The sequence below is a fragment of the Phenylobacterium sp. genome (assembly GCF_030680185.1).
Taxonomy (GTDB): domain Bacteria; phylum Pseudomonadota; class Alphaproteobacteria; order Caulobacterales; family Caulobacteraceae; genus Phenylobacterium.
The window spans coordinates 1-53,130 of sequence record NZ_JAUXVZ010000064.1 but is presented as its reverse complement, the minus strand read 5'-3'; the positions used below and the strand labels follow the sequence as shown (position 1 = coordinate 53,130).

General features: G+C 68.4%; 52 protein-coding genes and 1 tRNA gene. 31 read left to right on the top strand and 22 right to left on the bottom strand.

Annotation, left to right across the window (positions count from 1 at the left end; translation table 11 throughout):
• The 4 genes from Q8L83_RS17885 to Q8L83_RS17870 all read right to left on the bottom strand — a co-directional run.
• A partial coding sequence (locus Q8L83_RS17885; RefSeq protein ID WP_305289400.1) for a UDP-glucose/GDP-mannose dehydrogenase family protein occupies positions 1–677 on the bottom strand: 677 nt, incomplete at its 3' end.
• A 134-nt stretch (positions 678–811) separates the two neighbouring features.
• Positions 812–2,314: a phosphomannomutase/phosphoglucomutase gene (locus Q8L83_RS17880; RefSeq protein ID WP_305289396.1), complete on the bottom strand. Its 1,503-nt coding sequence runs from the start codon at positions 2,312–2,314 to the stop codon at positions 812–814.
• A 95-nt stretch (positions 2,315–2,409) separates the two neighbouring features.
• A complete protein-coding gene (locus tag Q8L83_RS17875) occupies positions 2,410–3,375 on the bottom strand; it encodes an SIS domain-containing protein (protein WP_305289394.1) in 966 nt (321 codons plus the stop codon).
• A complete protein-coding gene (locus tag Q8L83_RS17870) occupies positions 3,372–3,617 on the bottom strand; it encodes a hypothetical protein (protein ID WP_305289392.1) in 246 nt (81 codons plus the stop codon). The genes Q8L83_RS17875 and Q8L83_RS17870 overlap by 4 nt, the downstream gene beginning before the upstream one ends.
• A gap of 122 nt (positions 3,618–3,739) precedes the next feature.
• On the opposite strand from Q8L83_RS17870, the gene gpmA reads away from it, so the two are divergent.
• From gpmA to Q8L83_RS17850, 4 genes are all read left to right on the top strand, one after another.
• Positions 3,740–4,453, top strand: coding sequence for a 2,3-diphosphoglycerate-dependent phosphoglycerate mutase (gpmA, locus tag Q8L83_RS17865; protein ID WP_305289390.1), 714 nt, complete (start codon positions 3,740–3,742; stop codon positions 4,451–4,453).
• A 20-nt stretch (positions 4,454–4,473) separates the two neighbouring features.
• Positions 4,474–4,899, top strand: coding sequence for a riboflavin biosynthesis protein RibD (locus Q8L83_RS17860; RefSeq protein ID WP_305289388.1), 426 nt, complete (start codon positions 4,474–4,476; stop codon positions 4,897–4,899).
• Between the two features lie 71 nt (positions 4,900–4,970).
• Positions 4,971–6,233: a pentapeptide repeat-containing protein gene (locus Q8L83_RS17855; protein ID WP_305289386.1), complete on the top strand. Its 1,263-nt coding sequence runs from the start codon at positions 4,971–4,973 to the stop codon at positions 6,231–6,233.
• An 80-nt stretch (positions 6,234–6,313) separates the two neighbouring features.
• Positions 6,314–7,576 carry a pentapeptide repeat-containing protein gene (locus Q8L83_RS17850; protein WP_305289384.1) on the top strand — a complete coding sequence of 421 codons (1,263 nt, stop codon included), beginning with the start codon at positions 6,314–6,316 and terminating at the stop codon, positions 7,574–7,576.
• A 78-nt stretch (positions 7,577–7,654) separates the two neighbouring features.
• Here the strand turns inward: Q8L83_RS17850 and Q8L83_RS17845 are convergent, their stop codons facing one another.
• A complete protein-coding gene (locus tag Q8L83_RS17845) occupies positions 7,655–8,110 on the bottom strand; it encodes an Hsp20 family protein (RefSeq protein ID WP_304716087.1) in 456 nt (151 codons plus the stop codon).
• Positions 8,111–8,333: 223 nt separating this feature from the next.
• Between Q8L83_RS17845 and Q8L83_RS17840 the strand changes: the two genes are divergently transcribed.
• Positions 8,334–9,179, top strand: coding sequence for a class I SAM-dependent methyltransferase (locus Q8L83_RS17840; RefSeq protein ID WP_305289381.1), 846 nt, complete (start codon positions 8,334–8,336; stop codon positions 9,177–9,179).
• A 36-nt stretch (positions 9,180–9,215) separates the two neighbouring features.
• Positions 9,216–10,061, top strand: a complete 846-nt coding sequence (locus tag Q8L83_RS17835) for a class I SAM-dependent methyltransferase (RefSeq protein WP_370868415.1) — start codon at positions 9,216–9,218, stop codon at positions 10,059–10,061.
• A gap of 7 nt (positions 10,062–10,068) precedes the next feature.
• On the opposite strand, the gene Q8L83_RS17830 is transcribed toward Q8L83_RS17835, so the two are convergent.
• On the bottom strand, positions 10,069–10,680 hold the full coding sequence (locus Q8L83_RS17830) for an MSMEG_1061 family FMN-dependent PPOX-type flavoprotein (protein WP_305289377.1): 612 nt from the start codon (positions 10,678–10,680) through the stop codon (positions 10,069–10,071).
• A 128-nt stretch (positions 10,681–10,808) separates the two neighbouring features.
• Between Q8L83_RS17830 and Q8L83_RS17825 the strand changes: the two genes are divergently transcribed.
• Both Q8L83_RS17825 and Q8L83_RS17820 read left to right on the top strand, forming a co-directional pair.
• Positions 10,809–11,117, top strand: coding sequence for an SCP2 sterol-binding domain-containing protein (locus Q8L83_RS17825; protein ID WP_305289375.1), 309 nt, complete (start codon positions 10,809–10,811; stop codon positions 11,115–11,117).
• 10 nt (positions 11,118–11,127) lie between these two features.
• Positions 11,128–12,099: an alpha/beta fold hydrolase gene (locus Q8L83_RS17820; protein WP_305289373.1), complete on the top strand. Its 972-nt coding sequence runs from the start codon at positions 11,128–11,130 to the stop codon at positions 12,097–12,099.
• Here Q8L83_RS17820 and hisN read toward each other — a convergent pair.
• Together hisN and Q8L83_RS17810 are read right to left on the bottom strand one after the other, a co-directional pair.
• Positions 12,074–12,898: a histidinol-phosphatase gene (gene hisN, locus Q8L83_RS17815; protein WP_305289370.1), complete on the bottom strand. Its 825-nt coding sequence runs from the start codon at positions 12,896–12,898 to the stop codon at positions 12,074–12,076. The genes Q8L83_RS17820 and hisN overlap by 26 nt on opposite strands.
• A gap of 72 nt (positions 12,899–12,970) precedes the next feature.
• Positions 12,971–13,351, bottom strand: coding sequence for a helix-turn-helix domain-containing protein (locus Q8L83_RS17810; RefSeq protein WP_305289368.1), 381 nt, complete (start codon positions 13,349–13,351; stop codon positions 12,971–12,973).
• Between the two features lie 143 nt (positions 13,352–13,494).
• Here Q8L83_RS17810 and Q8L83_RS17805 point away from each other — a divergent pair, with 143 nt between their 5' ends.
• The gene (locus tag Q8L83_RS17805; protein ID WP_305289366.1) at positions 13,495–14,415 is read left to right on the top strand and encodes a lysophospholipid acyltransferase family protein; all 921 of its coding nucleotides are present in this window, start codon (positions 13,495–13,497) and stop codon (positions 14,413–14,415) included.
• A gap of 24 nt (positions 14,416–14,439) precedes the next feature.
• Here the strand turns inward: Q8L83_RS17805 and Q8L83_RS17800 are convergent, their stop codons facing one another.
• Together Q8L83_RS17800 and xseA are read right to left on the bottom strand one after the other, a co-directional pair.
• Positions 14,440–14,664 carry a DUF2093 domain-containing protein gene (locus Q8L83_RS17800; protein ID WP_305289364.1) on the bottom strand — a complete coding sequence of 75 codons (225 nt, stop codon included), beginning with the start codon at positions 14,662–14,664 and terminating at the stop codon, positions 14,440–14,442.
• 53 nt (positions 14,665–14,717) lie between these two features.
• Positions 14,718–16,301, bottom strand: a complete 1,584-nt coding sequence (xseA, locus tag Q8L83_RS17795) for an exodeoxyribonuclease VII large subunit (protein ID WP_305289362.1) — start codon at positions 16,299–16,301, stop codon at positions 14,718–14,720.
• A 254-nt stretch (positions 16,302–16,555) separates the two neighbouring features.
• Here xseA and Q8L83_RS17790 point away from each other — a divergent pair, with 254 nt between their 5' ends.
• Positions 16,556–18,736, top strand: coding sequence for a response regulator (locus Q8L83_RS17790; RefSeq protein WP_305289360.1), 2,181 nt, complete (start codon positions 16,556–16,558; stop codon positions 18,734–18,736).
• 167 nt (positions 18,737–18,903) lie between these two features.
• On the opposite strand, the gene Q8L83_RS17785 is transcribed toward Q8L83_RS17790, so the two are convergent.
• Positions 18,904–19,407: a GcrA family cell cycle regulator gene (locus tag Q8L83_RS17785; protein WP_300575768.1), complete on the bottom strand. Its 504-nt coding sequence runs from the start codon at positions 19,405–19,407 to the stop codon at positions 18,904–18,906.
• 224 nt (positions 19,408–19,631) lie between these two features.
• On the opposite strand from Q8L83_RS17785, the gene Q8L83_RS17780 reads away from it, so the two are divergent.
• The 4 genes from Q8L83_RS17780 to Q8L83_RS17765 all read left to right on the top strand — a co-directional run bounded on the left by Q8L83_RS17780 (position 19,632) and on the right by Q8L83_RS17765 (position 23,861).
• Positions 19,632–20,468: an ABC transporter permease gene (locus tag Q8L83_RS17780; RefSeq protein WP_305289355.1), complete on the top strand. Its 837-nt coding sequence runs from the start codon at positions 19,632–19,634 to the stop codon at positions 20,466–20,468.
• Positions 20,469–20,664: 196 nt separating this feature from the next.
• Positions 20,665–21,846 carry an aspartate aminotransferase family protein gene (locus Q8L83_RS17775; RefSeq protein WP_305289404.1) on the top strand — a complete coding sequence of 394 codons (1,182 nt, stop codon included), beginning with the start codon at positions 20,665–20,667 and terminating at the stop codon, positions 21,844–21,846.
• Between the two features lie 113 nt (positions 21,847–21,959).
• Positions 21,960–22,895, top strand: coding sequence for an ornithine carbamoyltransferase (gene argF, locus Q8L83_RS17770; RefSeq protein ID WP_305289354.1), 936 nt, complete (start codon positions 21,960–21,962; stop codon positions 22,893–22,895).
• A gap of 54 nt (positions 22,896–22,949) precedes the next feature.
• Positions 22,950–23,861 carry an Hsp33 family molecular chaperone gene (locus Q8L83_RS17765; protein WP_305289353.1) on the top strand — a complete coding sequence of 304 codons (912 nt, stop codon included), beginning with the start codon at positions 22,950–22,952 and terminating at the stop codon, positions 23,859–23,861.
• Here the strand turns inward: Q8L83_RS17765 and metZ are convergent.
• On the bottom strand, positions 23,858–25,042 hold the full coding sequence (gene metZ, locus Q8L83_RS17760; protein ID WP_305289351.1) for an O-succinylhomoserine sulfhydrylase: 1,185 nt from the start codon (positions 25,040–25,042) through the stop codon (positions 23,858–23,860). The two genes, Q8L83_RS17765 and metZ, sit on opposite strands and share 4 nt — an antisense overlap.
• 136 nt (positions 25,043–25,178) lie before the next feature.
• Between metZ and Q8L83_RS17755 the strand changes: the two genes are divergently transcribed.
• Entirely contained in the window at positions 25,179–26,201 is a 1,023-nt protein-coding gene (locus Q8L83_RS17755) for a 2'-deoxycytidine 5'-triphosphate deaminase (RefSeq protein ID WP_305289349.1), read from the top strand.
• 74 nt (positions 26,202–26,275) lie between these two features.
• Here the strand turns inward: Q8L83_RS17755 and Q8L83_RS17750 are convergent, their stop codons facing one another.
• Positions 26,276–26,641 (bottom strand): VOC family protein, encoded by a 366-nt coding sequence (locus tag Q8L83_RS17750; protein ID WP_305289347.1) that lies wholly within the window; start codon positions 26,639–26,641, stop codon positions 26,276–26,278.
• Between the two features lie 185 nt (positions 26,642–26,826).
• Between Q8L83_RS17750 and Q8L83_RS17745 the strand changes: the two genes are divergently transcribed.
• From Q8L83_RS17745 to Q8L83_RS17700, 10 genes are all read left to right on the top strand, one after another.
• A tRNA-Gly gene (locus Q8L83_RS17745) sits at positions 26,827–26,900 on the top strand.
• 206 nt (positions 26,901–27,106) lie between these two features.
• Positions 27,107–27,370, top strand: a complete 264-nt coding sequence (locus Q8L83_RS17740; RefSeq protein WP_305289345.1) for a hypothetical protein — start codon at positions 27,107–27,109, stop codon at positions 27,368–27,370.
• 128 nt (positions 27,371–27,498) lie between these two features.
• A complete protein-coding gene (locus Q8L83_RS17735; RefSeq protein WP_305289343.1) occupies positions 27,499–28,218 on the top strand; it encodes an IclR family transcriptional regulator in 720 nt (239 codons plus the stop codon).
• A gap of 8 nt (positions 28,219–28,226) precedes the next feature.
• Positions 28,227–29,636, top strand: coding sequence for an MmgE/PrpD family protein (locus Q8L83_RS17730; RefSeq protein WP_305289341.1), 1,410 nt, complete (start codon positions 28,227–28,229; stop codon positions 29,634–29,636).
• Between the two features lie 4 nt (positions 29,637–29,640).
• Positions 29,641–31,188 (top strand): carboxylesterase/lipase family protein, encoded by a 1,548-nt coding sequence (locus Q8L83_RS17725; RefSeq protein WP_305289339.1) that lies wholly within the window; start codon positions 29,641–29,643, stop codon positions 31,186–31,188.
• A gap of 17 nt (positions 31,189–31,205) precedes the next feature.
• On the top strand, positions 31,206–32,777 hold the full coding sequence (locus tag Q8L83_RS17720; protein WP_305289337.1) for a carboxylesterase/lipase family protein: 1,572 nt from the start codon (positions 31,206–31,208) through the stop codon (positions 32,775–32,777).
• Between the two features lie 47 nt (positions 32,778–32,824).
• Complete coding sequence (locus Q8L83_RS17715; protein ID WP_305289335.1) at positions 32,825–33,463, top strand: pentapeptide repeat-containing protein; 639 nt, start codon at positions 32,825–32,827, stop codon at positions 33,461–33,463.
• Between the two features lie 83 nt (positions 33,464–33,546).
• Positions 33,547–34,173 carry a CoA pyrophosphatase gene (locus tag Q8L83_RS17710; protein ID WP_305289333.1) on the top strand — a complete coding sequence of 209 codons (627 nt, stop codon included), beginning with the start codon at positions 33,547–33,549 and terminating at the stop codon, positions 34,171–34,173.
• Between the two features lie 104 nt (positions 34,174–34,277).
• Positions 34,278–35,885 carry a leucyl aminopeptidase gene (locus Q8L83_RS17705; RefSeq protein WP_305289331.1) on the top strand — a complete coding sequence of 536 codons (1,608 nt, stop codon included), beginning with the start codon at positions 34,278–34,280 and terminating at the stop codon, positions 35,883–35,885.
• Positions 35,886–35,901: 16 nt separating this feature from the next.
• Positions 35,902–36,321, top strand: coding sequence for a hypothetical protein (locus tag Q8L83_RS17700; protein ID WP_305289329.1), 420 nt, complete (start codon positions 35,902–35,904; stop codon positions 36,319–36,321).
• 75 nt (positions 36,322–36,396) lie between these two features.
• Here the strand turns inward: Q8L83_RS17700 and Q8L83_RS17695 are convergent, their stop codons facing one another.
• On the bottom strand, positions 36,397–38,547 hold the full coding sequence (locus Q8L83_RS17695; RefSeq protein ID WP_305289327.1) for a malate synthase G: 2,151 nt from the start codon (positions 38,545–38,547) through the stop codon (positions 36,397–36,399).
• A gap of 249 nt (positions 38,548–38,796) precedes the next feature.
• On the bottom strand, positions 38,797–40,212 hold the full coding sequence (locus Q8L83_RS17690; RefSeq protein WP_305289324.1) for a short-chain fatty acyl-CoA regulator family protein: 1,416 nt from the start codon (positions 40,210–40,212) through the stop codon (positions 38,797–38,799).
• Between the two features lie 151 nt (positions 40,213–40,363).
• Between Q8L83_RS17690 and Q8L83_RS17685 the strand changes: the two genes are divergently transcribed.
• The 3 genes from Q8L83_RS17685 (at position 40,364) to Q8L83_RS17675 (ending at position 43,281) form a co-directional block, all read left to right on the top strand.
• Positions 40,364–41,956, top strand: coding sequence for an isocitrate lyase (locus Q8L83_RS17685; protein WP_305289322.1), 1,593 nt, complete (start codon positions 40,364–40,366; stop codon positions 41,954–41,956).
• 164 nt (positions 41,957–42,120) lie between these two features.
• Entirely contained in the window at positions 42,121–42,471 is a 351-nt protein-coding gene (locus tag Q8L83_RS17680; RefSeq protein WP_305289320.1) for a hypothetical protein, read from the top strand.
• Between the two features lie 45 nt (positions 42,472–42,516).
• On the top strand, positions 42,517–43,281 hold the full coding sequence (locus Q8L83_RS17675; protein WP_305289319.1) for a hypothetical protein: 765 nt from the start codon (positions 42,517–42,519) through the stop codon (positions 43,279–43,281).
• Positions 43,282–43,347: 66 nt separating this feature from the next.
• On the opposite strand, the gene Q8L83_RS17670 is transcribed toward Q8L83_RS17675, so the two are convergent.
• A complete protein-coding gene (locus Q8L83_RS17670; RefSeq protein ID WP_305289317.1) occupies positions 43,348–44,127 on the bottom strand; it encodes a hypothetical protein in 780 nt (259 codons plus the stop codon).
• Positions 44,128–44,307: 180 nt separating this feature from the next.
• Between Q8L83_RS17670 and Q8L83_RS17665 the strand changes: the two genes are divergently transcribed.
• Positions 44,308–44,916 carry a sensor histidine kinase gene (locus Q8L83_RS17665; protein WP_305289315.1) on the top strand — a complete coding sequence of 203 codons (609 nt, stop codon included), beginning with the start codon at positions 44,308–44,310 and terminating at the stop codon, positions 44,914–44,916.
• Here the strand turns inward: Q8L83_RS17665 and Q8L83_RS17660 are convergent.
• Together Q8L83_RS17660 and Q8L83_RS17655 are read right to left on the bottom strand one after the other, a co-directional pair.
• Complete coding sequence (locus Q8L83_RS17660; protein WP_305289402.1) at positions 44,888–45,499, bottom strand: Crp/Fnr family transcriptional regulator; 612 nt, start codon at positions 45,497–45,499, stop codon at positions 44,888–44,890. The genes Q8L83_RS17665 and Q8L83_RS17660 overlap by 29 nt on opposite strands.
• 471 nt (positions 45,500–45,970) lie before the next feature.
• Positions 45,971–46,777 carry an undecaprenyl-diphosphate phosphatase gene (locus Q8L83_RS17655; protein WP_305289313.1) on the bottom strand — a complete coding sequence of 269 codons (807 nt, stop codon included), beginning with the start codon at positions 46,775–46,777 and terminating at the stop codon, positions 45,971–45,973.
• Positions 46,778–46,933: 156 nt separating this feature from the next.
• On the opposite strand from Q8L83_RS17655, the gene Q8L83_RS17650 reads away from it, so the two are divergent.
• Positions 46,934–47,317: a YciI family protein gene (locus Q8L83_RS17650; RefSeq protein WP_305289311.1), complete on the top strand. Its 384-nt coding sequence runs from the start codon at positions 46,934–46,936 to the stop codon at positions 47,315–47,317.
• Positions 47,314–48,567 (top strand): RNA polymerase sigma factor, encoded by a 1,254-nt coding sequence (locus Q8L83_RS17645; protein ID WP_305289310.1) that lies wholly within the window; start codon positions 47,314–47,316, stop codon positions 48,565–48,567. The genes Q8L83_RS17650 and Q8L83_RS17645 overlap by 4 nt, the downstream gene beginning before the upstream one ends.
• A 78-nt stretch (positions 48,568–48,645) precedes the next feature.
• Here the strand turns inward: Q8L83_RS17645 and Q8L83_RS17640 are convergent, their stop codons facing one another.
• The 4 genes from Q8L83_RS17640 to Q8L83_RS17625 form a co-directional block, all read right to left on the bottom strand.
• The gene (locus Q8L83_RS17640; protein ID WP_305289308.1) at positions 48,646–49,782 is read right to left on the bottom strand and encodes an acyl-CoA dehydrogenase family protein; all 1,137 of its coding nucleotides are present in this window, start codon (positions 49,780–49,782) and stop codon (positions 48,646–48,648) included.
• 34 nt (positions 49,783–49,816) lie between these two features.
• Entirely contained in the window at positions 49,817–51,010 is a 1,194-nt protein-coding gene (locus Q8L83_RS17635) for an acyl-CoA dehydrogenase family protein (protein ID WP_305289306.1), read from the bottom strand.
• Between the two features lie 32 nt (positions 51,011–51,042).
• Complete coding sequence (locus tag Q8L83_RS17630) at positions 51,043–52,251, bottom strand: acyl-CoA dehydrogenase family protein (protein WP_305289304.1); 1,209 nt, start codon at positions 52,249–52,251, stop codon at positions 51,043–51,045.
• A gap of 73 nt (positions 52,252–52,324) precedes the next feature.
• A partial coding sequence (locus Q8L83_RS17625; RefSeq protein ID WP_305289302.1) for an acyl-CoA dehydrogenase family protein occupies positions 52,325–53,130 on the bottom strand: 806 nt, incomplete at its 5' end.

Genomic DNA, 53,130 nt, shown 5'->3' with positions numbered 1-53,130 from the left:
TCGGCCATCTCGTTGATGAAGGTGATCTTCATGGCCAGGAAGGCGTTGGCCGCATACTTGATCAGCTCGCTGGTCCGCCGGCCGGTGAAGACGATGGGCGTCTCGTTCAGGAACAGCGGCCGGTAGAGCTCGCTCATCACCGGCCGGGCCCGCTCGTCCTCCAGGCCCACCACCACCCGGTCAGGCCGCTTGAAGTCCTCGATCGCCGCGCCCTCGCGCAGGAATTCCGGGTTCGACACCACGGCGAACTGGGCGTCGGGACGCCGGGCGCGGATGATCTTCTCGATCTCATCGCCGGTGCCCACCGGCACGGTGGACTTGGTCACCACCACGGTGAAGCCGTCCATCAGGTCGGCGATCTCTTCAGCCGCGGCATAGACATAGGACAGGTCCGCATGGCCATCGCCCCGGCGCGAGGGCGTGCCGACGGCGATGAACACCGCATCGGCCTTGGCCACCGCAGCGGCGGCTTCCGTTTCGAAGAACAGCCGGCCAGCCGCCACATTGCGCGCCACCAGACCCTCGAGCCCAGGCTCGAAGATCGGAATGCCGCCCGTCCGCAGGCGCTCGATCTTGCCCGCGTCCTTGTCGATGCACGTCACCACATGCCCGAAGTCGGCGAAGCAGGCCCCGCTCACCAGGCCCACATAGCCCGTCCCGATCATCGCTACTTGCATGCACCGCGTCCCATCATGAAGTCACCGACGCGCCGCGGCCGCGAGGCGCGGCGGTCAAGGCGCAGGTCTAGCCGAAACTGGACCTCCGCCGCCAGATGGGCGCGCGGAGGCTGAGTGGGCGGCGCCGGTCGGGCTCAGATTTCCTGGTTGTAGCCGCCGACCTGGGGATGCTTGCCCAGCCGGGGCTTCACTTCCTGGTGGAACAGGGCGCGCATGTCGTCGGCCGAGCTGGTGCTTTCCACGACCACGACGATCTCGGGCTTGTTGGACGAGGCCCGGACCAGCACCCAGGAGCCATCCTCCAGGGCCACCCGCACGCCGTTGACCGTGATCAGGTCGGCGATCTTGCGGCCCAGGATCGTGCCGCCCGACGCGCGCAGGGCCTCGTACTCGGCGACGATCTTCTCGACCACGCCGTACTTTTCCTCGTCCGGGCAGTGGGGGGACATGGTCAGCGAAGTGTAGGCGACCGGCAGGGCTTTCTTCAGGTCCGAGAGCTTCTTGTCGGGGTTGCGGTCCAGCATCGACAGGATGGCGGCGGCGGCCACCAGGCCGTCGTCGTAGCCACGGCCGATCGGGTCGTTGAAGAAGAAGTGGCCGCTCTTTTCAAAGCCGGCCAGGGCCTTCAGCTCGGCGGTCTTGCGCTTGATATAGGAGTGGCCGGTCTTCCAGTAGACGGTCTTGGCGCCGTTGGCGGCCAGGACCTCGTCGGTGGCGTAGAGGCCGGTGGACTTCACATCGACGACGAAGGTCGCGTCCTTGTGCAGCTCCGAGAGGTCGCGGGCCAGCATCAGGCCGATCTTGTCGGCGAAGATTTCCTCGCCCTCGTCGTCCACCACGCCGCAGCGGTCGCCGTCGCCGTCGAAGCCCAGGGCGCAGTCGGCGCCGTACTGGCGCACGGCGGCGGCCATGGCGTGCAGCATTTCCTGGTCTTCGGGATTGGGATTGTACTTGGGGAAGGTCCAGTCCAGGTCGCAGTCCATCTCATAGACCACGGCCACGCCCATCTTGCGCAGGGCTTCGGCGGCGAAGGCGCCGGCCGTGCCGTTGCCACAGGCGCAGACCACCTTGAGCGGGCGCTTCAGGCTGACGCCGGCCACCACGTCGTCCACATAGCGATCGGCGACGCCGGAGACGTGGGTCAGGCTGCCGCCGGGCTTGAGCTCCCAGCCGCCGCCCAGGACGATCTCCTTCAGGCGGCCCATCTCGTCGGGGCCGAAGGTGAGGGGCCGCTGGGCGCCCATCTTCACCCCGGTCCAGCCGTTTTCGTTGTGGCTGGCGGTGACCATGGCCACGCAGGGGGCGTCCAGGTCGAACTGGGCGAAATAAGCGATCGGCGACAGGGCCAGACCGATGTCCAGCACTTCGCAGCCGGCCTGGATCAGGCCCAGGGTCAGGGCCTGCTTGATCGAGAGCGAGTAGGAGCGGAAGTCGTGGCCGACCACGATCTTGGTCTGGCCCATCTGCTGGATCAGCGTGCCCAGGCCCATGCCCAGGGCCTCGACGCCCAGCAGGTTGATGTCGGGGCCAAACAGCCACCGCGCGTCGTATTCCCGGAAGCCCGTGGCTTTCACCAGGGGTTGGTTCTCATAGGCGAGGGTATTGGGGACGAGATCGGCGCTGGGGGCGAGAAGCATCTGGACTCCGCAGGTGGGTGGTCGACAGCTTGTAAGGACGAGAGGCCCGTAGGCCAGCTTAACGCGAAGCCACTAAGGCCGGTTCGCGACGGTTGCTACATCACGCCTGCCCGAAGCAGGTCGTGCACATGCAGTATGCCTACGGGACGTTCGTTCTCCACCACGAACAGCACCGTCACCGATGGCGCCGGATCGCTCATCAGCGCCAGGGCCTCGGACGCCATCATGGCGGGCGGTACGATCTTCTTCGGCCCGGGAGTCATCACCTGGCCGGCGGAGAGAGAAAGCAGGCCGTCAATGTGGCGGCGCAGGTCGCCGTCGGTGATCGCCCCGGCCAGCCGGCCCTGGTCGTCGGTGACCCCGACAATGCCCCAGCGCTTCTCGGTCATGATCAGCAGGGCTTCGGGCATGGGCGTGTCGTGGGCGACCAAGGGCAATTCGGCGGTTCCGTGCATCAGGTCGCCGACGGTGCGCAGCATAGCGCCCAGCTTGCCGCCGGGGTGGAAGGTCTTGAAGTCCTTGGCGGTGAATCCCCGGCGCTCCAGCAGGGCGACGGCGAGCGCGTCGCCCAGCGCGATCTGCAGGGTGGTCGAGGTGGTCGGCGCATTGACCTCGGCGGTGGCTTCCGGCGCATCGGCCAGACGTAGGACCACGTCGGCGGCCTGGCCCAGGGCGCTGCCCGGGGCGGCGGTCAGGGCGATCAGGGGAATACCGAAGCGCTTGGCGTAGGCCAGGATGTCGGAAAGCTCGCGCACCTCGCCCGACTTGGACAGGGCCAGGATGGCGTCCTCCTGGCCGATCATGCCCAGGTCGCCGTGGCTGGCCTCAGACGCATGGACGAAGAAGGCGGCCGAGCCGGTGGAGGCGAAGGTGGCGGCGATCTTGCGCGCCACATGGCCGGACTTGCCGATGCCGGTGCAGGCGATGCGGCCCTTGGCGGCGAACAGGATATCGACGGCCCGAACGAAGGCCTCGTCCAGGTCCTGGGCCTGCTGGTTGAGGGCGGCGGATTCGGCGGTCAGCACCCGGCGGCCGACGGCGACGGCGTCGAAACTGCTCATGGCCGGGGGGCTACCGCCTGGTCCTGCAGACCGCGCATGGTCTCCCGGGCCTTGTTCAGCCGCGCTTCGGAGGCCTTGGTCTGGCGTTCCATGGCCGCCTTCATCTCGGGCGTCTGCAGGACCGGCTCATGGCCGAAGGGGCCGGGCGAGCGGGCGCCTATGCCCTGAGGCCACACCAGGGCCAGGGCGATGGTCACGGCGGCGGCGAGGCCGAGCAACGGAAAGAAGAAACGATCTAGCATCGGCTTCGATATAACCGCTCCCATCGCCCTGGGCCACGCCCAAGGCGGGGCGTGCGCGCTTGACGCCGCCGCCCCTGAGCCCTAGCCGGACGGGCGACCCCGACCGCCCAAGGAGATGCCCCGTGCCGACCCTCGTCCTGCTCCGCCACGGCCAGAGCCGCTGGAACCTGGAAAACCGTTTCACCGGCTGGGTGGATGTCGACCTGACCGACCAGGGCGAGGCCGAGGCGACCAAGGGGGGAGAGGTGATCAAGGCCGCCGGCCTCCAGTTCGACCGCGTCTACACCTCGGTGCTCACCCGGGCGATCCGCACCAGCTGGCTGGCCCTGGCCGCCGCGGGCCAGGCCTATGTGCCGGAGATCAAGGACTGGCGTCTGAACGAGCGGCACTATGGCGGGCTGACCGGGCTCAACAAGGCCGAGACGGCCCAGAAGCACGGCGAGGATCAGGTCAAGATCTGGCGCCGGTCCTATGACGTCCCGCCGCCGCCGCTCAGCTCGGCCAGCGAGTTCGATTTTGCCGGCGATCGCCGCTATGCCGGCGCCCACCTGCCCAATACCGAGAGCCTCAAGACCACCCTGGACCGGGTCCAGCCCTATTGGGAGGCCGAGATCGCCCCCCGCCTGAGCGCCGGCGACACCCTGCTGGTGGTCGCGCATGGCAATTCTCTTCGGGCGATCGTCAAGCTGCTGTTCGGCCTGGACGACGAGGCGATCATCGATGTCGAAATCCCCACCGGAAATCCTCTGTTGATCGAGCTGTCCGACGACCTGAAGCCCCTGGCCGCGCGCTATCTCGACGAGGCCCGGGCCAAGCCGCTGCCCGCCGCCGCGTGACAGCGGGCGATCCCGCCCACATGCGCCGCGCCATCGCCCTGGCCCACGCCCAGCTGGGCCAGACCGGCGAGAACCCGGCCGTCGGCTGCGTCATCGTCTCGGCCGAGGGCATCGTCGTGGGCGAGGGGGCGACGGCCGCCGGCGGGCGGCCACATGCCGAGGAGATCGCCCTGGAGATGGCCGGCGCCGCTGCCCGGGGCGCCGTCGCCTTTGTCACCCTGGAGCCCTGCGGCGCCAGGTCCAGCGGTGCGGTCGCCTGCGCTGATCGGCTGGCGGGGGCGGGCGTGGCGCGGGTGAACGTGGCCTGCCGCGACGCCTCGCCCTATGCCGACGGGCGGGGCCTTGCGCGTCTGGCGCAGGCCGGCCTCCTGGGCGAGGTCGGGTTGCTGGCCGAGGCGGCCGGCGCGCTCTACGCCGACTACCGTCCGCCCGGCCTCACCCGGTGAGGCAAGCGTCGGAAGGAGCTCGTTAATCTTGCCGCGTTAGCCTCAGGCGAACCCATCCTTAACGGCGCCAGATGCTTTCCCCCCGCCCCGCCTCGATCCCCGAACTGAGGAGCCTGAGCCAGGCTGAGGTCGACGCGGTATGCGCACGGCACGACCGCCTTTGGACGTCCCGTCCCGGGGGCGCGCGGGCGGTCTTCGCCTGGAAGGACCTTTCGGGTCTTGATCTTCGCGGCCGCAATCTCGCCGACGCCGATTTCACCGGCGCCTGCCTCAACGAATGCCAGATGCAGGGCGCCAAGCTGGACAACGCCAATCTATTTGGCTGCGACATGCAGGGCGCCAATCTGACCGACGCCTCCCTGCGGCGCTCGGACCTGCGCGGCGCCTGCCTGCGCGGGGCGAACCTCACCGGGGCGGACCTGTTCGAGGCCGACCTGCGTGAAGGTTCCATCGCCGCAGCCGACCGGGACAAGGGGCTGCGCATTCTCGAACATCTGGCGCGTCCGGGCGAGGTCCAGGGCGCGGTGCTGGCCGGCGCCAATCTGGAGCGCTCGCGCCTGTCAGGCGTCATGGCCGCACGAGCCGACTTCTCCGACGCCATCCTCAAGGACGCCAAGCTCGTCCGGGCCAACCTCAAACAGGCCAATATGTCGGGCGCCAACATGCAGGGCGCCGACCTGTCGGGCGCAGACCTGGCCGGCGCGGACCTCCGCGACGCCATCCTGGTGGGCGCCAAGACCTATTCATGGAACGTCAGCAAGGCCGACATGGCCGGCGTGCTCACCGACGCCCCTGCCGGCATGGCCGTCGCCGACCTGCCCTACAAGACCATGATCCGCGACCATGCCCGCTGGTGCGAAACCGGCGGCGGGGAGGGAAGCCCCTCGGTGTTCGACGGCGCCGATCTGCGCGCCCTGGAGACGATCCGCGGCTTCAACCTGACGGCCCTGTCGGCCAAGGGCGCGGTCTTCTACGGCCTCGACATGGAGGGGGTGCAACTGCAGGGCGCCCAGCTCGACGGCGCAGATCTTCGGGCCTGCAACCTTCGCCGGGCCGACCTGCGCGGGGCGCGGCTGATCAACGCCAAGCTGTCGGGCGCCGATCTGCGCGACGCCCAGATGGGACCGCTGCTGATCGGCTCCAATCGCCTGCTTTCGTGCAACATGACCGGGGCGGCGCTGAAGAACACCGACTGCGCTCGCGCGGATCTGCGCCAGGCGATCCTGGCGGACGCAGACCTCTCCCGGGCCAATTTCACCGGCGCCCAGTTGAAGCAGATCGATATCACCGGGGCCCGGCGCGGCGGCGCCCGGGGCCTGCAGGATATTATCTGATAACACCGGTCTCTTAACCGTTAGGTCGCAGTTGTGCGGCTAAAGGTCGCGAGATCGCTCAACCGAGGGGAACCGTCCAGGTGTCAGCCGCCATCGCTCTTACCGGCCGCCGCAAGCTCTCGCCCGGCGAGATCGAAATGGTCCTTGCCGCCCATGAGCGATTCATCACCGGCCGTCCCGGGGGGAAGCTGGCGGCCCTGCGATTCATCGACTTTACCGGCGTGGACCTGTCTGGCCGGAATCTGCAGGACGCCGATCTGTCCTCGTCGGTGTTCGACAGCGCGCGGCTTGTCGGCGCCAATCTGTCGCGGGCCAATCTTTTCGGCTGCGACCTGCGCAAGGCCGACCTGCGCAAGGCCAATCTCACCCGGGCCGATCTGAGGGGCGCCTGCCTGCGAGGCGCAGACCTCAGCGAGGCCGACCTGACCCAGGCCGATTTCCGCGTCGGCCAGATCGCCGTGCCGCATCCGTCCAAGGGCCTGACCTCGCTCACCCATCATCAGCGTCAGGGCGACCTGGACCACGCCAATTTCCAGGGGGCCAATCTCGACGGCTCCCAGATGGAGGAGGTCTCGGCCTTCGCCACCGATTTCACCGACTGCTCCATGCGCGGCGCCAAGCTGAACCGCGCCAACATGAAGGACGCCAATCTCGAAGGCGCGATCATGGACTGGGCCGACGTCTCCGGCGCCAATCTGGAGGGCGCGCGCCTGGTCGATGCGGTGATGACCGGGATCGATATTCGCACCGCGCGCACCTCTGGCGCCAATATGGATGGGGTGCTACACGCGCCCAGCCAGGCGGCGGTCGATCAGGCCGCCGAGTTCTATGAAATGGCCAAGGCCAACCAGGTCTGGTGCAAGTCCGGGGGCCGTGAGGGCAAGCCGGCCAGCTTCAACAACCAGGACCTGCGCCCCCTCGACCAGCGGCTTCGGAACATGCGCCTGTCGGTGATGAGCGCCCGGGGCGCGGTGATGGTCGGCCTCGATCTCTCCGGCGCCCATCTCCAGGGCGCCAACCTCGAGAACGCCGACATGCGCGGCATCTGCCTGCGGGGGGCCGATCTGCGCGGCGCCAAGCTGGCCGGGGCGCGGCTGACCAAGGCCGATCTGCGCGAAGCGATCCTGGGGCCGTTGCCGCTCAGCGCCGACCGTGTGAACCGCGGCGACCTGCACCACGCCAAGCTGCGCTATGTGAAGGCCCAGGGCGCCGACCTGACCGGCGCCATCCTGGATGAGGCCGATGTGCGGGGCTGCAATTTTTCCGGCGCCCTGATGCGGGGCGCGAGCCTGCGGGGCGCCGACATGTCCCTGGCGCTTGGGTTCGAGTTTCCCGGCGCCTGACCTTTTTGTCCGACCACGGAAAAGGGCGGCGCGTCACCGCGCCGCCCGCTCTTCGGCCTGGGTTGTGGAGGCCGGCCCTTAGGCCGCCTTCTCGCCTTCGATCAGGGTCGAGGGCGTCCCGTTGCTGATCTCGATCCGCCGGGGCTTGAGCGCCTCGGGCAGTTCGCGACGCAGCGAGATGGACAGCAGGCCATCGGAAAGAGCCGCCTCGGTCACCACCACATAGTCGGCCAGCTGGAACCGGCGCTCGAAGTCGCGCTCGGCCAGGCCGCGATGCAGGAAGCGGCGGGCTTCCTCGTTGGCGGCCTTGCGACCCTGCACGGTGAGGAGGTTTTCCTTCACCTCGATGGCGAGTTCCTCGGCCCGGAAGCCAGCCACCGCAATTTCGATGCGGTAGTCGTTATCGCCGGTCCGTTCGATGTTGTAGGGCGGATAGCCGGTGGCCGCGTCGGCCGCGGCGGTTTCCAGCAGGCCCGCCAGGCGGTCGAAGCCGACGACGGAACGATAGAGCGGGGAAAAATCGAGCGTGCGCATGTGCGTCACATCCTTCTTGGCTAAGCAAGGTTGCGTTCAAATGCGACCTGCGACGAGCCCGAAGGCCTCGTCAGCGGCCGGAAGGCCCGGAAGTCCAGCACCTTCGTCAGAGGATTTGGGGTGGGTTTCACCGGTTTCAAGGCCTTGATCGCGGCGCGCCCTTGCCAGATCGGCTCGCGCCTCTAGGGTCACGACCTCAATCGACTTGCCGGAGCTCCAGACCATGTTTCACGACAAGTTCCCCGCCCTTATCGCTGGCGCGCTTGGCGCCCTCATCCTTGGCTCGGCCGCCCAGGCGCAGGACGCCGTCCTGCGCGAGGTGATCGCCGGCCCGCAGCGGAGCGAGGCTCACCAGGCCCGCGACGCCGCCCGCAACCCCTATGACAGCCTGGTCTTCTGGGGCCTCAAGCCCGGCCAGACCGTGATCGAGATCTCGCCGGGCAGCGGCTACTGGACCGAGATCCTGGCGCCCTATGCTCTGAAGACCGAGGGGACCTATGTGGCCGGCGTCGCCGACCTCGAAGACCCCGCCTTGTCCGACGCCGCCCGCAAGGGCCGCGAAGCCTTCGCCGCCAAGTACGATGACGCCGCGGTGTTCGGCGAGATCAGCTATGCCGGCTTCGGCGCGACCTCCAAGCCCCTGGGCGAAGCCGGCTCGGCCGACCTCGTTCTGACCGCCCGCAACATCCACAACTGGATGACCCGCGACGGCATGCTGGACAAGGTCCTGGCCGACTTCTACGCCGTGCTGAAGCCCGGCGGCGTCCTGGCGGTGGAAGAGCACCGCGCCGATCCGCGGCCCGAGGTCGAGGGCGTGCGCGACGGCTATGTTTCGACCGCCACCGTGGTCGCCGCAGCGGAAAAGGCCGGCTTCCAGCTCGCCGAATCCAGCGAGATCAACGCCAATCCCAAGGACACCAAGGATCATCCCTTCGGCGTCTGGACCCTGCCGCCCGTGCGCCAGAGCGCCGCTCGGGGCGAGACCGCCAGCCCCGACTTCGACCGGGCCAAGTATGATGCGATCGGCGAGAGCGACCGCATGACCCTGCGCTTCGTGAAGCCGTCCTGATCCGTGCCGTCGCCGATCCTATCGCGACGGGGCCTGATGCTCTCCGGCCTTGCGGCCGGAGGGCTGGCCCTGGCTGGGTGCGGGCGGGGGGACGAGGCGGGCGATCCGCCCGTGCCGGCCTCGGCCATGACCCTGGAAGAAGCCGTCGCCGGCGGCTGGCGTGACCCCCAGGACGTCGCCCGCGACGCCGCCCGCCATCCGGTCGAAACCCTCACCTTCTTCGGCCTGAAGCCCGGCATGACGGTGGTTGAGGTGTGGCCGGGCGCCGGCTGGTACACCGATATCCTTGCGCCCTTCCTGGCCGCGTCCAACGGCAAACTCTATGCCGCCAACCTGCAGCCCAACGACCCCGCGGCCATCGAGGTGGTCGAGGCCTACCGCGCCAAGCTGCGGGCCAGGCCCAGGCTCTATGGCGACGTGGAGATCACGGCCTTCGGGGCCACCAGCGGCCCCATGGCGCCGGCCGGCTCAGCCGATCTGGTGCTGACGGCGCGCAACATCCACAACTGGATGGCCGCCGGCATTGTCGACAAGGCCTTCGCCGACGCGTTCGCCGCCTTGAAGCCCGGCGGAATCTTCGGAGTGGTCGAGCACCGGGCCAACCCTGGCGGCGTCCAGGATCCCGCCGCCGGAAACGGCTATGTGGAGCAGGCCTATGTGGCGAGGCTTGGCCAGGAAGCGGGGTTCATCCTCGCCGAGGCCAGCGAAATCAACGCCAACCCCCGCGACACCAAGGACCATCCGTTCGGCGTCTGGACGCTGCCGCCGGTGCGCCGCACCTCCGCCCGGGGCGAGCCTGCCGATCCCAACTTCGACAGCAGCCCCTATGATGCGATCGGCGAGAGCGACCGCATGACCCTGCGGTTCGTCAAGCCGACCTGAGGCGTCTTCAGAGCACCTTGCGATAGCTTTCGATGATCTGCTCGTTGGTCACCGGAAGCTTGCCGAGGTTCAGCTGATCGGAGATCATTTCGGCGCCGCTGGGCAGGGCGCTGCGGTCCAGATAGGCCTCGGCGTCCCAGAGCCTGCCGCGCATGATCGCCTTGGGACAGTGCAGGAAGGTCTCCTCCACCGCGATCATGAGCACCAGCCGCGGCAGGCGACCGAACTCCTGGAAGCTGGCCAGGAGATCGGCGTCGTCGGTGGCGCTGGCCCGGCCATTGACGCGATAGACGTCGTCGAAGCCCGGGATCATGAACATCATGCCGATCCGGCCCTCGCCGGCCAGGATGTTGCGCAGGGTGTCCAGGCGGTTGTTCCCTGGCCGATCGGGCAGGAAGAGGGTCTTGCCGTCCTCGCTGACATGGACGAAGCCCGGCTCGCCGCCCCGGGGCGAGACATCCAGCGCCCCATCGGGCCCTGCCGAGCTGACCACGCAAAAGGTCGAGCGTTCGATGAAGGCGCGACCGTGCCGCTCCACGTGGTCCAGCACCTTGTCCAGAACCACCTGGCCCGGGGCCCGGTAGATGGCGTCGAGGTCAGCGACGGCGAGCTTGCGCATCTGGGGCGTCTTCCCTTTTTAAGAATTGTTCGCAACATCCTGACTCATTCGACGGCGCCTGTCACGGGGCGCCGCCGGTTTACTTCACCGCCCTTGCGGGCCAAGCTCCGCGGCCTCACGGAGACCCAATGGCTACGATCGAACAGCTCACCGCCCGCATCGCCCAGACCCTGGAGGCCGGCGAGGCGCTGCCCCATGTGGTCAAGATCGATCTGAAGGGCGCAGGCTTCATCCACATCGCCGGGGACCAGGTGACCAATCAGGACGCCCCGGCTGATCTGGTGGTGACCATCAGCCTGGATGACATCGTCGCCCTGGGGCGTCGCCGGCTCGACCCCATGACGGCCCTGATGACCCGGCGGATGCGGATGTCCGACATGGGCCTGGCCATGTCCATGCAGTCGAAGATCCAGTCCCTCTTCGCCCAAGCCGCCTGAAAGAGCCCTCATGTCCGAGTCCGCGCCCCTGATCGCGATCCCCACAGCCCCGGTTCCCGATGGCGGGGCGGCGGAGTGGGTCGTCGGCCATAAGGGGGCGCGTCTGCGCGCCGCCCTGTTCCCCGCCAAGGGCGAGGTTCGAGGTTCGGTGGTGCTGAGCAGCGGGCGCACTGAGGTGATCGAGAAGTATTTCGAGGTCATCGACGACCTGACCGCCCGCGGCTTCGTGGTGCTGATCCATGACTGGCGAGGCCAGGGCCTGTCCCACCGCGATCTGGCCGACGACCGCCTGAAGGGCCACGCCGACGGCTATGAGCCCTTCCTGGCTGACTATGACGCCCTGCTGGCGCAGTTCGAGGCCCGCCTGCCCAAGCCGTGGATCGCCATGGGGCACTCCATGGGCGGCTGCCTGACCTTGCTGGCCCTGGCCAAGGGCCAGGCCGACCGGTTCGCCGGCGCCATCCTGTCGGCCCCGATGCTGGGGGTGCGGGTGGGGCGCTATCCCAAGGCGGTGCGCCTGCTGGTGGGGCTGAACCGCCTGACGGGACGGTCTGGCGGCTATTGCATGGGCGATCCTGGCAAGCCCTTCGACGACACCTTCGACGCCAATGTGCTGACCCACGACCGGGGGCGGTTCGCCCGCGGCCGGGCCCTGATCGCGGCCAATCGCGATCTGGCGCTCGGGGCGCCGACCTGGGGGTGGCTGGACTTCGCCCTGCGCGCCGCCGACTTCTTCGCCCGCCCGGCCAATCTGGCCTCGGTGACGATCCCGGTGGTCATCTGCCAGGCCGAGCAGGAGAAGCTGGTGGACAACGAGGCCCAGGATCACGTGGCCCGCAGCCTGCCCGACGGGCGGCTGGTGGTGATCAAGGGCGCCCTGCACGAGATCCTGATGGAGACCGACGCCCGGCGCGCCGCCTTCTGGGCGGAGTTCGACGCCCTGGCCGCCGAGATCGCTAGATCGTCGTCGCCGAGCGCTTGAGGGCCACCAGGGCCTCGTCCAGGCAGGCCCGGTCGCCGGCGATCACCACCTGGCCGCCGGAGTTCCCCACAGGCTGCCCGCGCCAGTCGGTGACGATGCCGCCGGCGCCTTCGATGACGGGGATGGCGGCCTCGATGTCCCAGGACTTCAGGCCCGCCTCGATCACCATGTCCATCGCGCCGGCCGCCACCATCGCATAGGCGTAGGCGTCCAGGCCGAGACGCGCCAGCCGCGAGGCCGCCCGCACCTGGGTCCAGGCGCCGAGTTCGGCGCCGTTGAAGCAGGCTTCAGGGTCGGTGGTGGAAATGGTGGCGTCGGTCAGCTTGGGGCAGGGGCGCACTTTCAGTGGTCGCGAGGTCCCGCGCGAGACCAGGCGCGAGCCTCCGGCGTGGCCCACATAGACCTCGTCCAGATAGGGCTGGCCGATCGAACCCAAAATGGGACGCCCCTGGTGGCGCAGACCGATCAGGACGCACCAGAGCGGCAGGCCCGAGATGAAGGACCGGGTGCCGTCGATGGGATCGAGGACCCAGACGAACTCGGCGTCCGGTCGATCCTCGCCATACTCCTCGCCGATCACCCCATGATCGGGGAAGCGCGCAGCGATCAGTTTGCGGATCGCCGCCTCGGCCCCGCGATCAGCGGCGGTGACCGGATCGAAGGCGTTGAGCCCCGGCGCGCCGCCCTTGTTCTCCAGACCGTGATCGGCGCGGAACAGGGGCAGGGCCACCTCGGCGGCGGCTTGGTTCAACTCGAGGATCAGGTCTTCGAGGGCGGACAGGCGATCAGGGCTGAGCATGCCCCTGGTTTAGCCCGCCGCGCCGCGCGGCGAAATCCCGTAGCCGCGCGGCCATGGCATGTGGGAACGGCGTCAGCCGTGCTCGCCGTCGCCGTTCAGGGACTTCGCAAGGTCCAGAAGCCGCCGACGGGGACGCTCGCCAAGCTGGTAGTAGGCCTTGATGAGATCCATGGTTTCCTTGCTGGCCAGCACCTCGCCCCCCGTGTCGCAGGCTTCGGCGCGGCCTTGCGCGATCGCCGCGAGCCCATCGTAGAAATAGGCGACGGGGACCTCCAGAGCCTCGGAGAGTTGCCAGAGACGGGCGGCCGAAATGCGATTGGCGCCGCACTCGTACTTCTGAATTTGCTGAAATCTCACACCGCAGGCGCCGGCCAGCTGCTGTTGGGTCAGACCCAGCAGGCGGCGACGACGACGGAGACGCTTACCCAGGTGGACATCGATTTCGTTGCCCATGTCTCTTTCCCCCTCACGGTTAAGAGCCGAACCCGTCCCGAAGGGGGACGACCTGGGCCAGGCTCGGCAAGTCGCGCGCCAAGCGATCCTGGTTCGCGTTGCGCGAAGCGCCGTGGCGAGACTAGAGAGGGGACATGGCGCGCGTGCGATCATCCCCCGGCGGCCGGCTGGCCCAGGACCTGGCCTGGCGTATCGAGGCCCTGGCCTATGACGCCGTCACCCTGCTGGCGCGGGTCTTTCCGATCGACGCGGTTTCGGACTTCGGGGCCGCGCTCCTGCGCCGCCTTGGCCCCCTGACCAGCGCCCACCGGGTCGTGCTGCGCAATCTCAGGATCGCCTTTCCCGATCTCACCCCTGAAGCGATCGCCGCCCTGGCCGACGAACAGTGGGTCCAGACCGGACGCACCTTCGCCGAGTTTCCGATCATCGACCGCATCGTGGCCGCCGGGGACCGGATCGAGATCGTCAATGGCGAGCGTCTCGCCGAGATCGCCCGCAATGGCGAGGCGGTGGTGTTCGTCTCGGGCCATCTCTCCAACTGGGAGATCATGCCCGCGGTCATCGCCCATTCCGGCGTCGTCTGCCACATGACCTATCGGGCGGCCAACAATCCGCATTTCGACAAGCGCATCCGCGACAACCGCTTCCGCTATGGGGTCCGGCTGTTTGCGCCCAAGGGGGGCGACGGCGCCCGCGAGGTGCTGGAGGCCCTGGGGCGCGGCGAGTCCGTGGCCTTGATGAACGACCAGAAGTTCAATGGCGGGGTGGCGGCGCCCTTCTTCGGCAAGCTCGCCCACACCGCGCCGGGGCCCTCGCGCCTGGCGCTGCGGTTCGACACCGTCCTGCAGCCCATGTCGGTGCAGCGGCTGGGCAAGGCGCGCTTCCGGGTGATCGTCCACCCGCCGATCAAGCCGGCCGCCTCGGGCGACCGCAGCGCCGACATCGCCAGGGCGGTGGGCCAGATCAACGCCTTCATGGAGGCGCGTATCACCGAGCGTCCCGCGGAATGGTTCTGGACCCACAAGCGCTGGCCCAACGAGACCTATGCCCGCAAGCGGCGCTGAGCCCTAAGGCGCAGAGCCCCCTGATCAGCTGTTGTGCTCTTTCCACCGGGCATAGGCCTCGGCGGGGCCGGCATAGGCTTCCTGCAGGGCCGGGCTCCAATAGCGGAGGGCCTCCAGCGGGATGCGGACGCCGGTGACGGCGCAGGCCACGAAGCGGCCGGGCTTCAGCACGACGAAATCGCCGTCGCCATAGTGGAGGACGGCAAGCTCGGCGGGCTTGCCGGAAAGGTCGCGATCATGGGCGTTCATCACGCCAATGTAGCGCGCCGGGCCGGGCTCGAACAGGCCCCGGTCAGCGGCCGCTAGAAGAGATCGCCCTGAACGGTCCTGGCGGGCGGGAGCGGCGGCTTTCGGGGCCTAGGGCGGGGATCGGCGACGGAGCGCGGCTGAGCGCCCGGCTCGCCATCGACCACGGCGCTGCGGGTGGCGTCGGCGAAGACCAGGGCGACGGTCTCGCCGGGCTCCAGGGCGGCGCCTTGCAGGGCCAGGCTGCCATCGGCCCTTTGCACCCGGGCAAAGCCCCGCGACAGGGGCCGGTCGGGATTGAGCGACAGCCGCAGCTTCTCCACTGCGCCCAGGCGTTCGGCCAGGCGCTCGGTTGTCCGGGCGAGGGCCGGCGTCAGCCGGGCGGCCAGCGCGTCGAGCTGCTGGCGCTGAACAGCCTGGGGTCGGGCCAGCAGGGTCGGCGTCAGGCGGGCGGTGATGCGGGCGAGGTCGCGGCCATGGTCGGCGGCGTTGCGTTGCAGGCCGCTGGTCAGGCGCGTGTTGAGCACCTGGAGCTTCTGCCGCTGGGCTTCCTGGGGTCGCAACAACAGGCCCGCGGACAGGCGCGAGGCCACGCGGACCAGATCGCGCTCATGGGCCGCGGCGTTGCGTTGCAGGGCTGCGCTCAGCCGGCCGGCGGCCAGGTTGAAGCGCTGGGCGGCCATCTCCACCAGGTCGGGCACGCGGGCTAGGCTGCGGCCGGCGCTTTGCACGCGACCCTGGCGGTCCTCGACCACACGGCCGCCGCTGCGATGCAGCCGGGCGTGCAGGTCGCTCAAACCCGCCCGCAACTCGGCCAGCACAGGGGTGGCCATCTCGGCGGCCGCCGTCGGCGTCGGCGCCCGGCGGTCGGAGACGAAGTCGATCAGGGTGGTGTCGGTCTCATGCCCCACCGCCGAGATGATCGGAATGTCGGCGGCGGCGACGGCGCGCACCAGGGCCTCGTCATTAAAGGCCCAGAGGTCTTCCACCGAGCCACCGCCCCGGGCGACGATGATCACATCGGGTCGCGGCAGGTCGCCGCCCGCCGGCAGGGCGCAGAAGCCGCGGATAGCCGCGCTGACCTGGCCCGCGGCCTGTTCCCCCTGCACCACCACGGGCCAGACCACGACGCGGCAGGGCCAGCGGTCGCGGATGCGGTGCAGGATGTCGCGGATCACCGCCCCGGTCGGGCTGGTCACCACGCCAATGACGGCGGGCATGGCCGGCAGGGGGCGTTTGCGGGCCGGCTCGAACAGACCCTCGGCCGCCAGCTTGGCCTTCAGCCGCTCCAGCTGGGCCAGCAGGGCGCCGACGCCGGCGGCCTCCATGGTTTCGATGACGATCTGGTAGCGGGAGCCGGCCGGGAAGGTGGTGATCTTGCCGGTGACGATCACCTCCAGCCCCTGTTCGGGCCGGATGGACAGGCCGCGCACCGACCCCTTCCAGACCACCCCGTCAATGGCCGCGCGCTCGTCCTTCAGGGTCAGATAGACGTGGCCGTTGCCGTGGTGGGTGACCTTGGACAGCTCCCCGCGTAGGCGCACAAAGCCATACCGGTCCTCCAGCGTCCGCTTGAGCGCGAAGGCGAGCTCGGAGACCGAATAGGGCTGGGCGTTGGAGTCAGGCGCGGCGTCGCTCATGGCGCGAAGCTAGCCCGTCTCGCGGTGAGGCAAAACCGGGGCGCGGGGAAAAACTGGCGGGGGCGCTGTGGGAGTAAGGCGGGGTGATCACCGTGCTGGCGGTCATGCCATTGGCGACCATTGACTAGCTCGGTCGGGTGGTCGGATCGCCGGCCGAGGTCCTCGGACAAGACGATATGACGCACCTTGCATTAGGGACCTGCATACCCGTCTGGGACAACCTTCAGGGTTCAATCCCCGCGAGCGAAATCTCAATGATCATCGCGCCCTCCGACTCCGCCGATATTGACGCCTCGCCCCGTCGGTCTCCCGAACCCGTCGAGCGAGCCGGCGGACGGGTTTGCAAGCCAGGCCTCGCTCTGATTCTCGACGAGGCGGCGGTCGCCGTTCGTGGCGTCCTGCCCGCCCGCCTGGGGCTCGACCTGCTCGCCGCCGTCACAGCCCTGATGATCCTCGATGTGTCAGCCGTCGCCACGTGGCTCGCTGGCATACTGGCGCTGGAAGTCTGGTCGTGGTCCGCCACCCGGCCAGCAGCCAGAGGGGAGGCGATCACTTGGCGCGTCCGTAGATCGTTCCTGGCGAACTATATCGGGATCAATGTGGCCTGGATTGTGCTCGGCGCGCTGTTCCTGGCCAGTGGCACAGTGGAGGGGATTGCAAGCGGCGGCATCCTGCTGGTGGCCGTCGCGACCGTCTTCGTCATGCTGTTCCACAATACGCCGCTGATTTTCCTGGTCGCGGGGGCGAGCCCCGCCATGGCTGCGCTCGCGGTATTTGCCGTGGCCGATGGACGAGACTGGCAGCAGATGACAGCCGTCTGGCTGGCGCTGACCCTGGCGATGATCTTCAGTCTCGGCCGCGCCCTGGACACGCCCTCGGCGCAGGTGTCGCAAAGGCGGCTGAACGAGAGTCTCCACCAATTCCAGGTGCTGGCCGAAAATGTGACGGACATCATCGTCCGTTCCGATCTTCGGGGCCTATGCAATTACGTATCGCCGGGGTCTCTGCTGGTCCTCGGCTACCAGCCCGACGAACTGATTGGCACCTTTCGCGCCGAGCTTGTTCATCCCGACGACCGGCCAGAGCTATCGCGGGCGCTGCGTAGGATGCTGGCCAGTCCTGATCGACCCGAAGTCCTCACCCTGCGGGTACAGCACAAGGATGGCCACTGGGTCTGGCTGCAGACAAGCGCCAAGCTGGTGTTCGAGAACGGTGCGCCGGTGGGGGTAATCGACGTCAATCGGGACGTCACGGAAAGGATCGCCGCCGAGGACGCCCTACGGGCGGCCAAGGCCGAGGCGGATGCCGCCAACCAGGCCAAGGCCGAATTTCTCGCCAATGTGAGTCACGAGATCCGTACGCCAATGAACGGCGTGCTGGGGGCTCTCCACCTGCTTGAACGGGAGTCTATCTCGCTGGAGGGCCGCGAATTGATGCGCCAGGCTAGCGAGTGCGGCCGGATGCTTTCGCAGCTCCTCAACGACGTACTGGACTTCTCCAAGATCGAGGCAGGCCAGCTCGACCTCGCGCCCGAGCCGATGCATGTGGGCGAGGCGCTGAAGACGGTGGTCGCGCTGCTCGATGCAGAGGCTCGCGCCAAGGGCGTCGATCTGCGCTGCGAGATCGCAGGCGAGGACCTGTGGATCGATGCTGACCCCGTGCGGGTGCGGCAGGCGATGTTCAATCTGATCGGCAATGCGGTGAAGTTCACTGGCCAGGGCCACGTCGCGGCCCGCCTCGCCGTCAGCCGTGCGACCGCCGGCCGCTGCACGGTCGTGCTGGAGGTCGAGGATACGGGGATTGGGTTGAGCGAGGAGGCGCGCCGGCGGCTGTTTGAACGCTTCAGCCAGGCCGAGACCAACATCGCTCGCCGCTTCGGCGGAGCCGGGCTTGGGCTGTCAATCACACAGGCCCTGGCCCGAATGATGGGTGGTGAGATCACCTACACCAGTGTCGAGGGAGAGGGTTCGACCTTCTGCATGGCGTTTGATGCGGCCGCTGCGGATGCGGTCTCGGTGCCAGCTGATGAAGGGGAGCTTTTGGACGGCGTCAACATCCTGCTGGTCGAGGACAATGTGACCAACCGGCTGGTGGCGCGCACCCTGCTGACCCGGCTGGGCGCCGTTGTCGTGGAAGCGGCGGATGGCGTCGAGGGGCTCAGCGCCGCACGCGCCGGCGCCTTCGACCTGATCCTGATGGATATCCAGATGCCTCACATGAGCGGCGTTGAGGCGACCCGCGCCATCCGTGGACTCAAGGGTCCCACCGGCCAGGTGCCGATCATCGGACTGACCGCTAACGTCATGGTTCATCAACGCGCCGAGTATCTGGCCGCCGGTATGAATGGCGTCGTCGCCAAACCCATCGACGCCGCCCGCCTACTTGGTGAAATCAGTCGGCTGCTGATGGAAGAGGACGAGAGGCAGGCGGGATAGGCGCGCGGATCGCGTTTCGCCGCGACGATGAAGGGCTTGCCTGAGCGGCCTGCGCCGGCGCCTGAAGGAAGGCTTTCGGCTTCGGGTGGCCAAACCCGGACTTAAGACCGCCCGGCCCCAAGCGGGCTATGAGCCCACCTGAGCGCCGGGCCGATCTTAGAACGCTGTCAGATATACCGGCGCAGGGAGCGGGCCAGGTCGGAGCCGCCGGCGCGCTTCTTGGATTGGGCGGGCTGATAGGCCACCCGGGCGTGTTCGGCGCAGTAGGGGCTGTCGCTGGCGCGGCGGCCGCAGAAGGTGAAGCCGTCGCTGGACGGATCGCCGATCGGCCACTTGCACATGTGGGCGCCGAGCGTCAGCACCGTGGCCGAGCCCGGGGCCTCTTCGACATAGCGGACCGGGGCCGGGGCCGGGGCGGCTTCGGCCTCGACGGGCTCAGCGATCCGACGCGGCGCAGACGGCGTGGCCGCCGCACGCTGCGGACGGGGCGCCTTGAAGACCGGACGCGCCGGCTTCGACGGAATGGCGCGTCCCGACAGGCCCAGGCGATGGACCTTGCCGATCACCGCATTGCGGGTGACGCCGCCCAATTGTTTTGCGATCTGGCTGGCCGAAAGGCCGTCTTGCCAGAGCTTTTTGAGTGTATCGACTCGCTCGTCAGTCCAACCCATCAGAGCCTCCCAAAACGGCCGCGTGTTTCGAGGGCCGCCCCGCGCGGCCGAACGAAACTACATCTTGTGGGGGACGCGATTGCCCCGCCCCACGAACTACTAGATATCGTAAAGAATTCCTTAAATGCCACAATAGGCGCCCCTGCTTCCATCCACAGGAACTACATATAGCGTCGTCGCGTCGCACCCTTGCAGGCTGCGCCATGAGGGCGCACATGTGCGGCATGAACGATATGTCGCCCGCCCGCGCCGCTCAGATCTCCGCCGCCGTCCCGCCCGCGCCGCGGGCCTATCACGGGTTCAATTGGCCCGGCTTCCGCACCCTCTATCTGCGGGAGGTGAAGCGGTTCTGGAAGGTCGGCACCCAGACCCTGGCCGCGCCGGTGGTGACCTCGCTCCTCTACATGATGGTCTTTGTGGTCGCCGTCGGCGGGAACCGACCGGCGGTCGCCGGCGTGGCCTTCGCCACCTTCATCGCGCCCGGCCTGATCATGATGACCATCCTGAACAACGCCTTCGCCAACGCCTCATCGAGCCTGCTGCAGGCCAAGGTCAACGGCCTGGTCGGCGACTTCATGACCCCGCCGCTGACCCCCCTGGAGCATGTGGCCGGCTTTGCGCTCGGGGCCGCGACCCGGGGTCTCCTGGTTGGCGCGGTGACCTGGCTTGCGGTGCTGCCCTTCGCCGACCTGCCGCTGACCCACCTGTGGGCGGTGCTCTATTTCGCCATGATCGCCTCGGCGATCCTGGGCATGCTGGGGATCATGGCCGGGCTGTGGGCCGAGAAGTTCGACCACATGGCCGCGGTCACCAACTTCATCATCATGCCCATGACCTTCCTGTCGGGGACCTTCTATCTGGTCGACCGCCTGCCTGAGCCGTTCCGCACGGCCAGCCACTTCAACCCGTTCTTCTATCTGATCGACGGCTTCCGCTATGGCTTCATCGGGACGGCCGAGGGCTCGCTGCTGACCGGGATCGGCATGACCGCCGGCATCGCCGTGGCCTTCGCCTGCGTCTGCCTGTGGATGTTCGAGAGCGGCTACAAGCTCAAGACCTGAGGCGGCACGCGAGACACAGGGCGCACGCGAACAGGCGCCGGTCCCCCGAAATCATTGACAGAGCGCCGTTCGCGCCGGAAAACATCCAGCCTTCCAGTCCCCGTCGCCCGGCGTGCGGGGACGTTTCCTTTGGAGGCTTCCTCCCGTGACCGACAAGACCGCGACGTCCGCCGCGACCGTTCCCAGCGACCACATCATGGGCGTGTACAACCGCGCCCCGCTGGCGTTCGAGCGAGGCGAGGGCGCGCGACTGTTCACCACGGACGGCGAGGCCTATCTGGACTGCATGGCCGGCATTGCGGTGAACGCGCTGGGCCATGCCCATCCGCGCCTCGTCCAGGCCCTCAAGGACCAGGCCGAGAAGCTCTGGCACGTCTCCAACATCTTCAAGATTCCCGGCCAGGAGGCGCTGGCCAAGCGGCTCTGCGCCGAGACCTTCGCCGATGTGGTCTTCTTCACCAATTCCGGGGCCGAGGCCGTGGAATGCGCCATCAAGACGGCGCGGAAGTATCACTGGGCCCGCGGCGATGTGGAGCGCATCGACATCATCGGCTTTGACGGCTCGTTCCACGGCCGCACCGTGGCCGCCGTCAACGCCTCGGGCAATCAGAGCTATCTCGAGGGCTTCGGCCCGCCCCTGCCGGGCTTCGTCCAGGTCCCGTTCGGCGATCCTGACGCCCTGAAGGCCGCCATCGGCCCGACCACGGCGGCGATCATCATCGAGCCGGTGCAGGGCGAGGGCGGCGCGCGCGCCATGACGGTGGCCGAGATGACCGCCATGCGCCAGCTCTGCGACGACAACGGCATCCTGCTGATCTTCGACGAGATCCAGTGTGGCCTGGGCCGCACCGGGCGGCTGTTCGCCCATGACTGGGCCGACGGCGCGGCCAATCCCGACATCATGTGCGTGGCCAAGGCCCTGGGCGGCGGCTTCCCCGTCGGCGCCTGCCTGGCCACCATCGAAGCCGGATCGGCCATGAGTGTCGGCTCCCACGGCTCCACCTATGGCGGCAACCCCCTGGCCATGGCCGTCGGCGGGGCGGCGCTCGACGAACTGGCCAAGCCGGAACTGCTGGCCCATGTCCGCGAGGTCGCTGGCTATTTCACCCAGCAGCTTTCGGGCCTGCGCGACCGCTATCCCGACGTGGTGGTGGACATCCGCGGCAAGGGTCTGCTGATCGGCGTCAAGCTCGCCACCCCCAACCGCGAATTCATGCAGCACGCCCGCGACGAGCACCTGCTGATCGCGGGCGGCGGCGACAACTGCGTCCGCCTGCTGCCGCCGCTGAACCTCACCCTGGACGAGGCCCGCGAGGCGGTGGAGCGTTTCGAGCGCGCCTGCGACCGGGCCCGTGCCAAGGCGCGCGCCGCGGCCTGAGGTTTTTTCACGCCCGGCCAGACGCCGGGACTCATCAATCAAGGACCCCGCGCCCCAGACGCGTCACTTCGGATTTCCGGCGCTAGCGCGGGGTCGATGGGATTTTCTCCCCGATGACCTCCACTCCGAGACATTTTCTCGACCTCTGGCGGATGGAGTCCGCCGACCTGCGCGCCATCCTGGACGACGCCAAGGCCCGCAAGGCCGCCCGCGCCGGTTGGCCCAAGGGCCGCGTGGACGCCGATGCGCCGGCCCGCGACCGGGTGCTGGCCATGATCTTCGAGAAGCACTCGACCCGCACCCGCTTCTCCTTCGACGCGGCCATGCGCCAGCTGGGCGGCGACGTGATCATCTCCACCTCGGCCGACATGCAGCTGGGCCGCGGCGAGCCGATCGAGGACACCGCCAAGGTGCTGTCGCGGATGGTCGACGCCATCATGATCCGGGCCAACACCCACGAGGATCTGGAGCGCCTGGCCATGGCCTCCACCGTGCCGGTGATCAATGGCCTGACCGACAAGAGCCATCCCTGCCAGATCCTGGCCGACCTGCTCACCTTCGAGGAGCATCTCGGTCCGGTGCAGGGGCGGACCCTGGCCTGGGTCGGCGACGGCAACAATGTCTGCGCCAGCTTCATCCATGCGGCGGGCAAGTTCGGCTTCAAGCTGAACATCGCCTGTCCCACCGTCTATCACCCCGATCTCACCGACCTCGCCCGGGCCGCCGAGATCCAGGGCCAGGTGACCATGACCGAGGACCCCCGGGCGGCCGTCCGCGGCGCCGACTGCGTCATCACCGACACCTGGGTGTCCATGGGCGACACCGACCACGACGAGCGCCTGGCGGCCTTCGAGTCCTATCAGGTGGACGATGAGCTGATGGACCTGGCCGCCAAGGACAGCATCTTCCTCCATTGCCTGCCCGCCCATCGGGGCGAAGAGGTGACGGACGCGGTGATGGATGGCCCACGCTCGCGCATCTGGGACGAGGCGGAAAACCGCATCCACGCCCAGAAGTCGGTGCTGGCCTGGTGCTTCGGGGCGATCTGAGCCGGCGCGCTCGGGGCTCGCAATCGGGGCGTGGCGTCCCTATATGGCCGCACCATGTCCCAGAACGCGCTTCCCATCCCCGACGACGTCGTCGGCCCCTTCCAGATCGAGGACGCCGCGGTCCGCGGCCGGCTCGTGCGGCTCGGCCCGGCCATCGATGAAATCCTGGCGGCCCACGCCTATCCCGAGCCGGTGGCCAACCTGCTCGGCGAGACCTGCGCGCTCGCCGCCCTGGTCGGCTCGGCCCTGAAGTTCGAAGGCCGGCTGATCGTCCAGGCCCAGGGCGAAGGCCCCGTGCGCTACGTGGTCGCCGACTACGACACGGCCGGCCACCTGCGCGGCTATTGCCGGTTCGATCCCGACGCCGTGGCCGAGGCCTCGCAGGGCTTTGTGCGCCCCGGAGCCCGCACCCTGCTGGGCGGCGGCGTCTTCATCATGACCGTGGACCAGGGCCCGGACATGGACCGCTACCAGGGCGTCACCGCCATCGAGGGCGAGACCCTGGCGCTGTGCGCCGAGCAGTATTTCGCCCAGTCCGAACAGACCCCGACGCGGGTGCGGCTGGCGGTCGGTCAGGCCGATGTGGGCGAGGGCCTGCGCTGGCGGGCCGGCGGCATGCTGATCCAGAACGTCGCCGAGGATCAGGCCCGCGGCTCCACCGAAGAGGCCTGGACCCGCAGCCAGGCCTTCTTCGAGACCATCGGCGAGGACGAGCTCCTCGACCCGACCATCTCGGGCCAGACCCTGCTGTTCCGCCTCTTCCATGAGGACGGGGTGCGGGTGTTCGAGGACCAGGCCCTGAGCGCGGTCTGCCGCTGTTCGGAGGAGCGCATCCGCGGCGTGCTGGCCTCGTTCGACGCGCAGGAGCGCGCCGACATGGTCGAGCCGGACGGCCGGATTCACGTCACCTGCGAGTACTGCGCCAAGACCTATCGGATGACGCCGGAGAGCCTGACCGGAGGCTAGGCCTGGTCCAGGGCCCGCTCGACGTCGCGCTGCAGGTCCTGGGCGTTCTCCAGGCCGACGCTCATCCGCACCCAGCCCTCGGTGAGGCCGATGGACTCCCGCTCTTCCGCCGGCATCGACCGGTGGGTGGTGGTGCAGGGATGGGTGGCCATGGACTTGGCGTCGCCGAGATTGTTGGAGATGTCGACGATCTCCAGGGCGTCCAGGAACCGCCAGGCGGCCTCGCGGCTGCCAAGATCGAAGGCCAGCACATTGCCGCCGCCGGTCATCTGGTTGGCGATGATGGCGGCCTGCGGGTGATCGGGCCGGCCGCAATAGACCGTCTTGCGGACCTTGGCGTGGGCGGCCACGGCGTCAGCCACATGGGCGGCGTTGTCGCTCTGGCGGCGCACCCGCAGGTCCAGCGTCTCCAGGCCTTTCAGCAGCACCCAGGCGTTGAAGGGCGATAGGGCCGGGCCGGTGTGGCGCAGGATGTCCTTATAGGCTTCGAGCATCAGTTCCTCGCCGCCCAGGATCGCCCCGCCCAGGACGCGGCCCTGGCCGTCGATATGCTTGGTGGCCGAATAGACGACGATGTCAGCGCCGAGCGCGAGCGGCTTCTGGAAGACCGGCGTGGCGAACACATTGTCGACCACCAGCCTGGCGCCGCAGGCCTTGGCGATGTCGGCGACGGCGCCGATGGGGGTGACCTCCAGCAGCGGGTTGGCCGGGCTTTCGACCAGGAAGCACCTGGTGTTGTCCCGCACGGCGGCCTTCCAGGCCTCGGGATCGACGGCGTCCACATAGGTCACCTCGACGCCAAAGCGCGGCATCCACTCCGACAGGATCCAGCGGCAGGAGCCGAACAGGGCGCGGCCGGCCACGATGTGGTCGCCGGCCCGCACCAGGCCGGTCAGGGCCACATGCACCGCCGACATACCCGACGCCGTGGCGCGGCAGAGGTCGGCGCCCTCCAGCAGGGCCAGCCGGTCCTCGAACATCTGGGTCGTGGGGTTGCCGAAGCGCTGGTAGATGAAGCCCGGCGCATCTCCGGCGAACCGGGCGTCGGCGGCGGCGGCCGTGTCGTAGGCGAAGCTCTGGGTGAGGAACAGGGCCTCGGAAATCTCGCCATAGGCCGTGCGGGCGAGGCCCCCGCGGACCAGCTTGGTCTCCAGGTTCCAGTCGCGCGGATCTTCGGCCATGGGGGCTCCTCCCGGCAGGCAAGCTCGGAGTGCGCATCAACCGCCTCAGGGCTGGCCGGTCAAGAGCCGCGGCTCCTAGGCGCAGCGCTCAGACGGCGTCTTGTCAGACTCGGGGCCAGCGGCGAGTGTCCTTGCGATGAATGACGCACAGCTTTCGCCCGGCATCCTGCCCTGCCAGGCCATCGACGCCCTGATCGCCCAGGGCGCGATCACCAGCGCCACGGCCATTGACGCCGACCAGGTCCAGCCCGCCAGCCTCGACCTGCGCCTGGGGGCGCGGGCCTGGCGGGTGCGCGCCTCCTTCCTGCCGGGGCTGGGGCGCAAGGTCGTCCAGCGTCTGGAAGACGTGGCCATGCACGAGCTCGACCTGTCCCGGGGCGCGGTGCTGGAAAAGGGCTGCGTCTATATCGCCGAGCTGCAGGAGGGCCTGGCCCTGCCGCCGGGCGTGGCCGCCCGGGCCAATCCCAAGAGCTCCACGGGGCGGGTGGACGTCTTCGTGCGTCTGCTGACCGACCATGGGGCGGCCTTCGACGACGTGGCCGAGGGCTATGGCGGGCCGATCTATATGGAGATCGCGCCGCAGACCTTTTCCATCCTGGTGCGCGCGGGCACGCGGCTGAACCAGCTGCGCCTCAAGCGCGGCGCGCCGCCCAAGCTCGATTTGCGCAGCGTCGGCGTCGACCTGACCGAAGGCGTGGCCGGCTTCCGGGCGCGGCGCCACGCCGGCGTCATCGACATGGACAAGGAAGACGGCCACGACCCGCGGGACTTCTGGGAGCCCCTGGTCCCGCGCCATGGTGAGCTGCTGCTCGATCCCGGCGAATTCTACATCCTGGCCTCAAAGGAGGCCGTGGAGATCCCGGTGCTGCAGGCCGCCGAGATGACGCCCATCGACCCCTCGGTGGGGGAGTTCCGCGTGCACTATGCCGGCTTCTTCGACCCCGGCTTCGGCACCGAGGAGGCCGGCGGTCACGGCTCGCGCGGGGTGCTGGAGGTGCGCAGCCACGAGACGCCCTTCCTGCTGGAGGACGGCCAGACCGTGGCGCGCCTGGTCTATGAGCCGCTCACCGAAAAGCCCGATCGGCTCTATGGCGAGGGCGGATCCCACTATCAGCGCCAGGGGCTGAAGCTGTCGAAACACTTCCGCCCCTGGGGCTGATCGCCGGCGCTCTAGATTCTAAGTCTTGAGCGCGTTTCGTCCCGATAACCGGTTCCCGCTTATCGGAACGCGCTCTAGCCCATCTTGAAGATGCAGAGCTTGTTGCCGTCCAGGTCGCGGAAATAGGCGCCGTAGAAGTTCGGAATGCGGATGCCCGGCGCGCCCTCGTCGGCCGCCCCGGTCTTCAGGGCGAGCGCATGGATTTCGTCCACCATCTCCCGGGACGGGGCGGCGAGCGCCACCATGGTCCCGTTGCCGGCGCTCGGCGCCTCGCCGTCATAGGGCGCGCAGACGCTGAGCATGGGCCCCGCGCCATTGGAATAGCCCTGCATCCGGTCGCTGCCGAAGGCCGGCTTGGCGCCCAGGGGCGCGAGAACGGTTGCGTAGAAGCTCTTGGCGCGCTCCAGGTCGCTGACGCCCAAGGTCACATAGCCGATCATGGTGAGGTCCTCCCGATCTCTCGTTATGGCGCAGAACCTACCGCGGCTGACGGGCGGGGAAGCAAGCTGCTTCTCAGGCGGGGGGCGGCGCCCCGCCAGGGGATCAAACGCGCCGGCGGCCTGTCTGCGCAAGGGACCCCTTTCGCCTTGCGAGGCTCAGGACCCTATGCCAGAACCGCCAGCGCGCGGATGTAGCTCAATGGTAGAGCAGGAGCTTCCCAAGCTCACGACGAGGGTTCGATTCCCTTCATCCGCTCCACTTCGCAGATCGGGTAGATCGTTCCAGACGACGTCCATCGCGGAGCTTCATGGCTCAATGCTGGCGGTCGTTCGCTCGGCCTGACCCAACCGCGCGGCATCGAACGCAGGCGTGCGCTTATGAGCTAGCGCTGCCTAGGCTTGGGGTTGGTCTTCGCCAAACGGTGGCTCGGCTCACCGATTAGGGTGACAGTCAGCGGCGGGTTCATGGAGTTTGACTTCGACACCTTGTTCAGAGCTGCGCTGGTCGTTGTTGGGCTCCTGGCGTTCATTGTGGCCCGGAGACGGAAGTCTCCGGCGAGCGCCGTCTACACGATCCAGGTTGGCGATCTGACCCACGAAGTCGCCTACGTGGTGCGCGGCGGCCAGATCCACGTCACCAGCGACGGGCGGCGCGCCAGTGCGCCGCCGCGCGCGGGGTTGTCGATCCCTATCGAGGGGATAGTCCCGTCACACCCTGGGGCCGCGTGATCGAACAAGGCGACGCCTGAAGCCCGCTCCAAGTCTTTGTTCCGCCAGGCGGAATTGCGTGCTGAACAATAGAATTGCCTTTTCGCCGATGCTAGCGTCGCCCCATCAGACCGGGAGGCAGGCGCAGCGTGGACAGGGCGGTATCCCGTAGCTTTCAGATTCTGGAGACCCTGGCGCGGGCGTCGGGGCCGGTGCGGCTGTCGGCGGTGGCGGCGCAAACCGGACTGCAGAAGAGCACCGTCCACCGCATCCTCGGCACGCTTTGCGAGCTCGGCTACGCCCAGCAGGAGGAGTCCGGCCTCTATGCGGCCAGCCTGAAGACCTGGGAGCTGGGCGCCGGGGTCATCGCCGACCTGCCCATCAAGCGGGTGGCCTCTGGATATCTGCAGAACCTGCACCGTGACACCGGCGAGACGGTGAACCTGACTGTGCTGGTCGGCGACGACGTGCTCTATCTCGACAAGATCGTCGCCCCGCGGCCGGTGCGCTTCAGCACCCGGGTGGGCAGCCGCGTGTCCGCCCCCCTGACTTCGGGCGGCAAGGCCATGCTGGCCCGGCTGATCGACGCGCCCGAGCGGCTGGCGCGCATCGCCGCCCAGCGCACCCTGGATGTCGACGCCCTGCTGGGGGAGTTCGAAGAGATCCGCGCCCGCGGCTATGCGGTCTCCGGCTACAGCCCCGGCGTGGTCAGCACCGGCGCTGCGGTCATCGGGCCGGGCCATGCGCCGATCGCCGCTCTGTCGGTCTCGGCCCCGCGGGAGCGGCTGGACGAGGCCAAATCGAAGGCGATCGCCGAGGCGGTCCTCGAAACCTGCGCCCGCATGGCTGAGGCGGTGGCCAGACCATGAGCCAGACCATGACCGATGTCGTCCAGGTCACCCCGGCCCTGGCGGCCTTCATCGCCAGCGGCCGGGACCGCGCGCCTGCGCCAGAGCACGCCGAACTGGCGCGCCGCCACATCCTCGACACCCTGGCTTCCATCGTCGCCTGTCGCGACCTGGAGCCGGCGGTTCTGGCCCGAAACTACGCCCGGTCCCTGAGTGGCGGCGAGGGGCCGAGCGCGGTCACCATCCTCGGGACGCATGACCGCGCGGGCCTGGTGGACGCCGTCTTCGCCGGCGCCATGACCGGCCATGGGGCGGAGATCAACGACTTCATCCCCTCGGCCTTCGTGCAGCCGGGGCCGGCTGTGGTGTCCGTCGCCCTGGCGCTGGCCCAGGCGCGGGGGCTGTCGGGGGCCGAGGTCCTGCGGGCGGTGATCATCGGCTATGAACTGGCCGGGCGGACGCCCAAGGCCCTGGGCGTCGACAATCTGCGCCGGGCGGGCGTGGCCAATCACGGGATCGGGCCGTTGTTTGGCGCCGCCGCGACCGCCGCCTGCCTCCTGGGACTGTCAGAGGACGAGGTCGCCCACGTGCTGACCTATTGCGCTCAGCAAGCCTCAGGCTCGTGGCAGTGGCTGCTGGACGTGGAGCATATCGAAAAGGCCTTCGTCTTCGCCGGCATGGGCGCCCGGGACGGCCTGCACGCCGCCCTGATGGCGGAGGCCGGCTTCCGCGGCGTCCGCGACAGCCTGGACCATCCGTCGGGCTGGATGCGCGCTTCGATCTTCGCCGGCGGCGACGCCGACCGGGCCTATCTGGTCGAAGATCTGGGCGTGCGCTCGGAGCTGCCGCTGACCGCGTACAAGCGCTATCCCGTGGGCGGGCCGACCCAGCCGGCGGTCGAGGCGCTGCTGGCGCTGCGCGCCCGTATCGGGACGGCCGAGGTCGCTTCGGTCTTGGTCGAAATGCCCGGGCGCTGGCAGGCCTTCCGCGACGCGGCCATGCCGGCCCTCAACCTGCGCTATCTGGCGGCGATCATCCTGCTGGACGGCCGGCTGGATTTCGTCTCGGCCCAGTCGCTTGAGCGTATGGGCGGCGACGTCGCTGTCCACGACCTGATGGCCAGGGTGGAGATCCGCCACGACCCGGCCCAGGAGGCCGCGCCGGGCCAGCCGCGGACGGAGTCGGCCAGGGTCGCGATCACCTGCACAGATGGCCGCTGCGAAACCGCCTACGTGCCGCACGTCCTGGGCTTCCCCTCTCACCCCATGGGCAAGGGCGACGTGGTCGCCAAGGCCCTGGAGCTGATGACGCCGGCCCTGGGCGCAGCGCGGGCCCAGGCGGTGGTGGATGCGGTCGACAGGCTCGACGACCTGCCCCACGCCGCGGCCCTCATCGACCTGATTGCGCGCCCAGACCCGAACCCAGAAGACAAGAGGTGACCTGATGCCCTCCACCACAGACGCCTCGGCTGAGGCGCAGACCGACACCCCGATCGTCGAAACCGCCCAGGGCAAGGTGCGGGGCCGCCGGGCCAATGGCGTCAGCGTGTTCAAGGGCTTGCGCTATGGCGCGCCCACCGGCGGCGCCAACCGCTTCCGTCCGCCCCAGCCGGTGGAGCCCTGGGCTGGCGTCCAGGACGCCTTCGAGTATGGCCACCAGTCGCCGCAGATGCGCAGCATGCTGGCCGACAAGGGGCCGATGAGCGAGGACTGCCTGCGGCTCAACATCTGGACGCCCAACACGGACGGCGCCGGCCGGCCGGTGATGCTCTGGTTCCATGGCGGCGGTTTCGAGGCCGGCTCCGGCTCGCAGAAGGTCTATGACGGGACCCGGCTGGCCCTGCGCGGCGATGTGGTGGTCGTCGGCCTCAACCACCGCCTGAATGTCTTCGGCCACTGTTTCCTGGGCGAGCGGCTGGGCCCCGACTACGCGGCGGCTGGCAATGTGGGCTATCTCGACCTGATCGCCGCCATGCGCTGGGTGCGGGACAATATCGCCGCCTTCGGCGGGGCGCCCGACAACGTCACCATCTTCGGCCAGTCCGGCGGCGGCCGGAAGGTCAGCCTCTGCTATGCCGGCCACGACGCCGCGGGCCTGTTCAATCGTGGCATCGTCCAGAGCGGATCGCACCTGCGCATCCAGTCGCCGGAACATGCAGCCTCGCTGACCGACGCCCTGCTCAAGGTCCTGGACATTCCCCCGAACCAGGCTGACCGGCTGCTGGACGCCTCGGTGGACGCGCTCAGCGCGGCCCAGATCAAGGTGATGCGCGAGACCCGCTCGCGCTTCTCGCCTGTGCTCGACGGCCTGACCTTTGAGGCCCACCCCTTTCTGCCCGAGGCTCCGGCCCGGTCCAATCATCTGCCGATGATGGTCGGCACGACGCGGACCGAGCTCTCCAACCAGCTGAGCTATCAGGAGGGCGTCTTCGAGATGGACGAGGCCGAGATGAAGCGCCGCCTGGCCAAGTTCATCCCCGCCGAGGACGTGGAAGAGGCGGTGACGGTGTTCCGCGCGGGCAACCCAGACGCCCCGCCGAGCGAGGTCTATTTCACCATCACCTCGGCCCGTGGCTACGTGCTGGATCAGACGATCATGGCCGAGCAGCGGGTACGGGCGGGCGCCGCGCCGACCTGGGTCTATCAGCTGACCTGGCGCTCGCCGGCCGAGGAGGGGCGCAAGATCAGCCAGCACACTCTGGACCTGCCCTTCATGTTCGACAATGTCGCCTATGCCACGCACCTGACCGGCCCGGAGAGCGACGAGACCCGCGCCATGGCCCAGGCCATGGCCGAAAGCTGGATCAGCTTCGCCCGCACTGGCGACCCCAACAACGCCGCCATCCCCGACTGGCCGGCCTACGACCTCGCCGAGCGGCCGGTGATGCTGTTCGAGGTTCCGCCGCGTCTGGCCCACGACCCCCATGCCGAGGAGCGCAAGCTCATGGCCCGCTACGAGACCCAGCAGATGGGTCGGACCCTGCACCGCTGAACGCCCGAGGACCCGTCATGAGCAACGAGACCGAAATGACCGAGACCGAGGCGATGTTCGCCGCTGTCCGCAAGGCCGAGGCCCGGCAGTTCCCCATCGTCGAGACCACCGAGGGCAAGGTGCGGGGTCTGTCCTCGGGCCGCATCGCCAGCTTCAAGGGCCTGCGCTACGCCGCCGACACCTCGGGCGCCAACCGCTTCCGCCCGCCGCAGCCGCTGGAGCCCTGGGCCGGCGTGCGCGACGCCCTCGACTATGGCCAGATCGCCCCGCAGATCCCCGGCGACCGGCGCCACGCCTATGCCGACCTGATCCTCAACGACGTGCAGCCGGGCGGCATGGGCGAGGACTGCCTGGTCCTCAATCTGTGGACGCCCGATCCCAGCCGGCGGACCAAGCGCCCGGTCCTGGTGCGCTTCCACGGGGGCGGCTTCTACGGCGGCTCCAGCAATGGCCCCGGTGGCGACGGCGAGATGCTGGCTCGGTTCGGCGACTGCGTGGTGATCACGGTCAATCACCGGCTGAGCGCGCTGGGCTATCTCTATCTGGGCGATGAGGGCGAGTTCGCCGACTCCGGCGCGGCCGGGGTCCAGGATCTGGTGGCGGCGCTCCAATGGGTGGCGCGCAATGTCGAAGCCTTTGGCGGCGATCCCAGCCGGGTGCTGATCTTCGGCCAGTCCGGCGGCGGGGCCAAGGTCAGCCACCTGCTGGGCATGCCCTCGGCCAGGGGGCTGTTCTCCAGCGCCGGGGTGATGAGCGGCTCCAGCCTGGTCGCCATGCGGCGGGACGATGCGGCCACGGTCGCCGCCCAGCTTCTGCAGCGCCTGGGCCTGAAGGCCAGCCAGATCCGCGAACTGCAGGCCGTGCCCTACCAGACCCTGCTGGCGGCGCAGGCCGACGTAGAGGCCGCCGAACGGTCCCGCGGCGAGGCGCCGAGATCGTTCTCCCCGGTGCTCGGCGAGGCGATCCCGCACCATCCCTTCACCCCGGGCGCGCCGCAGGAGTCCCTCGACATCCCGCTGATCGTCTCCACCGCCCTGGATGAGCGGACCTATCGCGAGGTCAAGTTCGACATGGGTTGGGACGAGGTGCTGGAGCGGTTCCGTCGCCGGGTGGGCGAGGAGGCCGAGATGCTGCTGACCGCCTATCGCGATGAGGATCCGGCGGCGACGCCCTTCGTCATCAGCGCCCGGATGGCCAGCGACACCACGTTCCGGCTGGGCGCCTCCACCATGCTGGAGCGCCGGCTGGCGGCGGGCGGCGCGAAGTCTTGGGCCTACCTCTGGGCGAGCCCCAGCCCGGCCTATGGCGGCCGCTATGGCGCCGTCCACGGGATCGACGTCCCCTACGCCATGTACGACATCCGCTCGCCCCTGGCAGGGCCCACGGCGGACAACCAGCGGCTGGCCGGAGAGATCGCTTCGGCCTGGGTGGCCCTGGCCGCGACGGGAGATCCCAACAACGATGTGACGCCGGCCTGGGACGCCTATGACCTGGAGGCCCGCACGACCCTGGTGTTCGGCGCGCCCACGGAGGCCGTGTCGGACCCCCGCAAGTTCTTCCGCGAATACTGGTCCTCGCGGCGCGGCTGAGCCTCGGCCGCCTTGCCTTGAGGCCCGGCGGTGACTAGCCAGGGGCGATGTTCCAGCCTGCCGATCTTTTCGAGCCGCCCGCGCCGCCGGCCGTGGCGGATCGGGCGGCCGTCACGGCGGTGGTGGCCGCCCATGGCGCCAGCCGTTTCATCGGCTGGGATCTGACCGGCGCCGATCTCTCCGATCTGGAGCTCGCCGGCTGCGCCTTTGTCCGCTGCCGCGCCGGGCGGGTCGATTTCGGGTCCGCCGACCTGACCGAAGCCCAGTTCCTGGGCTGCGATCTCAACAACACCCGCTGGCGCGGGGCGCGGCTGGCGGCGGCGCGCCTGGCCGACTGCAAGCTCACCGGCGCGCAGTTTCAGGAGGTTTCGGCCCTGGGCTTGCGGTTCGAGCGCTGCCTGTTGGTCAACGCCTATCTCCGCGGCGTCAGCTTCCGAAAGGCCGAGCTCGACGCGCTTGATCTCCAGGGCGCCGACCTCGCCGGATGCGACTTTCGCGAGGCGGTCCTGCTGGCCTGCAATCTCCGCGACGCCAATCTTGTCGACGCCCGATTCGAAGCCGCCGATCTGCGCGGCGCCGATCTCGGCGACCTGCGGCTCTCCGACGCTGGGCGTTTCCGCGGCGCCTTCATTTCCAAGGCCCAGGCGGCGCAACTCCTGATCGGGCTTGGCCTCAAGGTGGTCTGAGCCTCGGCCGCCGTCCAACCAGCCCAGGCGGCGGCGTCGGATCGGGGTTCACGCCCCGCGCGTCGTAGCGTAGCTGATGAGGCATGAGCCACCCGTTCGCCGCCCCGTTCCGCGAGACCCTGACCCGCGCCTGCCAGGCTTTTCCGCGAATCGCCTATGCCGGCGCCGATCTGAAGCGGGCGGCCGTGGCCATGACCCTGGTGGAGGCCGATGACGGCTCGGGCGAAACCGCCTTTCTGTTGACCAAGCGGGCGGCCGCCATGCGCGTTCACGCGGGCCAATGGGCCTTGCCCGGCGGGCGCTGCGACCCCGGCGAGACCCTGGAGCAGGCGGCGCTGCGGGAGCTGGAGGAAGAGTTGGGCGTGTGTCTTCCGGCCTCCGAAATCCTGGGGGTCCTGGACGACTATCCCACGCGGTCGGGCTATGTGATCAGCCCGGTGGTGGCCTGGCTGGAGGGCGCCTGCGAGATGCGTCCGAACCCGGCCGAAGTGGCCTCGGCCCACCGGATTCGCCTGGACCATATCGGCGACGAGACGGCTGTCGCGTTTGAGACCATACCGGAAAGCCCCAAGCGGGTGATCCGCCTGCGGATCGGTGACCAGCACATGCATGCGCCCACCGCCGCCCTGGTCTACCAGCTGCGTGAACTGGTCGCCGGCCGCGTCACCCGGGTCGCCGATCTCGACCAGCCGGTCTTCGCCTGGCGCTGAGGCGCCGGACTTGCGGCGGGAGAGCTTTGCCCTTTGACTGGCGGCCAAGCCTTGATCCCTGGTCCGCCGCGGCGTCGTCGCCCGACCTTTCTCTGGAGCCCTGCATGCCCCATTCCCGCTTTTTTGCCTGCGCCGCCGCCTGCGTTCTGGCGCTTGCCGCGCCGACGTTCGCCGAGGCCCAGGGCGGGGGATCGACGGCGGCGGCCAGCCGGGGCGTCGCGGTCAAGCCCGTATGGCGCGCCGTCAGCTTCACCACCGAGGCGCCTGCGGCGGGCGGCCTTCTGGTCCTGCCCCTGAGCCGCGAAGCTGACCTCGCCACCCGGGGCGCGAGCCTGACGGAGGCTGAGCGCGCGGCGGTGGCCCGGGCGCTGAGCACGGCCAACTTCTCCTACGACGCCCGTAAGACCCTGATCCTGCGCGGTCTCGGCGCCTGGGACTTGATCCTGGTGGTCGGCCTGGGCGAGGCGCCCCTGGCCAAGACCTATCAGTCCGCCGGCGCTGTGGCCGGGCGCGCGCTGATGGACGAGGCTGGCGCGGTGACCGTGCTGGCCGGCGGCCTGCCGGCCGAGGCGGCGTCGGAGTTCGCCATCGGTCTGGGGCTGGGCGACTATCGCTCCGACCTCCACCAGGCCAAGGCCCGGGCGCGCGGGACGCCTGCGGCCGTCACCCTCGTGAGCGAGGCCGCCGCGGCGGCCGAGGCGCAGTATCGGCCCCGGGGAGAGGCGATTGTCTCGGCCATGGCCTGGGCGCGCGACGTCTCCAATGAGCCGGCCAATATCGTCTATCCCGAGGTCTTCGTCGCCCGGGCTCAGGCGGCGCTGGCCGGCGTGCCCGGCGTCTCGATCGAGGTGCTGGACGTGCCGGCTATGCAGCGGCTGGGCATGGGCGCGCTGCTCGGGGTCGGCCAGGGCTCGGCGCGCCCGCCACGGATGCTGATCGTGCGCTACCGGGGCGCCGGCGCGCCGGCCGAGCCGGTGGTGCTGGCCGGCAAGGGCATCACCTTCGATACCGGCGGCATCTCCATCAAGCCCAACCTGAACATGGGCAATATGAAGATGGACATGTCCGGCGCCGCCAGCGTCACCGGCGCGGTGATCGCCCTGGCCAAGGGCCGGGCGCCGGTCAATGTCGTCGCCGTGGCGGCCCTGGCCGAGAACATGCCGGACGGCCGCGCCATACGCCCGGCCGACGTCCTGACGGCGATGAATGGCAAGACCATCGAGATCGTCTCCACCGACGCCGAAGGCCGCCTGGTGCTGGCCGACGCCCTGTCCTGGATCGACGCCAACCTGCAGCCGGCCGCCGTGGTCGATGTGGCCACCTTGACCGGCGCGGTGCGGACGGCGCTCGGCGATGATTATGCGGGCCTGTTCAGTCGCCACGACGCCCTGGCCGCCCAGCTCGAGGCGGCCGGGGAGGCGGTGGACGAGCCCCTTTGGCGGCTCCCTCTGCACCCCAGCTACGGGTCCGACATCAGCTCCACCATCGCCGATCTCAGGAACGGCGGCGGCGAGGGGGCCGGAGCCGGCACGGGCGCGCACTTCATCGGCGAGTTCATCGATCCTGAGATCCCCTGGGCGCATCTGGACATCGCCGGCATGGCCTACGGGGCGGCCAATGAGGTCAAACCTGCAGGGTCGGCCGGCTTCACCGTGCGCCTGCTGGAACGGTTCGTGCGGGACTTCCAGCCTCTCGCCAGCCCTGAAACCTGATCGGAAGACCCTAACGATGCGTCCTCTCTTGCCCACCCTAGCCCTTGTCCTGCTGCTGGCCGCCTGCTCCCCCGGGGAAGAGGCTCAGCCGCGTCCAGCGTCGGCCCCGTCCGCAGACCCAGGGGCCCCTGCGATCTCCATCACCGCGCCGCCCGCCTTCCAGGGGGAATGGAACGCCGACCTGGCGGCCTGTGGCGGAGGTGGCGACGAGTCGCGCCTGACCATTGGTGCCGACACGATCGGCTTCTACGAGAGCCAGGGTCAGATCAGCGCCACCCGCCTTCAGGGCGAGGGCCGCTTGGCCGTCGAGGCCATGATGAGCGGCGAGGGCGAGACCTGGGTCGACAGTCGGGTGTTCCAGATCTCCGAGGACGGCCAGACCCTGACCGATGTGACCGAGGGCTCGACGGGCATGGTGCGTCGCCGCTGCCCGTAGGGGGCGTCGCCGCCCCGCACCGGATTTGGCTGTAAGCCTGGTCAAATCCCGCCCCCGCAGGGGCGGGACGCTCGATCAGGCGCCGGCGGCCTGGGCCTTACGCTGGCGACGGCGGCGGGTGAGGATGTGCTCGGTATAGCCGTTGGGCTGGGTGCGGCCCTCGAACACCAGCTCCAGGGCCGCCTGATAGGCGACGCTGGCCTCGAGATCGGGGCTCATCGGCTGATAGAGCGCGTCGCCGGCGTTCTGGCCGTCGACCACCTTGGCCATGCGGGCGAAGGTCTCGCGCACCTGGGCCTCGGTGCAGACCCCATGATGCAGCCAGTTGGCGATGTGCTGGCTGGAGATGCGCAGGGTCGCCCGGTCTTCCATCAGCCCGACATCGTGGATGTCCGGAACCTTGGAGCAGCCGACGCCCTGGTCGATCCAGCGGACCACATAGCCGAGGATGCCCTGGACGTTGTTGTCCAGTTCCTGCGCCACATCGGCGGCGTTCCAGTTGGACTTGGCGAGCGGCAGGGTGAGCAGATCCTCGAGGCCCGTGGGCTCGGTTGAGTCCATCGAGGCCTGCAGGGCGGCCACGTCCACCTGATGGTAGTGCAGGGCGTGCAGCACCGCGGCGGTGGGCGAGGGGACCCAGGCGGTGTTGGCGCCGGCCTTGGGGTGGCCGATCTTGGCCGCCAGCATGTCCTTCATCATGTCGGGGGCGGCCCACATGCCCTTGCCGATCTGGGCGCGGCCGGGGAAGCCGGTGGCCAGGCCGATCTCGACATTGCGCTTCTCATAGGCCGGCAGCCAGGGCTCGGCCTTCATGGCGTCCTTGCGGACCATGGGGCCGGCTTCCATGGCGGTGTGGATCTCGTCGCCGGTGCGGTCGAGGAAGCCGGTGTTGATGAAGACGATCCGCTCGCGGGCGGCATAGATGCAGGCCTTGAGGTTGGCGCTGGTGCGGCGCTCCTCGTCCATGACGCCGATCTTGACGGTGTTGCGGGCGATGCCCAGGGCGTCCTCGACCAGGTCGAACAGGCGGACAGCCAGGGCCACCTCGTCGGGGCCGTGCATCTTGGGCTTCACCACATAGATGGAGCCGGCCGGGCTGTTGGCCTTCTTGCCCTTCAGGTCGTGCAGGGCCGCGGCCACGGTGATCAGGGCGTCGACGGCGGTTTCATAGGCGTCCTGGCCATTGAAGCGCACCGCGTCGGTGGTCATGTGGTGGCCGACATTGCGCACCAGCAGCAGGCTGCGGCCGCGCAGGGTCAGGTCGGAGCCGTCCGGGGCGGCATAGACCCGGTCGGGCTCCAGCCGGCGGGTCTCGGTGCGGCCGCCCTTGGGGAAGCTCGCCTCCAGGTCACCGCGCATCAGGCCCAGCCAGTTGCGATAGACGCCCGTCTTGTCCTCGGCGTCCACGGCGGCGACGGAGTCCTCGCAGTCCTGGATGGCGGTCAGGGCGGCTTCCACCAGCACGTCGGCGACGCCGGCAGGATCGTCCTTGCCGATATTGCTCGACCGATCGACCAGGATTTCCAGGTGCAGACCGTTGTGGCGCAGCAGCACGCCCTCGGGGGCGTCCTTGGCCCCGCGCCAGCCGGCCAGCTGACCGTCGGTGGCGAGCCTGGCTTCGGTCCCGTCCTTCAGGCTGACCACCAGGTCGTGGCCCTTGATGGCGTAGCCGACGGCGTCGGCGTGCGAGCCGCTCGACAGGGGGGCCAACTGGTCCAGCAGTTGGCGGGCATAGGCGATGACCTTGCCGCCGCGCTCGGGATCATAGCCCTTGCCGCCGGTCGGGGGGTCCAGGGCGTCGGTGCCGTAGAGGGCGTCATAGAGGCTGCCCCAGCGGGCGTTGGCGGCGTTCAGCGCATAGCGGGCGTTCGACACCGGCACCACGAGCTGCGGGCCGGCGAGGCGCGCGATCTCGGGATCGACGTTCTGGGTGTCGATCTTGAAGGCCGGCGGGGCGGGCAGCAGGTAGCCGATGTCGCGCAGGAAGGCGGTCTGCTCGGAAATGCTGACATCCTTGCCCCGGCGCTCGCGCCACCAGGCGTCGATGGTCGTCTGCAGCTCATCCCGGCGCTTGAGCAGCTCGGCGTTGCGCGGGGTGAAGTCGGCCAGCACGCTCTCCAGCGCCGCCCAGAAGGCTTTCGGCTCTACGCCCGTGCCCGGCAGCAGCTCGCCTTCGACAAAGGCGTGCAGAAGATCGTCGACCGAAAGGGTGTTGCTGATGTCCATGCGCGTAACCGGGCTCTCGATAAGGCGTTCTCGACGCCGCCACGCTCGGGCGACGTCCTTGCTCGGCCGCTTTACTGCACGGAAGCGCGCGGCTTTGAAGCCCCTATCGCGAGGGAGGCCCTTGGCCAGCGCGCACCTGCCTGCCGCCCGAGCCCCGAGATTGCCGGATGAAGCTTGCGCAGGCGAGGGTGCGAGCGCGCAAATCCTTGCGGCTGATGGCCCATCCTGGGGAAGACATCGCCCCGCAGCTCAGTTGTCGGAAAATCCGAACGGGGCGCTGGTGCGCCGGATATCGTCCACCAGGATCTGCCGGCCGATGGGCGGCGCCGAGCGGGCGGTGCAGTCGGTGCGGTGGCAAAGCCGGCAGGTGACGCCGATGGGGGTGGCCTGTTCGGGACCCGGGCGGCCCTGGGTGTAGATCAGGCGGTCGGCGTGTTCGGCCGCGCAGCCGAGCGCGATGGCCCGCTCGACGCGCAGAGCCCCATAGGCGCCGCCGCCGGCGCTGACCGTGCGGGAGATCGAGAAGAAGCGCTGACCGTCCGGAAGCTCCAGCCACTGGGTGACGATCTGCCGGGGCGTGCGGAAGGCGTGGTGCACCGACCACAGGGGACAGCCGCCCCCGTGGCGGGCGAAGGGAAAGCCCGCCCCGTCCAGCCGCTTGGAGACGTTGCCGGCCTCGTCCACCCGGATGAAGAAGAAGGGCACGCGCTCCTGGCCGGGCTTCTGCAGGGTGGTCATGCGGTGGGCGGTCTGTTCGAAGCTGGCGGCGAATTGCCGGGCCAGGGCCTCGACGTCGTAACGCCGCGCCTCCACCGCCCGGGCGAACGCAGTGTAGGGCATGAGGATGGCGGCGGCCGCATAGCTGGCCAGGGCTCGCCTGGTCAGGCGCTCGCCGCTCTCGGTGGCGAAGCCGCCTTCGGAGAGCACGGCGGCGACCTCGGGGCGCATCTCCAGATAGGCGAGCTGCAGGGCCAGCTGAAAGGTCTGGCTGGCGGTGTCCAGGGAGTCGTCGAGCAGGATTTCCTTGCGATGCTGGTCCAGCCTGCGGACCGACCCGACCATCACATTGGCTGGCAGGCGGCGCACCCGCAGGCCGTGGCGGGCCTTCAGATAGCCGGTCAGGCCCTCATGGCTGGCGACGTTCTGGGCCAGGCGTTCGGCGGCGTCGTCCAGGGTGGGGAAGTTGTTGCGCCGCGCCGCCAGGAACCGGCGGGACTCCGCCACGGGATCGGGCGCCTCCAGCACGCCGCCGGCCCCGGTGGCGTGGGCCTCGGCGGTGCGATCGGCGAGGGCGAGCTGTTCTTCCTGATAGGCGGTGTAGAGCCGCAAAAGCGCCTCGGTGACGCCGGGAAAGTTGGTGGCCGCATCGGCGGTCTCCAGGGACGGCAGGTCGATGTCGGCGAACATCGGATCCTTCAGCACCGCCTGCAGCCGGGCGGCGTCATCGGAATCTGCGTTACCAGCCAGGGCCGCCACATCGATGCGGTAGGTCTGGGCCAGCCGAAGCAGCATCTCGGCGCTGAGCGGGCGGTGATTGCGCTCCAGCAGCGCGATATAGGAGGCGGAAACCTCCAGGTCGGCGGCCATGTCGGCCTGGGTCAGGCCCAGGTCGCGGCGCATCCGTCTCAGATTGGCGCCCACATAGAGGCGGCGTTCGGTGGACATGCCGATCCTCTAGCTCGAAGTGGCCAACCTTACAACATTACAAGCAAAATCTGTAAAGTTTGACATCCCAACTTCGCAGGGGGTTTCGCCGCAGCCGTCATCCCCTGTAGGAGCGCCCTCAAATCCCCGGCGGATTTCGAGGAGAAGCGCAATGGCCTACCAAGATCACATCACCAAGATGGGTGAGCTCATCCAGAGCAAGAACGGCACCTGGGACGGGATCAACCCGGAATCCGTGGCCCGCATGCGGCTGCAGAACCGGTTCCAGACCGGCCTGGACATCGCCCGCTACACCGCGGCGATCATGCGCAAGGACATGGAGGCCTATGACGCCGACTCGTCCAAGTACACCCAGTCGCTCGGCTGCTGGCACGGCTTCATCGGCCAGCAGAAGATGATCTCCATCAAGAAGCACTTCGGCAACACCGACCGTCGCTACCTCTACCTGTCGGGCTGGATGGTCGCGGCCCTGCGTTCGGACTTCGGCCCGCTGCCCGACCAGTCGATGCACGAGAAGACCTCGGTCCCGGCCCTGATCGAAGAGCTCTACACCTTCCTGCGCCAGGCTGACGCCCGCGAACTCGGCATGATGTTCCGCGACATCGACGCCGCCCGCGCCGCCGGCGACAAGGCCAAGGAAAAGACCCTTCTGGACGCCGTCGACAACTATCAGACCCACGTGGTTCCGATCATCGCCGACATCGATGCGGGCTTCGGCAACGCCGAGGCGACCTATCTGCTGGCCAAGAAGATGATCGAAGCCGGCGCCTGCGCCCTGCAGATCGAAAACCAGGTCTCCGACGAAAAGCAGTGCGGCCACCAGGACGGCAAGGTCACCGTCCCGCACGAGGACTTCATCCAGAAGATCCGCGCCTGCCGCTACGCCTTCCTCGAGCTGGGCGTGGACGACGGCATCATCGTCACCCGCACCGACTCGCTCGGCGCTGGCCTGACCAAGCAGATCGCCGTCAGCCACGAAGCCGGCGACCTGGGCGACCAGTACAACAGCTTCCTGGACTGCGATGAGGTCGACGCCTCGCAGGTCGGCAACGGCGACGTCATCATCAGCCGCAATGGCAAGCTGCTGCGTCCCAAGCGCCTGCCGTCCAACCTGTTCCAGTTCCGCGAAGGCACCGGCGCCGACCGCTGCGTCCTGGACTCCATCACCTCGCTGCAGAACGGCGCCGATCTGCTCTGGATCGAAACCGAGAAGCCGCACGTCGAGCAGATCGCTTCGATGATGGACAAGGTCCGCGAAGTCATCCCGAACGCCAAGCTGGTCTACAACAACAGCCCGTCGTTCAACTGGACCCTGAACTTCCGCCAGCAGGTCTATGACGCCTACAAGGCGGCCGGTAAGGACGTCTCGGCCTATGACCGCGACAAGCTGATGAGCATCGACTACGACGCCTCGGAGCTGGCGATCGAAGCCGACGAGAAGATCCGCACCTTCCAGGCCGACGGCGCCAAGCGGGCCGGCATCTTCCACCACCTGATCACCCTGCCGACCTATCACACGGCCGCCCTGTCCACCGACAACCTGGCCAAGCGCTACTTCGGCGACGAAGCCATGCTCGGCTACGTCAAGCAGGTGCAGCGCGAAGAAATCCGCCAGGGCATCGCCTGCGTGAAGCACCAGAACATGTCGGGTTCCGACATCGGTGACGATCACAAGGAGTACTTCGCCGGCGAAGCCGCGCTGAAGGCTGGCGGCGTCCACAACACCATGAACCAGTTCGGCTAAGCCAAGCGGTTCAACACCGAGACGGAGGGCCCGGGGTCTCGACCCCGGGCCCTTTTTCGTGCGCGAAACCAACGGCGGAATGGTTCCCTTCCGACGCGAAAATGATCCCGGGAACAACCCGTGGCCTTTGGGGCTTCCCTTCATCACAAATGGGAGCTGACCAAATGTTGAAATCTATTCTGACGCTTACCGCCACCGCCGCGCTGCTGGCCGCCTGCGGGAACAACGATCAGGCCGCCGAAGCCGACCGGACCGAGGGTCCGATGGTGTCGGCCTCGGAAACCCCGCGGAACGAGGCCATCGACACCGAGCCGACCACGGGCGACGCCGGCCAGACCCCGGGCGCCAGCTCGTTCACCGAAGGCCAGGCGCGCAGCGCCATCGAAAGCGCCGGCTACACCGAGGTTGGCGCGCTGACCCAGAACGCCGAGGGCCTGTGGCAGGGCTCGGCCATGCAGAGCGGCGCTTCGGTCCAGGTGTCCGTGGATTACCGCGGCGAAGTCACCACCCAGTAGTCGCCCAGGCGCTCTGACCCCCATCAAGCTACGGAGAATGTTCCAATGACCAAGACCATCACCCGGCTTTTCGACAGCCACACCCAGGCGCTCGCCGCGATCGACGACCTGGAGCGCGCGGGCGTCGATCACGACCGCATCAGCATCATCTCCAACAACGCCGACAACTGGCATGCGGGCCACAAGCACCCGGCCGCCGGCAAGGACGCTGGCCCCCTGGGCGATCGCAATGGCGATGGCGAGAACGACGTGGCCGACGGCGCCGGCAAGGGCGCGGCGACCGGCGGTCTGATCGGCGGCGCTGGCGGCCTGCTGGCCGGCCTCGGCATGCTGGCCATTCCGGGTCTCGGCCCTGTGGTCGCGGCCGGCTGGCTGGCCTCGACGGCGGTCGGCGCAGCGGTTGGCGCTGCAGCTGGCGGCGCCACGGGCGGCCTGCTCGGCGCGCTCAAGGAAGCCGGTCACTCGGAAGAAGACGCCAATGTGTACGCCGAAGGCGTTCGCCGCGGCGGCACCCTGGTGAGCGTCAAGGCCAAGGGCGACGACACGGCGCGGGTCGAACAGATCCTGCTCCAGCAGCGTGGCGTCGAGGCCGCGCTGCGCGGGCCGGCCTATCGTCAATCCGGCTGGAGCGGCTTCGACCCCAACGCCCAGCCCTACACCCGCGATGAAGTGGCTCAGGAGCGGCTGCGCTATCAGGAGCCGCGTTCCTTCGCCGCCGACATCGGCGGTGAGCCGATCCCGGCCGATCGTGACCGCCGGGCCAGCGACACCGGGATTGTGACCCCGATCCGCGGCGGCGCCGACGTCTGATCAGGGCTCACAAGCCAGACGAGATCGCCCCCGACCTGCAGAGGTCGGGGGCGTTTTCATGCGCGCCTACCGATCGGCGACGCCATAGGCCGAGAAGGGTTTGCGGCGGAAGGCGAGCCAGAGGGTAAGGATCAGGATCACCCCAGCGCCAAGGTAGCCCGCGCCGCCCACCATCGGCTTTGGCGCCCACTCCGCCACGCCCACGGCGGCCAGGCCCCAGGCCACCGCCAGACCATAGGTCGGGACCTTTATGCGCTCGGCCACGACGGCGGCGATAAGGGTCGTGACGCCCACGCCGACCAGGGCCGACGCCAGGGCGGTCGTTGGGCCTATGATCCCCTTCGCGGTGAAAACCGTCAGAATGTTCACCGCCGAGGCCACGGTGAGCCAACCCGCCAGCAGGCCGAGCGGCCAGACCACAAGATAGCGCGACAGGCCGACCAGCCCGAGATCCCGCGACCTCGCGACAATCAGCCCCCAGATGACGGCGCCGGCCGAGATCAGGATCACGACCACGGTCGCCCAGTCGAGATCGGCGGCCGAAGCGATGATCCATAGGCCGCAGCCCAGGCTCGCCACCGCCGAGGGCCAGGCCACGGCGGCCATCAGATGGGGCTCGGCGCGGCCGGGGAGGGCCTGGAAGACGGCATAGAGCGCCAACCCGGCATAGATCACGCCCCAGATCGAGAAGGCGTAGCCCGCCGCCCGTAGCGTCTGATTTCCATCGCTGGAGAATTCCGCCGCGCTCTGGCCCCATCCGGTCAGGGCCTGGAGGGCCGGAACCATGATGGCGAAGGTCACCGCGGCGATGATGGCGATCTTCCGGCCAACCGTTCTGTCGTTCATGTCGCACCTGTACGCCCAAGGGGCTGAGCTTGTCTGCGGGGCCTAACTCGCCTGGAGGCGAAAGGATCAGAGCTGCGGCAAGGGTCCAGAATTCTCCTCCTATGTCGAGCAGGCGACAAACTTGACCGTGGTCGCCATGCTTATTGCCGTAAAGCTTGTACGGAGCGGGCGGGGCGTCGGATGTCGGACCATGAGGGCGAACGGGAGGTGGAGGCGGCCTCTGAGGTTCGCCATCGCACCGCCAACACGCTGCAGCTTCTGGCGACGCTCGCGCGGATGCGGGGGCAGAAGACCTCCGATCTGGAAGCCCGACGACAGATGACCTGGATGGCCGAGGCCATCGGCGCCCTCGGCGCCCTGGAGCGTCGCCGCGCAGGCGACACCGTGGACTTCGCCGGCTATCTCGAAGAAATGGCCCAGGTCTGGCGCCGCCGTCAGGCCGGCCAGGCGGTGGAGGTCGTGGTCGAGGTGGAGGATCTCAAGGTCCGCGACCAGGCCGCCTCGACCCTGGCCCTGATCACCAACGAACTGGTGGGCAACGCCCTGACCCACGGCCTGATCGGCGCCGAGGCGCGGCTGATCCACATCAGCCTTCGGCGGGCGCCAGAGGGCCTGGTGCGGCTGATCGTGGCCGACGGGGGGCCGGGCTTCGATCCCGCCTCGATAGGCGGTCGGGAGCGGTTCGGTCTCTGGCTAGCGCGGAGCCTGGCCGGTCAGGTGAGGGGCGACCTCGTGCTGGAGCGCGGACCCAACGGCGGGATCAGGGCTCAGCTGACGTTTCCGGTATGACCTGACGGTCCATGGTCGGCAGCAGGCGATCATAGTTGCGACGCACGACGCCGTAGCATTCGCAGGCTGCGGCCTCCAGCAGACCACGATCGACAATGTCCACCTGGCCCCGCCGGTAGCGGATGGCGCCCTTGTCCTGCAGGCTGCGGGCCACGGCGGTCACCGTCGTCCGCTGCACCCCCAGCATGTCAGCCAGATATTCCTGGGTCAGCGCCAGGGTGTCGCCCTCGACCCTGTCGTGGCAGGACAGAATCCATCGACAGAACCGCTCCTCGACCGAGTGCAGGGCGTTGCAGGCCACCGACTGGATGGCGTTGGCGTAGAGGCCTTCGCCATGGGCGTCCACCAGGCTGCGAAGGGTCGGGCTGCCGTTCCAGACCTCGTGGAGAATGCCGGCGTTGAGGCGCAGCGCCCGGCCCTTGCTCTGGACCACGGCCCGGCTGATCGCCGTTCTCTGACGAACGGCGGCGGGAAGGCCGACGGCGCCTTCCGGCCCGATCATGGCCGACTCGATGGCGGCGCCGTTCTCCATCAGGGTCATCAGCGATACGACGCCTGCCAACGGAAAATAGACATGATCGATCCGGTCGCCGGGTTCGTGAAGCGTGCGCCCGCGTTCGAGCTCGAATGGGACCAGATGCGGGGCCAGACGCGCAAAATCACCGGGGGGAAGCGCGGCCAATAGCCTGTTCTGCAACGTCTGCCTCTGCGTCGGGGAATCAATACCGCCCCAGGGGCGAAGCCAGACGTTATCGGTACCGCTTGGGATAGACTGTCGAGGACTCGACACACCAAGACCTGAGAAGACCAAAGATCAAAGAGAAACCGATGATTCCGAAAATCCCGGCCTGGGACTGACTAGCAGATATGTCGGATGGTCGACGAACCCATGCCTGGGACGTCTTGCCGCACCACAGGTGTCGGCAGCCAATTCCTGGCGCGGGCGAGCCTAGGCTTGATTGGCGTTACGGAAGCAAGAAAAAGAGCCCGGAGGCGCAAGGCTTTTGTTGCCCGCCGTCAGCGGCGGCCTCTCCTCAGGCCCCCAAGCGGGGCTTCAGGCGAGATAGAGGAAGGCCAGGGCTGCTGAACCCAGGGCGATGCGGTACCAGGCGAAGGGGGCAAAGCCGTACCTGCCGACGATGGCCACCAGGCTCTTGACCACCAGCAGGGCGGTCAGGAAGGCCATGGTGAAGCCGATGGCGATGCCCAGGAAATCCTCAAAATTCAGCAGGTCCCACGACTGGTAAAGGTCGTAGGCCGTGGCCGCCACCATGGTCGGGGCCGCCAGGAAGAAGGTGAACTCCGCGGCGGTCTTGCGCTCCACGCCCAGAAGCAGCGAGCCCATGATGGTCGCGCCCGAGCGGGATACGCCAGGGATCATGGCGATGCACTGGAAGAGGCCGATCAAGAGGGCGTTGCGCCAGGACAGGGTCTCGATGCTCATGATCCTGGCCTTGGGCGCGAACCGCTCGATCAGCAGAATGGCGACGCCGCCCACCACCAGCGAGACCGCCACGATCTCCGGCGACTCCAGCATGGCCTTGATGGCGTCATAGGCGAACACGCCGATCACCATGGCCGGCAGCACCGCCAGGATGATGTTGCGTGCAAAGGCAATGTCGTCGGGCCGGGTCTTCAGCACGCCGATGCCGACGTTCCAGAACCGCTGCGCATAGACCACCAGGATGGCCATGATCGCCCCGAGCTGGACGACGATCTTGAAGGTGGTCTCGGCTGGTCCCTTGAAGCCCAGGAGCTCGCCGGCCAGGATCATGTGACCGGTGGACGAGACGGGGAGGAACTCCGTGATCCCCTCGATGATGCCGAGGATGATGACGCTGATAAGCGAATTCTGATCCAAGCCTGCCCCCAAGAGTCCAGGCGGCTGCGATAGCGAATATCCCGGCCCTTGGCGAGGCGGCCCGGCGCCCGCGACGGGGAAAGTCAGCAATTTCGCCTGACGCCCTGTCGGAGGAAGGCATAATCGCTCGTCCTTGGATCAACAGGAAACGCACCCATGCTCTACGCCATCCTTTGCTATCACTCCGAGGCCGTCGTCGGCGGCTGGTCCAAGGCGCAGGACGATGCGGTCATGGAGAAGCTGGACGTGGTCCACCAGAAGCTGGCGGCGGAAGGCCGGCTGGGTCCGGTGGCGCGCCTGCTGCCGACCTCGGCGGCCACCACCCTGCGCAAGGACAGCGACCCGCCGCTGGTCCTGGATGGCCCGTTTGCAGAGACCAAGGAGCAGCTGCTGGGATTCTACATCGTCGACTGCGACGATCTCGATCAGGCGCTGGAGATCGCCCGCGACCTTGGCCGCGCCAATCCCGGCGGGGCCTATGAGCTGCGGCCCATTGGCGTGTTTCACACAGGCGTTCTGCCGGCCGACGCGGGCCAATGAGCGACCTGGCCTGGATCGACGGCGCCCTGGCCGCCGCGCGGCCCCAGGCCATGGCCGCTCTGCTGCGCTACTTCCGTGACCTGGATATCGCCGAGGAGGCCTTTCAGGAGGCGAGCCTGCGCGCCCTGCGCAACTGGCCTGAGAAAGGTCCGCCGCGGGATCCCACCGCCTGGCTGATCTTCGTCGGGCGCAACGCCGCCCTGGACGGGGTGCGCCGCAAGGCCCGCGAGGCGCCGCTCCCGCAGGAGGTGCTGATCTCCGACCTGGAGGACGCCGAGGCCGATCTGGTGGAGCGGCTGGACGGCGCCGACTACCGCGACGACGTGCTGCGGCTGCTGTTCATCTGCTGTCATCCAGACCTGCCGGCCACCCAGCAGATCGCGCTGGCCCTGCGGATCGTCTGTGGCTTGAGCGTCGCCGAGATCGCCCGCGCCTTCCTGGTGGGCGAGAGCGCGATGGAGCAGCGGATCACCCGCGCCAAGGCAAAGGTGGCCAAGGCTGGCACGCCCTTCGAGACCCCGGGCGCCGTCGAGCGCGCCGAGCGCCTCGCGGGTGTGGCGGCCATGATCTACCTGCTGTTCAACGAGGGCTATTCCGCCAGCGGCGGCGAGGCGCCCCTGCGCAGCGGTCTCTGTGACGAGGCGATCCGCCTGGGGCGGCTGTTGCTGCGCCTGTTCCCGGCCGAGGCCGAGATCATGGGCCTGACCGCCCTGATGCTGCTGCAGCACGCCCGCGCCCAGGCCCGCTTCGACGCCGACGGGGCGATCATCCTGATGGAGGATCAGGATCGCACCCATTGGAACGGCCGCATGATCGCCGAGGGCCTGGCCCTGATCGACAAGGCCATCCGGCACCGCCAGCCCGGCCCCTACCAGATCCAGGCGGCCATTGCGGCCCTGCACGCCCGCTCGCCCCGGGCCGAGGACACCGACTGGCCGCAGATCGCTGGCCTCTATCAGGCCCTGGAGCATCACATGCCCTCGCCGGTGGTCACCTTGAACCGGGCCGTGGCGGTGTCGAAAATCGAAGGGCCCGCCGCGGCGCTGGACCTGATCGAACCCCTGGCCGGCCGGCTCGACGCCTATTTCCATTTCCATGGGGTGAGGGGGGCCATGCTGCTGAAGCTGGAGCGCAAGGCCGAGGCTCGCGAGGCCTTTGATCGCGCCATCGCGCTCGCCCGCACGCCCGCCGAGGCTGCGCACATCCGCCAGCACATCGACCGCCTGCAGGCCGAAGCCGGCCAGACTTGAGCCATAGAAAAAACCCCCGGCCTTGCGGCCGGGGGTCCTTGTCGTCCGACGATCCCAGCGCAGGCCGGGACGTTCGTCTTAGTAGCCCTGGATGCGGGCGTAGCGGTCGCGATGGTAGCCCTGGTTGCCAAAGGCCGCTTCGGCTGCACGGGCGCGCTTCATGTAGAAGCCCGCGTCGTGGGCGTCGGTCATGCCGATGCCGCCATGCATCTGGACCATTTCGTTGGACACCAGATGGAAGACGTCGCCCATCTTGGCCTTGGCCAAGCTGACCAGTTCCGGAACGTCCGGGGTGTCGGCGTCGATGGCCTGAAGGGCGGCTTCGACGGCCGAACGGGCCAGTTCGAGATCGGTGAACATCTTGGCCGCGCGATGCTGCAGGGCCTGGAACGAGCCGATGACCTGGCCGAACTGCACCCGGACCTTGAGGTAGTCGAGGGTGATTTCGAAGGCCTGCACGGCCGAGCCGAGCATTTCGGCGCAGAGGCCGGCGCGGGCGCGGTCGAGGGTCTTCTCCAGCAGCGGATAGCCCTTGTCGACTTCGCCCAGAACCGCGTCCTCACCCACTTCGACGCCGTCGAAGGTGATGTTGGCGGCGCCGCGGCTGTCGGCCAGGTGCAGACGCTTGCGGTTCACGCCCTTGGCGTCGCCGGGAACCAGGAACAGGGTGATGCCGTCGGTGTCGCCCGGCTTGCCCGAGGTGCGGGCCGAGACGATCAGCAGGCCTGCGGCCATGCCTTCCAGCACGAACGACTTGGAGCCCGAGAGCTTGTAGCCCGAGCCGGACTTTTCAGCCTTCAGGGCGACCTTTTCCGGCGCATGGTGCGCGCCTTCGTCCACCGCCAGGGCGCCGACGACTTCACCGCCGGCGATCTTCGGCAGCCATTCCGACTTCTGGGCGTCGGAGCCGCCCAGCACCAGGGCCGAGGCCGCAGCCAGGCCAGAGGCCAGCAGCGGAGACGCGGTCAGGGTGCGGCCGGTTTCCTCCAGGATCAGGCCCATGGAGAGGTAGCCGAAGTCCGAGCCGCCGTATTCCTCGGGGATGATCACCCCGGCCCAGCCCATCTCGGCCATTTCGTTCCAGGCGTTGGCGTCGTAGCCAAGCTCGACCCCGCTATCGCGCATCTTACGGAAGGCGGTGACGGGAGACTTTTCCTGCACCCAGCTCTTCGCGGCGTCGCGGAGCATTGTCTGTTCTTCGTTGAGAACGGCCATCTTATTGTAATCCCTATAAAATTCTATTGAGTGCTTATTTGGGGTCGGGCAGGCCGAGGATGCGCTTGGAGATGATGTTGTTCTGCACCTCCTGCGAACCGCCATAGATGGTCGTCGCCTTGCCACCCAGCCAGGAGCGCACGGCGCCCAGCTCTTCGGCGGTGAAGTCGTCGCCTTCCCAGCCCAGGCCCTGGTGGCCCATGAGCTCGATGGTCAGTTCGGCACGATCCTGCATCCAGCGGGTGCCCGCATTCTTCATGATCGAGGTGGCCGCCGAAGGCCCGGAATTGGCCTTGGACTCAGCCATGGCGCGCATGGCGGTCAGCTGGAAGGCGCGACCGTCGATCTCGTTCATGATCACGCGGGTGCGCAGGTCGGTGTCGGCCAGGCGGCCGGCCTCGTCCGTGCCCACATAGTCCTTGGCCAGCTTGACCAGCGAACGACCGCCGCCGCCGCCGCCGCCGGCGCCCGACAGGCCCGAACGCTCGTGCTGCAGGAGGCGCTTGGCCACCGTCCAGCCGCCGTTGACCGGACCGACCACCTGGTCCTTTTCGACGCGGACGTCGGTCAGGAAGGTTTCGCAGAAGGGCGAGTTGCCGGCGATCAGCGGGATCGGGCGAACTTCGACGCCGGGCGTGTCCATCGGGAAGAGCACGAAGGAAATGCCTTCATGCTTCTTCGTGGTGTCGGTGCGCACCAGGCAGAAGCACCACTGGGCCCACTGGGCGCCCGAGGTCCAGATCTTCTGACCGTTGACGATGTAGTGGTCGCCCTTGTCCTCGGCGCGGGTCTGCAGCGAGGCGAGGTCGGAACCGGCGCCCGGCTCGGAGAAGCCCTGGCACCACTGCAGTTCACCCTTCACGATCGGCGGGATGTGCTGCTGCTTCTGGGCCTCGGTGCCGTATTCCAGCAGGGTGGGGCCGAACATCATGACGCCCATGCCGCCGATGGGGTTGTAGGCCCCCACGCGGCCCAGCTCCTGCTGGATGATCCGGGCGTGGGCCGGGGTCAGGCCGCCGCCGCCATACTGGGTCGGCCAGGTGGGAACGCCCCAACCTTTTTCGCCCATGGCCTTGCGCCAGGCGTGCATGTCCGGCGTCGGCTCGGACCGTTCCTCGCGCATCATCATCCCCCCCTTGCCCTTCAGGGACTTGGGGAAGTTGGCTTCGATCCAGTCGCGCGCTTCCGTGCGGAAGGCGTCCAGATCAGAGCCGCCAAAATCAGCCATTAAATATCTCCTTTAAAATCAGTAGCTTGTAATCATTTCGAAGGCGCAGCGTCCGGCAGGCCGAGGATGCGCTTGGAAATGATGTTGTTCTGCACCTCATTGGACCCGCCGTAAATCGAGCCCGCCTTGCCGGCGAGCCAGCCGCGCACGGCGGCCAGCTCTTCTTCGGTGAAGTCCTCGCCTTCCCAGCCCAGACCCTGATGACCCATGAATTCGAGGGTCAGCTCGGCCCGGTCCTGCGCCACCTTCATGTTGGCGTTCTTCATGATCGAGGTCGTCGCCGAGGGACCGGAATTGCCCTTGGCTTCCAGGGCCGCGCGCTTGACGGTCTGCTGGAGGGCCTTCAGGTCCATGTCGTTCATGACGATGCGGGTGCGCAGGTCGAGATCGGCCAGGCGGCCTTGCTCGTCCTCGCCCACATACTTCTTGGCGATCAGCCCGAGGGCCTCGCGCTTGCCGCCTTCGCCGGCCCGGCCGCCCATGCCGCTGCGCTCATGCTGCAGCAGGCGCTTGGCCACGGTCCAGCCGCCGTTCAGCGGGCCGACCAGGTTTTCCTTGGGCACCTTCACATCGGTGAAGAAGGTTTCGCAGAAGGGCGAGGAGCCGGCGATCAGGCGGATCGGGCGAACCTCGACTCCGGGCTGATGCATGGAGAAGACCACGAAGGAGATGCCTTCATGCTTCTTGGTGGTGTCGGTGCGCACCAGGCAGAAGATCATGTCCGCCCACTGGCCGCCGGAGGTCCAGATCTTCTGGCCGTTGACCAGCCAGTGATCGCCCTTGTCCTCGGCCCGGGTGGACAGCGAGGCGAGGTCGGAGCCCGCGCCAGGCTCGGAGAAGCCCTGGCACCAGCGCACCTTCCCGGTGACGATGTCGGGGATGTACTTCTTCTTCTGCTCTTCGGTGCCGTATTCCAGCAGGGTGGGGCCGAACATGCCCACGCCCATGCCGCCGATCGGGTTCCAGGCACCGATGGCGGCCATTTCCTGGTTCAGCACCCGCGCTTCCTGGGCCGAAAGGCCGCCGCCGCCGTACTGAGCCGGCCAGGTGGGGACGCCCCAGCCCTTTTCGCCCATCCGCTCGCGCCACACCGCCAGGTCGCCGGTGAGCTCTGCGCCCCCGGCCATGGCCCGTGTCTGGGCTTCGGTATCATGGGCCAGAGACTTGGGGAAATTGGCTTCAAGCCATTCGCGCGCCTGCGCCCGGAAGCCGTCCAAATCGGCGCCGCCAAAGTCAGCCATGAATATTCTCCCTAAAAATCATTATGTTATCATTTATTATAGCATGAAGTTCGCCGTTCGTGGAGTCGTCCGCTTACTTCGGGTCAGGTAGGCCCAGCACCCGCTTGGAGACCACGTTCAGATTGATTTCCGAGGTTCCGCCCTCGATGGAATTGCCCTTGGACCGCAGCCAGGCGCGGACCAGATTCAGCTCGCTCTCGTCATAGCCCTCGCCGGACCAGCCCAGGCCCTGATGGCCGAAGGCCTCGATCATCAGCTCGTTGCGGTCCTGGGCGACCTTGGCGCCGGCATACTTCATGATCGAGGTGGCGGCGCTGGGGCCGGCGTTGGACTTGGCCTCGTCGGCGGCGCGGCGAACGGTCAGCTGGAAGGCGCGGGCCTCCATGCGGTGCTCGATGATCCGGCGACGCAGGTCGTGGTCGGCGATCCGGCCGGTCTCGTCGACGCCGACATACTTCTTGGCCGCATCCTCGACGCTCATAACCGCGGTCGGCGCGCCGATATTGCCGCCGCCCAGGCCGGCCGAGATGTTGTCGCGCTCGAACTGCAGCAGGCGCTTGGCCACCGTCCAGCCGCCGTTCAGCGGGCCGAACAGCTGGTCCTTGGGCACCTTCACATCGGTGAAGAAGGTTTCGCAGAAGGGCGAGCCGCCGTTGATCAGCAGGATCGGCCGAACCTCGACGCCGGGGCTCTTCATGTCGATCAGCAGGAAGGAGATGCCCTCATGCTTCTTCGAGGTGTCGGTGCGGACCAGGCAGAAGCACCAGTCGGCGAGGTTGGCGCCCGAGGTCCAGATCTTCTGGCCGTTGACCAGATAGTGGTCGCCCTTGTCCTCGGCGCGGGTCTGCAGCGAGGCGAGGTCGGAGCCGGAGCCCGGCT

Coding starts and splice junctions, on each gene's coding strand:
- Q8L83_RS17800 (WP_305289364.1), bottom strand. CDS start 14,664: ATGAACGCCCATGATCGCGACCTTTCCGGCAAGCCCGCCGAGCTTGCC.
- hisN (WP_305289370.1), bottom strand. CDS start 12,898: ATGCTCAGCCCTGATCGCCTGTCCGCCCTCGAAGACCTGATCCTCGAG.
- Q8L83_RS17650 (WP_305289311.1), top strand. CDS start 46,934: ATGCTCTACGCCATCCTTTGCTATCACTCCGAGGCCGTCGTCGGCGGC.
- Q8L83_RS17780 (WP_305289355.1), top strand. CDS start 19,632: ATGAACGATATGTCGCCCGCCCGCGCCGCTCAGATCTCCGCCGCCGTC.
- Q8L83_RS17695 (WP_305289327.1), bottom strand. CDS start 38,547: ATGGACATCAGCAACACCCTTTCGGTCGACGATCTTCTGCACGCCTTT.
- Q8L83_RS17830 (WP_305289377.1), bottom strand. CDS start 10,680: ATGCGCAAGCTCGCCGTCGCTGACCTCGACGCCATCTACCGGGCCCCG.
- metZ (WP_305289351.1), bottom strand. CDS start 25,042: ATGGCCGAAGATCCGCGCGACTGGAACCTGGAGACCAAGCTGGTCCGC.
- Q8L83_RS17785 (WP_300575768.1), bottom strand. CDS start 19,407: ATGGGTTGGACTGACGAGCGAGTCGATACACTCAAAAAGCTCTGGCAA.
- Q8L83_RS17870 (WP_305289392.1), bottom strand. CDS start 3,617: ATGCTAGATCGTTTCTTCTTTCCGTTGCTCGGCCTCGCCGCCGCCGTG.
- Q8L83_RS17665 (WP_305289315.1), top strand. CDS start 44,308: ATGTCGGACCATGAGGGCGAACGGGAGGTGGAGGCGGCCTCTGAGGTT.
- Q8L83_RS17775 (WP_305289404.1), top strand. CDS start 20,665: ATGGGCGTGTACAACCGCGCCCCGCTGGCGTTCGAGCGAGGCGAGGGC.
- argF (WP_305289354.1), top strand. CDS start 21,960: ATGACCTCCACTCCGAGACATTTTCTCGACCTCTGGCGGATGGAGTCC.
- Q8L83_RS17810 (WP_305289368.1), bottom strand. CDS start 13,351: ATGGGCAACGAAATCGATGTCCACCTGGGTAAGCGTCTCCGTCGTCGT.
- Q8L83_RS17680 (WP_305289320.1), top strand. CDS start 42,121: ATGTTGAAATCTATTCTGACGCTTACCGCCACCGCCGCGCTGCTGGCC.
- Q8L83_RS17630 (WP_305289304.1), bottom strand. CDS start 52,251: ATGGCTGACTTTGGCGGCGCCGATTTGGACGGCTTCCGGGCGCAGGCG.
- Q8L83_RS17845 (WP_304716087.1), bottom strand. CDS start 8,110: ATGCGCACGCTCGATTTTTCCCCGCTCTATCGTTCCGTCGTCGGCTTC.
- Q8L83_RS17705 (WP_305289331.1), top strand. CDS start 34,278: ATGCCCCATTCCCGCTTTTTTGCCTGCGCCGCCGCCTGCGTTCTGGCG.
- Q8L83_RS17750 (WP_305289347.1), bottom strand. CDS start 26,641: ATGATCGGCTATGTGACCTTGGGCGTCAGCGACCTGGAGCGCGCCAAG.
- Q8L83_RS17860 (WP_305289388.1), top strand. CDS start 4,474: ATGCGCCGCGCCATCGCCCTGGCCCACGCCCAGCTGGGCCAGACCGGC.
- Q8L83_RS17765 (WP_305289353.1), top strand. CDS start 22,950: ATGTCCCAGAACGCGCTTCCCATCCCCGACGACGTCGTCGGCCCCTTC.
- Q8L83_RS17645 (WP_305289310.1), top strand. CDS start 47,314: ATGAGCGACCTGGCCTGGATCGACGGCGCCCTGGCCGCCGCGCGGCCC.
- Q8L83_RS17880 (WP_305289396.1), bottom strand. CDS start 2,314: ATGCTTCTCGCCCCCAGCGCCGATCTCGTCCCCAATACCCTCGCCTAT.
- Q8L83_RS17855 (WP_305289386.1), top strand. CDS start 4,971: ATGCTTTCCCCCCGCCCCGCCTCGATCCCCGAACTGAGGAGCCTGAGC.
- Q8L83_RS17685 (WP_305289322.1), top strand. CDS start 40,364: ATGGCCTACCAAGATCACATCACCAAGATGGGTGAGCTCATCCAGAGC.
- Q8L83_RS17720 (WP_305289337.1), top strand. CDS start 31,206: ATGAGCAACGAGACCGAAATGACCGAGACCGAGGCGATGTTCGCCGCT.
- Q8L83_RS17840 (WP_305289381.1), top strand. CDS start 8,334: ATGTTTCACGACAAGTTCCCCGCCCTTATCGCTGGCGCGCTTGGCGCC.
- Q8L83_RS17635 (WP_305289306.1), bottom strand. CDS start 51,010: ATGGCTGATTTTGGCGGCTCTGATCTGGACGCCTTCCGCACGGAAGCG.
- Q8L83_RS17825 (WP_305289375.1), top strand. CDS start 10,809: ATGGCTACGATCGAACAGCTCACCGCCCGCATCGCCCAGACCCTGGAG.
- Q8L83_RS17875 (WP_305289394.1), bottom strand. CDS start 3,375: ATGAGCAGTTTCGACGCCGTCGCCGTCGGCCGCCGGGTGCTGACCGCC.
- Q8L83_RS17690 (WP_305289324.1), bottom strand. CDS start 40,212: ATGTCCACCGAACGCCGCCTCTATGTGGGCGCCAATCTGAGACGGATG.
- Q8L83_RS17640 (WP_305289308.1), bottom strand. CDS start 49,782: ATGGCCGTTCTCAACGAAGAACAGACAATGCTCCGCGACGCCGCGAAG.
- Q8L83_RS17725 (WP_305289339.1), top strand. CDS start 29,641: ATGCCCTCCACCACAGACGCCTCGGCTGAGGCGCAGACCGACACCCCG.
- Q8L83_RS17675 (WP_305289319.1), top strand. CDS start 42,517: ATGACCAAGACCATCACCCGGCTTTTCGACAGCCACACCCAGGCGCTC.
- xseA (WP_305289362.1), bottom strand. CDS start 16,301: ATGAGCGACGCCGCGCCTGACTCCAACGCCCAGCCCTATTCGGTCTCC.
- Q8L83_RS17755 (WP_305289349.1), top strand. CDS start 25,179: ATGAATGACGCACAGCTTTCGCCCGGCATCCTGCCCTGCCAGGCCATC.
- Q8L83_RS17740 (WP_305289345.1), top strand. CDS start 27,107: ATGGAGTTTGACTTCGACACCTTGTTCAGAGCTGCGCTGGTCGTTGTT.
- Q8L83_RS17820 (WP_305289373.1), top strand. CDS start 11,128: ATGTCCGAGTCCGCGCCCCTGATCGCGATCCCCACAGCCCCGGTTCCC.
- Q8L83_RS17730 (WP_305289341.1), top strand. CDS start 28,227: ATGACCGATGTCGTCCAGGTCACCCCGGCCCTGGCGGCCTTCATCGCC.
- Q8L83_RS17710 (WP_305289333.1), top strand. CDS start 33,547: ATGAGCCACCCGTTCGCCGCCCCGTTCCGCGAGACCCTGACCCGCGCC.
- Q8L83_RS17835 (WP_370868415.1), top strand. CDS start 9,216: ATGCTCTCCGGCCTTGCGGCCGGAGGGCTGGCCCTGGCTGGGTGCGGG.
- Q8L83_RS17790 (WP_305289360.1), top strand. CDS start 16,556: ATGATCATCGCGCCCTCCGACTCCGCCGATATTGACGCCTCGCCCCGT.
- Q8L83_RS17670 (WP_305289317.1), bottom strand. CDS start 44,127: ATGAACGACAGAACGGTTGGCCGGAAGATCGCCATCATCGCCGCGGTG.
- Q8L83_RS17715 (WP_305289335.1), top strand. CDS start 32,825: ATGTTCCAGCCTGCCGATCTTTTCGAGCCGCCCGCGCCGCCGGCCGTG.
- Q8L83_RS17700 (WP_305289329.1), top strand. CDS start 35,902: ATGCGTCCTCTCTTGCCCACCCTAGCCCTTGTCCTGCTGCTGGCCGCC.